Below are 57,098 nucleotides of genomic sequence, written 5' to 3' on the forward strand. Positions count from 1 at the left end.
GCGGTGATGCTGGGCAGCTGGCCCGGGTGCTGAACAACCTGCTTTCGAACGCCCGCAAGCACACCGTCGAGGGCACCACCATCGAAACCGGGGTCTTCCGTTCCGCCGACGGACACCACGCGGTCCTCACCGTCACCGATGACGGACAGGGCATCGATCAGGAGTTCCTGCCCCATGTCTTCTCCCGGTTCACCCGGGGCGACGGGGCCCGCTCCGGCGCCGAGGGAACCGTGGGGCTGGGCCTGTCGATCGTGCGCGGCATCGTCGAATCCCATGGCGGCACCATCTCGGTGGCCAGCGTACCGGGGGCCACGGTCTTCGAGGTCAGTCTGCCCCTGATCGTGGAGGTGCCTCCGCGGCCGGAACAGCCACCGACCGTCGGGCCCTGAGCCGGGTCCGTTCGCGACGGAGCCGCTAGTGGGCCAACCCGTAGAGCCGGTCGCCGGCGTCGCCGAGGCCCGGGACGATGTAGGCGTTCTCATCCAGCTTCTCGTCCAAGGCCCCCAACACCAGGTGGACCCTCGGGTCATCCCCATAGATCTCTTCGAGCCGGTCCAGCCCCTCGGGGGCGGCGATCAGGCAGATGCAGGTGACATCAGAGGCACCGCGCTCGAACAGGAACTTGATGGATTCCACCAGGGTGCCCCCGGTGGCGAGCATCGGGTCCAGCACGAAGACCTGCCGGCCCGTGAGGTCATCGGGAAGTCGTTCCGCATAGGTGACGATGTCCAGCGTCGTGTCGTTGCGGGCCATGCCCAGGAATCCGACCTCCGCGGTGGGAACCAGCCGGGTCATGCCTTCGAGCATGCCCAGGCCCGCCCGCAGGATCGGGACCACCAGGGGGGTGGGTTTGGCGAAGGCGGTGCCGGTGGTCGTGGCGACCGGGGTCTGGACTTCGATCTGCGTCGTCCTGACCTCACGGGTCGCCTCGTAGGCCAGCAGGGTCACTAGTTCATCGGTGAGCTGCCGGAAGACCGGGGACGGGGTGTTCTTGTCACGGAGCACCGAGACCTTATGGGCCACCAACGGGTGGTCGACTACCTGTACGCGCATGGAATAAAACTACCAGCACGAACCGCCTGCTCGGCTAGGGTTGGAGGGTGATCCGGGATGACGCGCACCACGCACGGTGGATGGGGCTGGCGCTGGATCAGGCCCGGGCGGCGCTTGCGACCGCCGACGTGCCCATCGGTGCCGTCGTCATCGGCCCCGACGGATCCATCGTGGCCACCGGCCGCAACGAACGCGAGGCCAGCGGGGATCCCACCGCCCATGCCGAGGTCCTGGCGATCCGTGCCGCGGCCGCGGCCCTGAAGGATTCGGGGCACGACGACGGCTGGCGGCTGGCGCACTGCACGTTGGTCGTGACGTTGGAGCCCTGTGCCATGTGTGCCGGGGCGATCGTGCTGGCCCGGATACCGCGGGTCGTCTTCGGCGCCTGGGATGAGAAGGCCGGGGCCTCGGGTTCCGTGTTCGAGGTGCTGCGCGAACCACGGTTGAACCACTGGGTCGAGGTCTTCCCCGGGGTGATGGAGGATGAATGCGCGTCCCTCCTGACCGGCTTCTTCCGCTCCATGCGCTGAGCCGAGCTGCCGGTTTGGGACTGCCGCGAACCGTCCGCTAGAGTAGTCCAGTCTGGTGACGTGTCCGAGCGGCCGATGGTGCAACACTCGAAATGTTGTTTGGTGAGAGCCAACGTGGGTTCAAATCCCACCGTCACCGCCAGTGGGAAGGCGTTTGCATCGTTGGAAAACAACGATGCAAACGCCTTTTTCATGCCCACCCCATGGTCTGATTCCCGAAGTCCATCTAGGCTGAAAACGTCCGATCCGTGGGAGTCGACCGCTGGCGGGGCCAACCAGTCCGCCGTGCGCTTCGGTGGGGGAAGGTTGAGTCATATGTTCAAGGAACAGGCGCCGCCGTCGTTCCCGACCGCGACGGCGGTCACCGACGACCGACAACGAACGAGTTTGCGGCTACTGCGCCGTACTCCCCTGGTGGGCAGCTTCTCCGATGCGGACCTGCTGGCCCTTGAAATCCATACACAAATGCTGCAGCGGTGGCCCGGGGATCTGGTCCACGGCCATGGAGACGATGCGGACTACTTGTTCATCCTGGCCACCGGAGCCGTCAAGATCAGTCGGCCCTCACGCCGAGGTCAGGACGTCGTATTCGATATCTTCGGCCCACCGGCGGTCTTCGGAGCCGTCAGCGGGTCCAGGGGAACCGGATACCCCGACACCGCGACGGCACTGACCCACAGCCAGCTGCTGGCCATACCGGCCGCTGCATTCAGGGCCATGCTGGAGACCCGTGCGGATCTGGCCCTCGGGGTGTTGGACGAACTGGCCCACCGACACGAAAGAGCACAACAACGCATCCGCCGGCTCTCCAGTGAAGAAGCCGGGGTGCGGATCGCGGCCCGGCTCCTGGAACTTGCCGATACCTTCGGTGAGCCGCGGAAGGGATGCATCGATCTGCCCATCCCGCTGACCCGTGCCGACCTTGCTGCGCTGACCGGGGTGACCCCGGAAACGGCCAGCAGGGTCATGAGCCGGCTGCGGGCCGATCGCATCGTGGATTCCGGTCGTTGCTGGACCATGATCCTCGACCGGCGGCGATTGGCTGCCGCCGCCGGACACTGAAGCACCAGTTCTATTCGTGGGCCAGCGCCTCGGCCCCGACGGGGTCGGCATGCCGATCGGTGCGTGGCGTCGAAGCCGGGCCCCTGCCCGCCTTGCCACGCGCCTTGTCCTGCCAGGACTGATCGGTGGCCATGGGCCCCCGGTCGGTTTTCGCCACGGTGAGGACCAACACCGAATCCTCCAGGGCCTCCACGGCGTAGAAACCCTGGGGCACGACCAACAGGTCCACTGCGCTGCCTTCCCAGCTCTCACCGCGCGAGGACAGCGACACCTTCCCGCTCATGACCAGGACGGTGGCCTCGCCCGGGTTCACGTGTTCGTTCAGTTCCTGTCCGGCCTTCAGGGCAATGACGGTTTGGCGCAGGACGTGCTCGTGTCCGCCGTATACCGTGCTGGCGCTGCGCCCGCTACCGGCGCAGCTGGCCGTTTCCAGGTGGCGGCGTCCCAGCGCCGTCAGGGAAAACTTCTTCATCGTCAGCCTCCCGGCAACACCACAGGGCACTGCATCCGCGTTCCTGCGGCTCGAAGCCGCGGGCTGCCCTTTCCACCTGCGGCGCACTGTGGTTCCATCCTACGGCCAAACACAGCTGATGTGCCCCCGATCACGTTTTTATTGGATGGGCGTCCGGGGCTCCCCTAGATTGGACGACTAATGTCATGGTCTCTTGCGTCATCTCGGCGTACGTTGGGGACCACCGGCCCGGTGGAGTTCGCTTCGACACGAAAAGCCAGGTGCCCCCAAAATGCAGAACAGTTTCGACACCCGCTCTGAACTGCAGGTCGATGACACGAGATACGAGATCTACCGGCTGGATCGCATCAAGGGCTCCGATCGCCTGCCCTACAGCCTCAAGGTCCTGCTGGAGAACCTGCTGCGTAACGAAGACGGGCATCTGGTCACGGACGAACAAATCAACGCGATGGCCAACTGGGACGCCAACTCCGAAACCAACTCGGAGATCCAATACACCCCGGCCCGGGTCCTGATGCAGGACTTCACCGGGGTCCCCTGCGTGGTGGACCTGGTCGCCATGCGCGACGCCATGACCGATCTCGGTGGCGATCCGAGGAAGATCAACCCACTGATCCCCGCGGAACTGGTGATCGACCACTCGGTGATTGCCGATGTGTTCGCCCGCCCCGACGCCTTCGGGGTGAACGCCGAACTGGAATTCGGCCGCAACCAGGAGCGCTACCAGCTATTGCGGTGGGGCCAGCAGTCCTTTGACGACTTCCTGGTGGTTCCCCCGGACACCGGCATCTGCCACCAGGTCAACCTCGAATACCTGGCCCGGGTCGTCTTCACCCGGGAAGGACCCCGCGGCCCCCAGGCCTATCCGGACACCCTGGTCGGCACGGATTCGCATACCCCCATGGTCAACGGCCTCGGCGTGCTGGGCTGGGGTGTCGGCGGGATCGAAGCCGAAGCATCCATGCTGGGCCAGCCGATGAGCATGTTGATCCCGCAGGTCGTCGGACTCAAGCTATCCGGGGAGCTGCCCGAGGGCACCACCGCCACCGACCTGGTCCTCACCGTGGCCGAGCTGCTGCGCAAGGTCAGGGTGGTGGGGAAGTTCGTCGATTTCTTCGGCCCCGGGGTCGGCAACGTCCCGTTGGCCACACGGGCGACGTTGGGCAACATGAGCCCCGAATACGGTTCGACCGCCTCCATCTTCCCGATCGACGACGAAACACTGAACTACCTGCGCCTCACCGGACGCGAAGAGCACCAGATCCGGCTGGTCGAGGCCTATGCCAAGGAACAAGGGCTCTGGCACGATCCCGACCACGTCCCGGAATACAGCCAGATCGTCGAGCTGGACCTTTCGACGGTCTCCCCCTCGATCGCCGGCCCGAAGCGTCCCCAGGACCGCATCCCGCTGGCGAAGTCGCCGCAGGTCATCCGCCGGCTGCTGGCCGGGCAGACCCACGCCGACGCCATCGCCGGAGGGCTCGACTCCGCCGTCGAGGACTCCTTCCCCGCCAGCGACCCGGTCGCCATCAGCACCCGCATCCAGCGCGACGACCCGCCGCGGACCTACGACGATGACGGCAATGTCCAGGACGCCTGGCCCTCGGACCCCTCCGAACTGCTGCTGGGCGGCCGGAAGACCAGCATCGACAACGGTGCCGTGGTCATCGCCGCCATCACCTCCTGCACCAACACCTCCAACCCCTCGGTGATGATCGGGGCGGCCCTGCTGGCCAAGAAGGCCGTGGAACGCGGCCTGTCCAGCCAGCCGTGGGTGAAGACCACCCTGGCCCCCGGTTCACGCGTGGTCACCGACTACTACGACCGTTCGGGGCTGACACCGTATCTGGAGAAGCTGGGTTTCAACCTGGTCGGCTACGGCTGCACCACCTGCATCGGCAACTCGGGGCCGTTGATCCCCGAAGTCAGCGCCGCGGCCTCGGAGAAGAACCTCACGGTCGCCTCGGTCCTGTCGGGCAACCGCAACTTCGAGGGCCGGATCCATTCCGAGGTCCAGATGAACTTCCTGGCCTCACCACCGTTGGTCATCGCCTACGCCCTGGCCGGGACCATGCGCACCGACATGCTCAAGGATCCACTCGGCCACGACCCCGAGGGCAAGCCGGTCTACCTGCGCGATATCTGGCCCAGCACCGACGAGATCAAGGACGTCGTCGACGCGAACCTCGAAGCGAAGATGTTCACCGAAGGCTATCTCGACGTCTACCACGGTGACGAGAACTGGCGCGGCATGACGATCCCCGAAGGCGACCAGTTCGCCTGGCAGCCCGATTCCAGCTACATCCAGCGTCCACCCTACTTCGACGGCATGACGCTGGACCCACCGCCGCTCACGGACATCCACGACGCCCGTGTACTGGCCTACCTCGGGGATTCGGTGACCACCGACCACATCTCCCCGGCCGGCGCCATCAAGGCCGATTCCCCCGCCGGCAAATACCTGCAGGACCTGGGAATCGAGCCGAAGGACTTCAACTCCTACGGATCACGGCGCGGGAACCACCACGTGATGATCCGCGGCACCTTCGCCAACGTGAGGCTGCGCAACCGGCTCGTCCCCGGGGTCGAAGGCGGCGTCACCAGGCATCTGCCCGACGGCGAGCGCATGAGCATCTTCGACGCCTCCACCCGCTACATCGGCGACCAGGTCCCGCTGGTCGTGCTGGCGGGTTCGGACTACGGGTCGGGGTCTTCCCGCGACTGGGCGGCCAAGGGCACCACGCTGCTGGGCGTCAAGGCGGTGCTGGCCGTCTCCTACGAGCGGATCCACCGGTCGAACCTGATCGGCATGGGCGTGCTGCCGTTGCAGTTCCTGGACGGCGAAACGGCCGATACCCATGGGTTGACCGGGGAGGAGACCTATTCCGTCGTCGGCATCGAAGGTGCGTCCCCGCTGCCGAAGGAAGTCACCGTGCGCGTCGACGACGGCGAGAAGACCCGGGAGATCACTGCGAAGGTCAGGATCGACACCCCCGCCGAGGAAGGGTATTTCGTCCACGGGGGCATCCTGCCCTACGTCCTGCGTCAGTTGCTTTCGTCATGAGTGCCACCGACACCAAGCGCGGGCGGGTCCCGGTGCTGCGCTCCTCGGCCGTCCTGCATGCGGTCATGGCCGTGGGCGGGCTAATCATGGTGCTGTTCCTGATCGCGCATATGTACGGGAACCTGAAGGTCTTCGCGGGCCAGGAGGCCTTCGACGGCTACTCGGCGTACCTGCGCACGATCCTCGAGCCCCTGCTTCCCTATGCCGGGGCCCTGTGGATCCTGCGCGTGATCCTGCTGATCAGCGTCGGCGCCCACATCTGGGCGGCCTTCGTGCTCTGGCACCGGTCCCGGGCGGCCACCGCCGGCGGGGGCGGCTGGCGGTACCAGACCACGCAGAACCGCCGCGGCGTGCAACGCAGCTATGCCTCCTTCACGATGCGCTGGGGCGGGGTGACGATCGCCCTGTTCGTCGTCTACCACCTGCTGCATCTGACCGGGAACGTCATCCACCCCGGCGGAGCCTCGGACAGCGCCTATGAGCGGATGGTCAACAGCTTCTCCATCTGGTGGGTGGTGCTCTCCTATGTCATCGCGCTCATCGCCCTGGGCTTCCACCTGCGCCACGGCATCTGGAGCGCCTTCGCCTCCCTGGGCGCAAACACCAGCATCGCGGTACGACGCCGGCTCAATGGGCTGGCCTACGTGGTCACCTTCGTGATCATCGTCGGCTTCCTCGTACCACCACTGAGCATCTTGATCGGATGGGTAGGAGCATGATGAACGATTACTTCACCGAAGGCGACCCGCTGCAGGACACTCAGGACCCCGGCGGGCCGCTGAAGGACCGCTGGGACAAACGACGTTTCGAGGCCAAGCTGATCAGTCCGGCCAACCGGCGCAAGGTCTCCATCATCGTCATCGGCACCGGGCTCGCCGGTGGGTCCGCGGCGGCGACCCTGGGTGAGGCCGGCTACAACGTGAAGGTCTTCTGCTATCAGGACAGCGCCCGCCGGGCCCACAGCATCGCCGCCCAGGGCGGGATCAACGCGGCGAAGGACTACCGCAACGACGGGGACAGCATCCACCGGCTGTTCTACGACACGGTCAAGGGCGGGGACTACCGTTCACGCGAATCCAACGTCTACCGCCTGGCCCAGGTCAGTGCGGCGATCATCGACCAGGCAGTGGCCCAGGGGGTCCCCTTCGCCCGCGAATACGGCGGCCTGCTGGATACCCGTTCCTTCGGTGGCGTCCAGGTCTCCCGGACGTTCTACGCCCGCGGGCAGACCGGTCAGCAGCTGCTGCTGGGCGCCTACCAGGCGCTGGAGCGCCAGGTGGGGGCCGGGACCGTGGAGTTGAACACCCGGCACGAGATGCTGGACCTGATCGTCATCGACGGCAAGGCCCGCGGGGTGGTGGTCCGGGACATGGTCACCGGCGAATTCGAGACGCATCTGGCCGACGCGGTCGTACTGGCCAGCGGCGGCTACGGCAACGTCTACTACCTCTCCACCAATGCGATGGGCTGCAATGTCACCGCCAGCTGGCGGGCCCACCGCAAGGGCGCCTATTTCGCCAACCCCTGCTATACGCAGATCCACCCCACCTGCATCCCGGTCAGCGGGGACCACCAGTCGAAGCTGACCCTGATGAGCGAATCGTTGCGCAACGACGGACGGATCTGGGTGCCGGTCAAGGCCGGCGACGACCGGGCCCCGGCGGACATCCCCGAGGACGAACGCGACTACTACCTGGAACGGGTCTACCCGGCCTTCGGCAACCTGGTCCCCCGGGACGTGGCCTCGCGGGCGGCGAAGAAGCAATGCGACGAGGGCCGCGGCGTGGGCCCGGGAGGCCTGGGGGTCTATCTGGATCTCACCCACGCCATCAAGCGGTTGGGCCGGCACGTCATCGAGGAGAAATACGGCAACCTCTTCGACATGTACGCCAAGATCACCGACGAGGACCCCTATCAGGCGCCCATGCGCATCTATCCGGCCATCCACTACACGATGGGCGGGCTGTGGGTGGATTACGACCTGCAAAGCTCCATCCCCGGTCTCTTCGTCATCGGCGAGGCGAACTTCTCCGACCACGGCGCCAACCGACTCGGCGCCAGCGCCCTGATGCAGGGGTTGGCCGACGGCTACTTCGTGCTGCCCGGGACCATCAACGACTATCTGGCCCGCAACCCGTTGCCCGCCGACGTCGACGCCAACCATCCAGCCGTCGTCGAGGCCGCCGAGGGCGTCCGTGAACGCACCGAACGGCTGCTGTCCATCAACGGGAGCCGTTCGGTGGATTCCTTCCACAAAGAGCTCGGGTCCATCGTCTGGGAGTACTGCGGCATGGAACGCAATGCCGAAGGACTCAGCCACGCCATCGAAGAGATCCGCCGGCTGCGTGACGAGTTCTGGACGGATGTGAAGGTCACCGGGGTCAACGAGGAATTGAACCAGTCCCTGGAGCGGGCGGGCCGGGTCGCCGACTTCTTCGGGCTCGCGGAGCTGATGTGCATCGACGCACTGCACCGCGAGGAGTCCTGCGGGGCGCATTTCCGTTCCGAAAGCCAGACCGAGGGCGGCGAGGCCCTGCGGCAGGACGAGGACTTCAGCTACGTGGCCGCCTGGGAATTCGGCGGCGATGGAGACGAGCCGGTACTGCACCGTGAACACCTCGAATTCGAGAACATCAAGGTCCAGCAAAGGAGCTACAAATGAAGATCACATTGCGGATCTGGCGCCAACACCATCAGGACCAGCCCGGGGCCATGGAGGCCTACGAGGTCGACGAGATCTCCCCCGACATGTCGTTTTTGGAGGTCCTCGATCTGCTCAACGAGGACCTCACGCTCAACGGCGGGGAACCGGTGGCCTTCGACCACGACTGCCGCGAGGGGATCTGCGGGATGTGCTCCCTGGTGATCAACGGGCTGGCCCACGGCCCCGAGGCGTTGACCACCACCTGCCAGCTCTACATGCGCCACTTCGAGGACGGCCAGGTCATCGACGTCGAACCCTGGCGTTCGACGGCGTTCCCGGTGATCCGGGATCTGGTGGTGGACCGCAGCGCCCTGGACCGGATCATCGAAGCCGGCGGTTACGTCAGCGCCCCCACCGGCGCCGCGGCGGACGCCAACGCCGTCACCGTGCCGAAGAAGGACGCCGACCGGGCCTTCGACGCCGCGGCATGCATCGGCTGCGGGGCCTGCGTGGCCGCCTGCCCCAACGGTTCGGCGTCGTTGTTCCTCGGCGCCAAGATCACCCACCTCGGTTCGCTGCCCCAGGGCCAGCCCGAACGGGACGAGCGGGCCCTGGCGATGGTCGAACAGCACGATGCCGAGGGCTTCGGCGGCTGCACGCAGATCGGTGAATGCACCGCGGTCTGCCCGGCGGGCATCCCCTTGGACATGATCTCCCAGCTGAACCATGACGTGCTGTCCGGGTTGAAGCACCAGTCGGGACAATGATCTGTCCCCCGGCAAGGCCTACGTCTGGGCTGATCCCTGCTCGCGCCTGACGCGGCGGACGGTGTGGAAGACGTGGTGCGCCAACACCACCAACGCCGCCCAGCCCAGCCCGAGTGCCCAGGCCACGGCGACATCCGTGAACCAATGGTGGCCCAGATAGATGCGGCTGCCGCCGATGAGGACCACATAGGCCACACAGCCGGCGACCATCAGCGCCCGGGTCCAGCGGCGTTCGAGCTGCAGGAACCACAAATAGGCGATGACCATGATGATCGCCGTCGCGTTGAGCGTATGCCCGGAGGGGAACGACGGCGAGGTTTCATAGGGCGGGACGGCGTCGGCCATCGGTGGCCGGGTCCGCCCGATCAGATCCTTGCCTGTAATGGTCATCACCACGGAGCCGGCCCCCGCCGCACCGATAAGCAGCAGCGGCCGCCAGGACCGACGGATCCGCGTCAGCACGGCGATCGCTGCCAGGGCAATGATCGACATCCCGATGACGGAGCCGGTGTTGGTGAACCAGGTGACCGCTGTGTCGGCCAGCGGGCTGCGCCACGTCATCACCCAGGCCAGTAACGGCCGGTCCACTGCGGCCAGGTTGTCCTTCTCCGCCAGGGATTCGTAGATATTGGCGGCAAAGAGGGTCATTAGGGTGACGAAGGAGGCGCCGATGACCAGCGTGATCCACAAGGCACCATAGGCCCCGAGTCGCGAGGGCAGCCTGCGTGCCGCGGCGTCGGCGACCGGATGCCCCCGTGGGGGAGGCTCGGGTGAACAGGAAGTGGGCATGCCTGTCAGACTAATGCCATGACGCTGCGCATACTGGCCATCGGGAAGAAGCACGAGTCGTGGGTGGCCGAGGGCATCGAGCGCTATTCGAAGCGGATGAAGAAACCCTTCGACGTGTCCTGGGCCCTGCTGCCGCATTCGTCCCGGGAAGGCGATGCCGCACGCACTGAGGAATCCGCCCGCATCCTGGCCAAGGTCCAGCCACGGGACCATGTGGTCCTGCTGGACGAACGCGGGAAGAACATCGATTCCCCGGCCCTGGCCCGTGCCCTGCAACAGCCGCTGGATACCGCACGCCCGGTGGTGCTGGTCATCGGCGGCGCCTACGGGGTGGACAGGTCGGTGCACCAGCGGGCCGACTTCACCTGGAGCCTGTCCAAGCTGGTCTTCCCCCACCAACTGGTCCGGCTCGTGGTGGCCGAACAGCTCTACCGTGCCCAGGAAATCGCCGGCGGGCGGCCGTACCACCACCAATAATGGTGCCGAGGTGCCCCGACCGCCCCCGCGCCAACTCGTCGGTGCTTCGGCGTAGGCTTTCAGCGATGGCAGAAAAGCCCGCAGCAGCCGCAGTGCTCCAGAAGTTCACGCCCGCGACCCGCGAGTGGTTCACGGGCGCTTTTGCCGCGCCGACGGCCGCCCAGCTCGGCGCCTGGGACGCCGTTTCCGCGGGCAGCAACGCCCTGGTCGTCGCCCCGACCGGTTCGGGCAAAACCCTCTCCGCCTTCCTCTGGGCCCTGGACGGGTTCATCCGAAACAGCACCGAACCACCGGCACTGCCCACCCTCGATGCCGACGATGCAGTCGCTGCACCCGGGAAGAAGGCGAAGGCCCCGAAACGCAAGACCCGGGTCCTGTACATCTCTCCGCTGAAGGCGCTTGGCGTCGACGTCGAACGCAACCTGCGCGCACCGCTGATCGGGATCACCCGGATGGCCCAACGACTCGGCCTGCCGGCCCCCGAGGTCAGTGTTGGCGTGCGTTCGGGAGACACCCCGGCCAATGACCGCCGCAAACTGCTGACGAGTCCGCCGGATATCCTCATCACCACCCCCGAGTCACTGTTCCTGATGCTGACTTCCAAGGCCCGGGAGACACTGACCGGCATCGACACGGTCATCATCGACGAGGTTCACGCCGTCGCCGGCACCAAACGCGGGGCCCATCTGGCGGTCTCGCTCGAACGGCTCGATGCCCTGCTGACAACCCCGGCCCAGCGCATCGGGCTCTCGGCCACCGTCGAACCCCGGGCCGAGGTCGCCCGGTTCCTGGGCGGGTCCCGGCCGGTGGACATCGTGGCTCCGCCCTCTCAGAAGACCTGGGACCTGACGGTCACCGTCCCCGTGGAGGACATGACGAACCTGCCCGCAGCCGCCGAAGCCAGCGAGCTCGACGAACTGGCCGGCTTCCAACCGCAGGCAAGCATCTGGCCGCATGTGGAGGAGAAGATCGTGGACCTCATCGAGGCCAACCGTTCCACGATCGTCTTCGCGAACTCCCGGCGCCTGGCCGAACGGCTGACGGCGAACCTGAACGAGATCCACGCGGCCCGGCAGGAACTGACCGGCTCAGATCCGTGGGCCGCATCGGCCAGCGAACCGGCCACCGGACCGACCATCGCCCCCGAACCGCAGCATCCGCCCGCGCAGGTCATGGCGCAGGCCGGGGCCAGCTCAGGCGCCGAGGCCGTGCTGGCCCGGGCCCACCACGGGTCGGTCTCCAAGGACCAACGCGCCGACATCGAGGATGACCTGAAGTCCGGGCGCTTGCGCTGCGTCGTGGCCACCTCCTCGTTGGAACTGGGCATCGACATGGGCCTGGTCGATCTGGTCATCCAGGTCGAATCCCCCCATTCGGTGGCCTCCGGACTGCAACGCGTGGGCCGGGCCGGACACCAGGTCGGGGAAGTCTCCACCGGGGTCTTCTTCCCCAAGCAGCGCTCGGATCTGGTCAATACGGCGATCACCGTCGAACGCATGCGCTCCGGGGCCATCGAGGCGTTATCCATTCCGGCGAACCCGCTGGATATCCTGGCCCAGCAGACCGTCGCCGCCGCAGCGTTGGGTGAGGTCGATGCGGAGGAATGGTTCGACGTCGTCCGCCGGTCGGCGCCCTTTGCCGCGCTGCCCCGTTCGGCCTTCGACGCGACCCTTGACCTCTTGGCCGGCAAATACCCCTCCGATGAGTTCGCCGAACTACGTCCACGCATCATCTGGGACCGCGATGCCGGCACCCTGTCCGGTCGCCCCGGGGCCCAACGCCTGGCCGTGACCTCCGGGGGCACCATCCCGGACCGGGGCATGTTCGGGGTCTTTTTGATCGGCACCGAGGACCAGAGTGGCGGCGGGCGCCGGGTGGGCGAACTCGACGAGGAGATGGTCTACGAATCCCGGGTCGGCGACGTCTTTGCCTTGGGGGCGACGAGCTGGAAGATCGAGGACATCACCCACGACCGGGTCCTGGTCTCCCCCGCCTTCGGCCAGCCCGGCAAACTCCCCTTCTGGAAGGGCGACTCGCTGGGTCGTCCCGCCGAGCTGGGCCGGGCGTTGGGCAGGTTCCGCCGCGAAATTGGCGGAGCCGGCGACGACGATGCCGGGGCCCGGCTGGCAGCGATCGGCCTGGACGGCTGGGCCGCGGCCAACCTCACCGGTTACCTGGCCGAACAGCAGGAAGCCACCAGCATCATCCCCAGCGACACCACCTTGGTGGTTGAACGCTTCCAGGACGAGCTCGGCGACTGGCGGGTGGTCCTGCACTCCCCGTTTGGCATGCCGGTGCACGCCCCCTGGGCGTTGGCCGTGGGGGCCCGGCTGCACGAACGCTTCGGGATGGACGGGTCGGCGATGGCCGCCGACGACGGGATCGTCCTGCGTGTGCCGATGATGGACGACGAGCCGCCCGGGGCCGAGCTCTTCCTCTTCGATCCCGAGGAGCTGGATGCCATCGTGACGAACGAGGTGGGTGGCTCGGCCCTGTTCGCTTCGCGTTTCCGCGAATGTGCGGCCCGGGCCTTGCTGCTGCCTCGGCAGAACCCGGCCAAACGCAGCCCGCTGTGGCAACAACGCCAACGCTCGGCCCAGCTGCTGGACGTGGCCAGGAAATACCCCTCCTTCCCGATCATCCTCGAGACGGTCCGCGAATGCCTGCAGGACGTCTACGACCTGCCCTCGCTACGCTCGATCGCCGCCGAACTGCAGGGCCGGGGGCTGCGGATCGTGGAAACGACCACGCGCCAACCCTCACCCTTCGCCCAGACCCTGCTCTTCGGCTATGTCGCCCAATTCCTCTACGAGGGCGACTCCCCGCTGGCCGAACGCCGGGCCGCCGCCCTGTCGATCGACCCGTCACTCTTGGGCGACCTGCTGGGCCGCACCGAATTGCGCGAACTGCTGGACCCCGAGGTCATCGCGGCCACCGAAGCCGAACTCCAACGGCTATCCCCCAACCGCCGGCTCAAGGGTCTGGAGGGGGCCGCCGATCTGCTGCGTCTGCTCGGGCCCTTGGGGATCGAGGAGCTGGCGGCCCGGCTGCGCCCGGCCGACGAATCCGCAGACGAGCCTGCCCAGGACGACGGCGAGGCAGCTGCGGACGCGGGCACCGGATCCGACGCCGGACCAACCCGCCCGGCAGCCACCGTGGACGAGGCCTCCGGGTATGCCGAGGCCCTGGTGCGCAGCAACCGTGCCCTACGGGTCAATCTCGCGGGCCGGCCGGTGCTGGCGGCGATCGAGGATGCCGCCCGGTTGCGTGACGGGCTCGGCGTCCCGTTGCCGATGGGGATCCCGCTGGCCTTCATCGAGCCGGTCGCGGACCCGTTGGGTGACCTCGTGGGACGCTACGGGCGCACCCATGGGCCCTTCACCGTGGCCGAGGCCGCCGCCGCGCTGGGCTTGGGCAGCGCCGTCGTCCTGTCGGTCCTCAAGCGTCTGGGCACCGAATCGAGGGTGGTCGAAGGAGAATTCCGTCCCACCACCGGTGAGTCGGCGGCTGGCTCCCCGGCGGCGAGCGAGTGGTGCGACGCCGAGGTGCTGCGCCGGATCCGCCGACGCTCGCTGGCCGCGCTGCGCGCCGAGGTCGAACCGGTCGACGACGCCACGTTCGGGCGGTTCCTTCCCGACTGGCAGTTCGTGGGGCAGGAGCTGCGCGGGCTCGACGGGGTCGCCACGGTGATCGACCAGTTGGCCGGGGTGCCGGTTCCGGCGAGCGCCTGGGAGGCGTTCGTGCTCCCGGCCCGGGTGGCGGATTACCAGCCGGGGATGCTCGACGAACTGATGGCCACCGGGGAGGTGTTGTGGTCCGGTGCCGGGACGTTGGCGGGAAACGACGGCTGGATCAGCCTGCATCCCGCCCAGGAGGCGGCACTGACGCTGAACCCCGACGCCGATTTCGAGCCTTCCGGGGTTCAGGTGCGCCTCCTGGAGATCCTGGCCAGCGGCGGCGGCTACTTCTTCCGCCAGATCACCGAGGCCCTGGGGGTCACCGGCCAGGACGAATCGGTGCTGAGCGCCCTCTGGGAGCTGGTGTGGGCCGGTCGGATCGGCAACGACACCTTCGCCCCGGTGCGCGGACTGCTCGGCGGTGGACGAACCGCCCATAAACCCCGCGGGGCCCCACCCCGGGCCCGGGCGCCCCGGCTGGGTCGGATGCGCTCACCGCGGGGACCGGGGATGCATGCCTCCGGGCTGCGTCCCGGCGCTGCCGGGGCCACCGCGCCCATCGCCCCGGCCCAACCACAGGCCGCCGGACGCTGGTCCCTGCTGCCGGCCCCGGAAGCCGATCCCACCCTCCGGGCCCATGCCGGTGCCGAATTCCTGCTCGACCGCTACGGCGTGCTGACCCGCGGTTCGGTCATGGTGGAGAACGTCCCCGGCGGGTTCGGCCGGCTCTACCGGGTCCTGGCCCGGCTGGAGGAAGCGGGCAGGACCCGCAGAGGCTATTTCATCGAACACCTCGGGGCCGCCCAGTTCTCCGTCCCGGCGACGGTGGACCGGCTGCGCGGGCATACCCGGGATACCGATCTGGAGTCCGCGGTCTCCCCCGCCGCCGGCCCCGGGAGGGTTCCGTTAGCGGTAGCCCTCGCGGCGACCGACCCGGCCAACCCCTACGGGGCGGCCCTGCCCTGGCCGACCGTGGGCTCGTCAGAGGACGGGTCCTCCCCCACCGGGCAACGCCCGGGACGCAAGGCCGGCGCCGTCGTCGTCCTGCTCGATGGCCGGTTGGGCCTGTACCTGGAACGCGGCGGCCGGACGGCGCTGGTCTTCACCGAGGAGCCGGCCGAACTCGAGGCCGCCGCCCGGGCGCTCGTGGCGGCCCTGCGCACGGCCCGGGTGGAGCGGATCGCCCTGGACAAGGCCAATGGGGCCCCCGTCCCCGATACGCCGCTGGCCAGGGCCTTATTGGCCGCGGGATTCCATTCCTCTCCCAATGGACTGCGCTTCCGCCCGTGAGTCGTTTCGCGGAGACCGGTATAGTGTGATCCATTCCACTTAGTGGGCTAGCGATGAGGCCAGCAACGAAGGACGTGACCAGCAGTGCCAGAGGGTGACAGCATCTACCGGGCAGCCCGTCGGCTCGATGCGGCACTGAGCAACAGGTCCCTGCAGTCCAGCGATTTCCGGCTCCCGTCCTACGCCACCTTGAACCTGGCCTCGCAAACGGTCTCCTCCGTGATCTCCCGGGGCAAGCACCTGCTGATCCGGGTGGCCGATCTATCGATCCACACCCACCTGTCCATGGACGGGCATTGGGATGTCTACGCCACCGGCGAGCGCTGGCGGGCCCCGGCCTTCAAGGCACGGTGCGTGCTGCGCAACCCGGACTTCCAAGCGGTCGGTTTCGACCTGGGTTTCCTGCGGGTGATCCGCACCGTCGACGAGCCCGACGCCGTCGGCCACCTCGGACCCGATCCGCTGGGGGCCTCCTGGGATGCCGAGGAGGTGCACCGCCGTCTGGCCATGATGCCCGAGCGGCCCATCGCCCTGACCCTGCTGGACCAGCGGGTCATCGCCGGTCTGGGGAACATCTACCGTTCGGAACTGCTCTTCCTGCTGGGCCTGCACCCCCGCACCCCCACGGGGCAGCTGCCCGATCCGGTGTATCTGGTCGATCTGGCCCATCAGCTCATGCATGCCAATAAGGACCGCTCGCGCCGGGTCACCACGACGCCGCCGATGCGCGACCAGTACTGGGTCTATGGGCGGGCCGGCAAGCCGTGCCTGCGCTGCGGGGACACCGTCGAACACCGCAAGCTCGGCCAGCCACGCCCGCCCGCCGGGGCACGGCGCGGGACGGACCGGGTCCCGGCGGGACGCCGGGGCCCCGAGGCCGGAGGACCCCGGCCCGCCGACAGCACCGGACAGGTCAAGACCGACGAGCACCAGCGGGCCCCCGGGGCCGAACCGTGCGAACGCGGCATCGACCTGAACGAACGCGACCTCTATTTCTGCCCCAGCTGCCAGGTGGATCCCTTCGCCTGAATCCTGCCGTCGCCCCGACGTGGGAAACTTATTCCATGGCCATGCAATCCCCCCTCCCCGTCCGCAACGGCGTCAACGCCACCCGGTTGCGCATCCCCCGGGAAGGGCCCTGGGCGACGGTCATGGACTACATGCTCGAACGCTTCGGCCATGTCGACCCCGAAGGCATCGTCCGCCGCTTCCGGGAGGGCGAAGTCGTGGGCCTGGGCGCCGAACCGTTGAGCACCAGCACCCCGTTGGGCCACCACGATTTCCTCTGGTACTACCGCAACCTCCCCGATGAACCGGTCCTGCCGGTCACCGAAACGATCCTGTTCCAGGACAAGGACCTGCTGGTCGTGGACAAACCGCATTTTCTGCCCAGCACCCCCGGCGGCCGGTTCATCCAGGAATCAGCGCTGGTCCGTCTGCGCAACCGGCTGGACCTACCGGATCTGGTGCCGATGCACCGGCTCGACCGGGCCACGGCGGGCATCATCCTCTTCTCCACGAATCCGGCCACCCGCGGTGCCTACCAGGTCCTCTTCGAGCGTCGCCGAATCCAGAAGGAATACCGCTGCGTCGCAGCCCTTCCCCCCGGCTGGGATGCCGCCGCAGCCACGGCGGAACCGGACCCGGATTCCGCCCCGGGCCGGCATGGCCAACCCGTGAGGCAGATCAGCGGAAACCACCGGGCGACCGCCGCCGATTTCCCGGCGGAGTACCGCAACCGGATGGTCAAGGAAAAAGGCCACCTGCTGGCCCTGACCCAGCCCGGGGAACCGAACGCGGAAACCCGGATCGACCTGTTGCGCACCGGCCTGGGCACCGGAGCCCATGCGGGCACCGCCGTCGGACTCTTCCGCCTGCGCCCGCATTCGGGCAAGACGCACCAATTGCGGGTGCATATGGCGGCCCTGGGGCTGGGCATCCTCAACGATGCGTTCTACCCGGACCTGTGGGAGAAGGCCCCTGATGACTTCACCCGGCCGTTGCAGCTGTTGGCGCATTCGATCTCCTTCACCGACCCGCTCTCCGGGGCTCCGGTCACCTACACCTCGCAACGGAACCTGGGCGAATTTCCCGGTCCCGTCCACTAGCGGCAGGACCATGTCGGAGCTGTTACGTCCAATCGTCGGAGCTAAAGAGGCCAGTGGGATCACGATCCGGCCACAGCTGGGCCCGAATCCGCGCCGACGTCCCCAAACGGCCCCCCGGTATTAGGTAGGCTATGAGCGGTGGTATGGGGAGGAATCATTGCCATGAAAACAGCGGGTAAAGGGGATTCCACGTCATGACAGAAACACGCCAGGAGACTTCGGCGGCCTCCGAGGCGCTGGAGCGTCTGCGTGCCCATCAGCCCCCCGCCTCCCCCCGTGCCGAGGGCCCCGAATCGTCCTCCCCCCGGCCCCCGCACCACGACGGCGCCTCCCCCACGAACCATTCCACCTCGCTGCCGCCCAAACCCACGCGCGACCCCGAGGGCGTGCTGAACGAATCCGACGCACCCTCACGGCATATGGCCGCGGCAGGAACGCGCGGGAGGCTGCCTGACGAGAACGCCAAGACCCGGTTGAACACCTGGCTCGACGGAATCAACTCCCCCGACTGGCAGGAACTGGCCCGCAGGACGAAGACCGGCACCGTACGGACCATCGCCGCCCAACGCGCGGCCTCCCGCCGCCGGGCCGACGCCCGGGCCAAGGCCCGCGAGGAGAAGTCCCGCCAGCGGGCCGAACGCGAAGCCGCCGAAGCCGCCGAAGCCGAAGCCTCCGCGGAGCGCAAACGCGCGGCGGAGGAAGCAGCCCGACTGGCCGCCGAAGCCGAAGCGGCCCAGCAGGCCGCCGAAGAGGCCGCGGCCCGGGCGGCGGCCTCCACCAACGACCTCGAATCGTTGGTGGAAAACGCCCGCGAGGCCATCGTCGACGCCGCGGAGGTCCCCCGGACCGCCGAACAGCTGCGCAACACCAGCCCCTTCTGGGTCGACGACGAGGGCCCCATCTACGTCCCGCCCTACAACCTGCCCTCCAGCGACCCGGATCCGCCGGAGCAGCGCTCGGATCTGATCCGTCGCCTCGTCGTGACGGTGGTTGCCGCCGCCACCCTGGTCCTGGGGTTCATGGGCCTGGGCTGGTTCGGGGGCCCCACGGCCCATTCGGCCGCCCACTCGGCCTACGGCCCCGAAAATGCCTTGCTGGCACCCAACAGCAATTCGTTCATGATCTGGGGCGTGCTGTTCGTCTGGATCGCCCTGTATGCGATCTTCCAATGGCATCCGAGCCAGCGGTCCTCCTGCCGCCAACGCGACATCGGCTACCTCACGGCCGGGGCCGGGCTGCTGGGGGCGTTGTGGCTGCTGTGTGCCCGGTCCTCGCTGGTGTTCCTGTCGGTGGTCGTGGCCCTGGCGCTGACCACCGTCCTGGTCTATGCGGTCCGCCGGATGAACCAGCGCACTGCCCGGTCGAATGTGGAGCGGGTGTTCGTGGACGGTCCGGCCGCCTTGTTCCTGGGCTGGATGCTGGTCCTGCTGCCGGCGACGCTGTCCATCGCGCTGACCCGCGCCGGATTCACCTTGCTCCTGCCGGCCTCGTTGTGGGCCGTCCTGACCATCGTCGGGTGCACGTGGGCCGCCGCCAGCTTCTCCATGTCCGAGCGGGGCCGCATCGTGGTGGCATTGGGCTTCGCCTGGGGGCTGTTCTGGGTCATGCTGGACCGGCTGCTGACCCTGCAGTCCTCGGCCCCGGTGGCGATCGTCTGCGGGTTGTGCGCGTTCATCGTGCTCCTGGCCACGGAGAACCGCCGATACCAGATCGGCCATGCCGAGCGCCGTGCCGCCCGCGGACAGCGCACCGAGTTCTAGAGCGCGGTCCACCGGCCCCGGACCCGGCGCAGCACGAGAAGTCGTTGGGTGGCGGCCACGCCCTCGACGGCGGCACGCATCCGCGCGGCGGCCGAGCGGGCGGCGCGCAGATCGGCGTCGTACTCCTCCTCCTCGACCGTGAAGCGCACAGTGATCCGAGGGACTCCGGCGACGATGTCGAGCTGGTTTGCTTCCACATGGTGGGATTCGGCCAGGGAAGCAACCGCCGCGTCCATCACCGCTTCGGGGCGGTGGCCCGGACGCAGGGACAGGATGTTCAGCTGGGCACGAAACGAGGGCACCACCCCAGCGTAGTGCCCGGCGATGCCCTCCTTCGAACCAGGCCTCAGGCGATCGCGGAGATCCCGGTGGCGGCCCGGCCGACGATCAACAGGTTGATGTCATGGGTGCCCTCATAGGTGTAGATCGCTTCGGCATCGGCGAAGATCCTGGCCATCCGGTGATCGGTGACGATCCCGTTACCGCCCATCGCGGCCCGGCCCAGGGCCACCGATTCGCGCATCCTCTCGGTCGCGAACGCCTTGGCCAGCGCCGCCTGCTCCATCTTCTCGGTCCCCTGGGACTGCGCCCGGGCGATCTGGGTCATCAACGCCATCGACGCCGTGGCATTTCCCAGCATGGTGGCCAGTTTCTGCTGGATGAGCTGGAAGGAGGCCAGCGGCCGGCCGAATTGTTCACGCTCCAACACATAGGCCCGCAGCACGTCGAAGGCCGCCAGTTGTTGTCCGACGGCGAGCCAGCCGACCATGATGCGGCTGGACCGCAGCAACTGGTTGATATCGGCGAAGGAATCGATTCCGGGGAACCGGTCCTCCTCCATCACGCGGACGTCCCGCAACACGATATCGGCGTTCTGCACGGTGCGCAGCGAGATCTTGTTCTCGATCTTGGAGGTGGTCACCCCGGGCAGGGAGGTGTCCAGGACGAATCCGCGCACCGCACCGGTGTCCTCGTCCAGGGCCCACAGCAGCAGGTGCTCACAGAACGTCCCGTTGCCGATCCAGCGTTTGGCCCCGTTGATGATCCAGGCATCGCCCTCCCGGCGGGCCCGGGTTTCCATGCCCTTGGCGACGTCGGAACCGTGCTCCGGTTCGGTCAACGCGAAGGCCCCGGTGGTGCGCAGGGCCGCCGCATCGGCCAGATAGCGTTCACGCTGGCCCTCGGTGCCGAAGTCATGCAGGGACTCGACGAAGAGGTCGTGGTGGATCATGAAGAACGTCGCCAACGACGCATCGGCCCGGGCCAGCTCGGCGATGAGCAGTCCGTGGAACAACGTCGAATAGCCGTGCCGGGTCGGCGTGCTCACCCCCAACGCCCCGAGCCTCGGCAGCAGATCGAAGGGGAACTCCTCGGCGGTCCACCACGCCCCGGCATGTTCGGTGACGTATTCGGCCACGAAGGCGCGCACTTCGGCCAGCTTGGCCCGCTCCCTCTCGTCGAGTTGCGACTCGATGTCCAGGAAATCGGCCCCGGCTAGTTCCCGGGTGGTGCGGGCAGGAGGGCCGCCCTCGTTCTTCACGGTCATCCCGCTCCTTATTTCGGGGCCATGCGGATGGCTCCGTCGAGTCGGATGGTCTCACCGTTGAGCATCTGGTTGGCCAGGATGTGCTCCACCAGCGCGGCGTATTCGGCGGGCTTTCCCAACCGTGAGGGGTGGGGCACCTGGGCGCCGAGGGAGTCCTGGGCCTCCTGCGGCAGACCGGCGAGCATCGGCGTTTCGAAGATCCCCGGGGCGATGGACATGACCCGGATGTGCTGACGGGCCAATTCGCGGGCCAGCGGGAGGGTCATCGCCGCGACCCCTCCCTTGGAGGCGGCATAGGCCGGCTGGCCGATCTGCCCGTCGAAGGCCGCGACGGAGGCCGTGTTCACGATGACACCGCGTTCCTCGGTCCCGGTCTCGTCGTCGAGGATCGGTTCGGTCCCGGCCATGGCTTCGGCGGCCAGCCGGACGACATTGAAGGTGCCGATCAGGTTCACGGCCACGACCTTCTCGAAGGAGGCCAGCGGAAGGACTCCGTCCCGGCCGAGGACCTTGCCCGGGGTGGCTACCCCGGCACAGTTGACCAGCACACGCAGCGGCGCCATGTCGCTGGCCACTTCGACGGCGCGCCGGACCTCCTGTTCGTTGGTCACGTCCGCGGCGACGAACCGGGCCCGTTCGCCCAGTCCGATGGCGGCGTCCTCGCCGGCCGATCCGGGCAGGTCGAGCAGGACCACATGGGCCCCGGCGTCGTAGAGCTTCTTGGCGGTGGCGGCACCCAGGCCGGATGCGCCACCGGTGATGAGGGCCGAGGCCCCGGCGATGTCCATGGTTCCTCCCGAAAGGGCGGATCGACCCGCCCGGTTAATGGTTGTTAACTCAAATCCAACTGTAGCGTCTGTCGCGCGGACACTCCACCCCTGCGGACGTCGTAGGATTCGCTCATGAGCCCCGTATCCGGCCCCCGCCCCTTCCTGCTGCTTTCCACCCGGGAGGACCCCGTGGCCGCCGCGGACGAGGTCCGTGGGTTCCTGGCCGCCGCGGACCTTCCGGCCGCGCTGTTGGAGGTCGTGGCCCTGGGCGCCTCCCCGCTGCCGGCCCCACTGGACCTGGGGGCGTATTCGGGCATCCTGCTCGGCGGCGGACCCTTCAACTCCTCCGATGACCCGGCCGGCAAATCCCCGACCCAGCGGCGGGTCGAAGCCGAGATCTCGGGATTGCTGGACCAGCTCCTGGCCCATGACTTCCCGTTCCTTGGCGCCTGCTACGGCATCGGGACCCTGGGGACCCACCAGGGCGGCACCGTGGACCGGACCCATGCCGAACCCGTCGGCCTCTCCCGGATCGAGCTGACCAGGGCCGGGGCCCGCGATCCGATCACCGCCGGGATGCCCCCGGCCTTCGACGCCTTCGTCGGACATAAGGAGGCGGTCTCCACGCTGCCTCGGCACGCCGTCCTGTTGGCGACCTCCGGGCCCTGCCCGGTGCAGATGTTCCGGATCGGCACGAATCTCTATGCCACCCAGTTCCATCCGGAGCTCGACGGAGACGGGCTGGCCACGCGTATTGGGATCTACCGTGACGCAGGCTATTTCGATCCCGCGGAGGCCGGCCCGTTGACCGAACTCGCCCATGCGGCCGACGTCCCCTGGCCGGGCCTGATCCTGCGCAACTTCGTCCAGCGGTACCAGCGCTAGGAGGCCCGTCCCGGGTACTGCCCCGACTAGCGGCGGGTGACCTTGCCGGTGAGCTGGGCGGCCGGCTGCAGGAACAGCGGCCGGGCGGCGATCCAGCCGGCCACCACGACGATCGCCGCGACCACGAAGATCCAGAACCCCACCCAATTGACCACATCGGGGCCCTGGCCGCTGTACATGTAGTTGAGGTTCCGGCGCATGCCGGTGGTGAAGACCAGGACGACGTGCACGAAGATGAACACGACGAAGTAGAACATCACCGGCAGGTGGATGATCCGCGCCAGCAGGACCGGATAATAGCGGTTGATCTTCCACTGGGTGGACCACAGCGAGGACATCCGCACCCCGGTCACCACCGCCAGCGGCGCGGCCACGAAGATGGTGACGAAGTAGGCGAGCAGCTGGATGCCGTTGTAGTTCTGCCAGGCCGATTCCATCGGCCACTCCAGCGACAGATACTGCAGCCCCGCCGAGATGGCCTGGGGGAAGACATCCCACCCCGTCGGGATGATCCGTTTCCAATGCCCGGTGGAGAAGACCAGGACGTAGAAGACCACCCCGTTCAGGATCCATAAGCTGCCCAGGCTGTAGTGCAGCCACAGGTAGATGCTCATCTTGGCCGGTGGATTCTGCCGGTTGCGGGGCCCCACCGTGCGGGTCCAATAGGCTTCCGGGGTCCGTTCGGTACGCACCATCCACCCGGCGCGGATGATCAGGATGATCAGGAAGAAGTTGAAGAAGTGCTGCCATTGCAGCCACCAGGGGAAACCGTCGGCGGTATCCGTGGTGGCCGGGGGCTGGCCCGGATACTCGGCGAGGAACCCCTGTCCGGCGGAGCTGCCCAGATACCATCTGGCCCCGAGGACGGCGGCGGCGAGCGCCACGACCACGAGGGGGCAGATCCAGACCAGTTTGAACCATTTGGACTGCCTGAAACCCGAAACAGGCCGCTGGGCCGGTGTTCTCATTGCGCTCCTCTGCCTCACCTTCGCCCCGGCTCCATGGGGTCACCGGGTCCGCCCATCATCCCCCGGACGACTCCCGCCGCCGTAGTGCGGCGGTCAGGGCCGGTACCACCTGGTGCAGGTCCCCGATGATGGCGTAGTCGGCCTGGGTGACCATGGGCGCATCGGGGTCGGTGTTGATGGCCACGATCATCTTCGCCGATTGGCAGCCAGCCCAGTGCTGGACGGCGCCGCTGATGCCGCAGGCGAGATAGACCTCCGGGGAGATCCTGCTGCCGGTCTGCCCGATCTGTTCATGGTGGGGGCGCCAGCCGAGGCTGGTCACCACCCGGGAGGCCCCCAGGGCGGCGCCGAGCTGGTCCCGCAGCTGAAGCAGGTCATCGAAGCCATCCGCGCTGCCCACGCCGCGGCCGGCCCCGACCACCACCCGCGCCCCGGTCAACGTCGAGGTGGCATCGGGGGCGCCGGTTTCGACCCGGACGACGGCGGTGACCAGATCGGCGTCGGAGAGTTCGGGCTCGAATTCGTGCCAGACGGGAGCCGAGGCGTCATCGGCCGCCACCGGGTCCACGGCATGCCCGGCGACGCTGAGGACCCGGGGTGCACCGTCGAGCCGCATGTGCTCGAAGACGCCCCCACCCATCACCTGGCGCGAGAGGACCAATGGTTCGGTATCGACGATCCCCACGACGTTGGCCGCCATCATCGCCCCTGCCCGGGCGGCCACATGGGCCAGGACCTCGCTGCCGCGCGGGGTTCCCGCAGCCAGCACGTAGGCGGCCGGCACCGCTCCGAGGGCGGTCGCCCAGCCGCTGGCGCCATAGCGTTCCAGCCGTTCGCCGGCGGCATGGTGGATGGAGTCCACTCCCTGTTCGGCCAGTTGGGCCGACAACTTCTCCTTCACCCGTTCCTGCGCTTCGGGGCCTCCGGCCGAGGCCTCCCCGGCCCCCAGGGGACCAATGATCAGTGCCTCGACGGTTTCGCCACCGAGCCGGCCGGCCAGTTCCCGCGCAAAGGTCAGGGTCTCCAGCGAGGTGGGGGTGGCTCCGTCGCTGCCGGTTTCCACGAGGACCAGAATCATCGGTTCAACACCCCGCTGCTGGCCAGGATCTCGACCAGTGCCGGGACCGCATCGGGCCCCTCACCCAGGATCTGGACCGTACTGGGTTTCGTCGGGGGCAGCGTCAGCTTCACCCGGCCGGAGCCGATCGGCTCGATCAGGGGGTCCTTGCGGTCGATGCTCAGTCGCTTGGCCTTGAGGCGGCCGCGGATCGAGGGGTAGCGTGGCTCCACTCCCCCCTCCTGCACGGCCATCACCGCGGGCAGGGGGACCTCGAACACGTCGGTGCCCTGCGGCCCGGCGCCCCGGGCCAGCACCGAGGATCCGTGGATCTCCGCGGTGTTGATCCCGGTGAGGACCGGCCGGCCCAGGGCGAATCCCAGCCGGACGCCGACCTGGAAGTCACCGGTATCGGCGGCGTCGTTGCCGACGAGGATCAAATCGTAGGCGGCCGGCGAGGCGCGGACCTCCGCGGCGATCGCGGCCGCCACATCGGCCGGCCCGTAGGATTCGGGGTCCGCGGTGATCAGGGTGGCTGCACCGGCCCCCAGCGCCACCGCGTACCGCAGTTGTTCGGCCGCCTCCGCGGTACCGAGGCTGAGCACCCGTACTTCACCGCCGGTGTCCCCCGCCAGCCCGACGGCGAGCTCGATCGCGCATTCGTCGTGTTCGCTCAGCCTATGGCCGACATGGCGGGCGTCGATGCTGTGCCCATCCTGGCTCAAGAGGATCTCCCCGGCGATTTCCGGGACCCGTTTGATGCAGACCAGCAGATTGACCATTTTCAGCTCCTGATTCTGAGGTTCTCGGGGTCGAAGACGGCGGTCGCATCGGTGGCGACCACGCTGACCGGATAGGAACGGCCCAGGTAGTCCACGGCCAGCCGGGTTCCCACCCGCGCTTGCGCCGGGGGAAGGAAGCTCATCAGCAGATGCACGCCCAGCGATGGCGCCGATCCCGCCGAGGTGACATAGGCTCCGCGCCCGTGCGCGTCGATCAGCGGTTCCCCCTCGGGACCGGTGACCGCTTCACCGCCGAGCATGTAGCGGCGCACCCCCGCCTCGTCCCGGTGATCGTCCACTTGAAGCGTGCACAGGATGCGCGCCGGGTCCTGGGAGCGTTGGCGCAGATAGGCGTCGCGGCCGATGAAGTCCTGGGCCTTCACCCGCGGCCGCATCATTCCGGTCTCCACGATGGTCCGCTCCGCGTCCAGTTCCGCGCCGAACGCCCGGTAGCCCTTCTCCAACCGTCCGGTGGTCCCGTAGACCCCGTTGCCCACCGGCACCAGGCCATCCTCCCGGCCGGCCTCGGCCAGCAGCGACCAGAGCCGGGCCCCTTGCTCCATCGGCACATACAGCTCCCACCCCAGTTCCCCGACGTAGGAGATCCTCGAGGCGTGGACCTCCAGGGGGCCGGCTTCCAGGGGCCGGCAGCGGGCGAACCTGAAGCCCTCCGCTGAAATATCGGAGTCGGTGATCCGGCCCAGGACGTCCCTGGCCCGCGGGCCCCAGAGGCCGATGGTGGTCAGTTCGGAGGTGCGGTCGACCACTTGGGTGGTGGCCGGATCCACCCGCCGGTCGGAGAACCACTTACGGTCGATGTTCCCGCTGCCGCCCCCGGTGACCACCCGGAAGTGTTCCTCCCCCAGGCGCATGATCGTCAGGTCGGAGCGGAAACCTCCGCGCGCGTCCAGCACCGGGGTGTAGATGACCCGTCCGGTGTCCACGTCCATCTGGGCCACCGCGACCCGCTGCACCGTGGCGAGTGCCCCCGGGCCGAGCACGTCGAAGATGGCGAAGGCGGAGAGATCCACCATCCCGGCCCGCTCCCGCATCGCCAGGTGTTCGGCATTGATGATCGGTGACCACCACCGCGAATCCCATTCGGCGGTCCGGTCCATGACCGCGTCGCCGTATTCGGCCAGCAGTGGCGCATTCGAGGCGTACCATTGCGGCCGCTCCCAGCCGGCGGCCTCGAAGAAGGTGGCTCCGAGCTCCACTTCGGCCTGGTGCATCGGGGCCAGGCGGACCCCGCGGTTGCTCAGCCACTGCTCGGACGGGTGCACGATGCCGTAGGTCTTGTGGAAGCCCTCCTCGACACGGGCCTTCACATGGGTGCGCGTGCGTTGGTGCGGATGGAAGCGGGCGATGTCGGCGGCGTGCGTATCGTATTCGGGGGTTCCGGTGGTCATCCATTCGGCGATCATCCGTCCGACGCCGGGGCCTTCCTTGATCCATACGGCCGCCGCGGACCACAGCCCGGCCACCTCGGGGGTCTCCCCCAGCAGCGGGCCGCCGTCGGGGGTCAGTGAGAGCAGCCCGTTGATGGCATACCTGATCTCCACCTGGGGGTTGCCCAGGATGTCGGGCATCAGCTCCAGGGCCTGTTCCAGTTGTCGGTCGAAGTCGTCTTCCGTGAACGGCATTTCGGTGGGTGAAAGCTTGGACTGGGCGATGGAGGGGATGTCTTCGGCGTCGTGCAGGATGGGCCGGTGTGCGTAGGAGCCGATCTCCAGATCACCGCCGTGCTGCCGTTCGTAGCATCCGGTGTCCATGTCACGGATGATCGGGAAGGAGATCTCACCGCTGGTGTCGGCGAACTGCGGAACCGGTCCGACGCTGATCATCTGGTGCACCGTGGGGCTCAGGGGAATGGAGGCCCCGGCCATCCTGGCCAGTTTCGGCGACCAGACACCGCAGGCGATGACGACGGTATCGGCCTCGATGGTTCCGGCGTCCGTGTGCACCCGGCGGATTCGCCCGTCCTCGACCTCCATGCCGGTCACCTCGACCGTGGGGCAGACCTGCAGCGCCCCGAGCCCCAGGGCCGCCTCCCGCATCAAGGTGCCCGCCCCCTGGGAGTCGACGACCCCGACCCCGGGGGTCCAGAAGGCCCCGCGGATGATCGAGGGCTCGAGATAAGGCACGCGGTCGACCACGGCTTCCGGGGTGACCATCTCCGATTCAATGCCCCAGGCCCGGGCCGAGGTCAGACGCCGGTGGAGCTCCTGCATCCGTTCGGCGGTGCGCGCGACCTCGAATCCGCCGGATTGGGTGAAAACGCCCATTTCCTTGTACTGGCGGATGCTGTCGGCCGTCAGATCGGTGATTTCGCGTGAATGGTCCACCGGGAACAAGAAGTTCGAGGCATGCCCGGTGGACCCGCCCGGATTCGGCATCGGTCCCTTATCGAGCTGGACGATATCCCGCCACCCCAGGCGGGCCAGGTGGTGGACGATGGAATTGCCCACGATTCCGGCGCCGATCACCACTACTCGTGCACTCGCGGGAACCGTACCCATGACGCCACCTCTATCGGCCGTCGTTCACTGACGCGGCGGGCAGCTCGGGCCACCGTGCATGAACCGCCGTAGCTGAACCATTGCGCGTTTGGCGGTCGCCGTCAAGGGGTGTGTCCCCGCGTGGGCATCTCGCTGAATCCGGGGTGGGCGTGGGAGGCTTCGCCGCGTTCGGGCCTGGCGATGAACCGGGCGATCTCGCGGGGCTTGGATTCCTGTCATTGAGCGTGCGGATCCGATGGTACAGCGCGTAACGGTTGGTCCCGTTGAGTCGTTCGCGGCCCGGGTCAGGCCCGTGAATTCCCCGCCCTTCCGAGGCAGGACCAGCAGAATCGGCCACCAGGGTCTATGCGCAAGCAAACTACTTTGCTAGCATCCTAATCATGCCCACTGAAGCCACCCCGGATCCGGACCGGAAGGTCCAATTCAACGTCTACCTGCCCGCCGGACTGGTGCGGGAGATCAAGCACGCGGCCATCGACGCCGAGACCTCCCTCTCGGCCTATGTCGCCGAGGCCCTGACCGGACACCTGAAGGAGAAGAACTAATGCTGCGCCTGGCCCCCATCCGGTTCACCGACCACATCGGTCCCTGGACCACCCTGCTCGAGGCCCTCGGCCTGGCCCACGCCGTCGACACCGACGGCTGGCATGAGTTCGACGCCGCGTCCGGCCGTGTCCGGCTGCACGCCACCGACGCCGATCACCCGGCAGGGACCACGCTGCTGTCCTTCGAGGTCGGCGATCTGGAGGAATTCGCCCGGCGCACCCGCGCTGCGGGAACCCCGGTGGAGGTCACCGAGGAAGCCCACGGCAGCACAGCCACCGTCACCGGCCCCGATGGCCTCGCCTTCCCCGTCACCGTCCAGGCCTCCCGCCCCGAACCGGCAGCGGCCGACCCCGACGTCCAGGTGCTCGTGCTGTGGATGACCCCCGAGCCGCAGGGTCCCGCCGAGACCCTGCGCCATATCGGCGCGCGTCCCCGCATCGCCAGCGACAGCGGCGGCTGGGTCCAGTTCCAGGCCAAGAACGGCGGGCTGGTCGCCACCCATTCGGGCCCCCGGGCCTTTGCCACGCTCAGCTTCGGGTACGACGGCGATGCCGAGGCCCTGCACACCCGGCTGCGGGAGGCGGGATTGGACGCGAGTCTGATCGACGAGTCCTATGGACGCACCGTGCTGGTGGGCAACCCCGATGGAGGGGAGCCGATCTGGATCAACGAAGCCCAGCAGGATCTCTACGGCTACCACCGGATCGCCGACTAGCCGCGGGGCTGGAGGAGTCCGGGGGGCCCGACCCTACTCGGAGGCCCCGTCCCGGTCCCGACCATCGAGGAACAGACTGAGTACCACCAGGGACAGGCTGAGGATCGCCGCGACGAAGAACCCGCTGCGGAATCCGGTCACCTGCGCCTCGATCCCGGTGGCACCGGCCAGGGCCGAGGTGGCCGTCCGCGAGGCCAGGATGCCGACCAACAGGGCGGTTCCCGCCGCCCCACCGAGCTGCTGCAGGGTACTGAGCACCGCGGAGCCATGCGAGTGCAGGCGATGCGGCAACGGGTTCAGGGCCGTGGTGAAGGCCGGGGTGAAGATGAAGGCAAAGCTCAGCGACATGCCCAGATACAACGTCAGCACCCACCAGATCGGGGTGTCGGAGGCCAGTCTGGAGAAGGCGAACATGACCACCGAGAGCAGTGCCGTCCCCGGGATCAGCAGGGGGCGCGGACCGACCTTGTCGTACATCCGGCCCACCAGGGGCGCCAGCAGGCCCATGAGCAGCCCGCCGGGGAGCATCAACAGCCCGGTGCCCAGGGTGTCCACGTCCCTCACGTTCTGTAGGTAGATCGGCAGCAGGATGATCACCCCGAACAGCGACACCATGGCCAGGACCATCAGGGACAGGGCGAGCGTGAAGTTCCGGTAGGTGAAGGGCCGCAGATCCAGCAGTGCCGTGTCGCTGCGCTGCAGACGCAGTTGCAGCACCGTGAACGCAGCCAGCGAGACGAAGGAGACCGCGAGCGCCACCAGGGCGCCGACTTCCGGGCCCTGCCCGGCCCCTTCGCTGCCGCCACCGATCCGGCTCAACCCGTAGACCAGCCCGCCGAAGCCGGGAACGGCCAGCAGCAGGGAGGGGATGGACAGCGGCATGGAACCGGCCACTGCCTCCCGGGGCAGCCGACGGGCCCCGGCGATGAGGGCGACCAGGGCGATCGGCAACACGATCAGGAACATGAACCGCCAGGACAGGTACTGCAGGATCAGCCCGGAGATGGTGGGCCCGATGGCCGGGGCGACCGAGATCACGATCGACACATTGCCCATCACCATCCCGCGACGGGCGGCCGGCACCAGGTCCAGGACGGTGGTCATCAGCAGCGGGAGCATGATCGCGGTGCCGCTGGCCTGGATCACCCGGGCCCCCAACAGGACCTCGAAGCCCGGGGCACAGCTGGCCAGCAGGGTCCCCGCGGAAAACAACCCCATGGCCAGGGTGAAGACGGTGCGCAGCGAGAAACGCTGCAAGAGGTAGCCCGTGGTGGGGATGACCACCGCGGTGGTCAGCATGAACGCGGTGGCCAGCCACTGCACGGCGTCGGCGCTCACATCGAAGGCGACCATCAGCCGGGGCAGCGCCACGTTCATGATCGTTTCGTTGAGGATGACCACGAAGGCCGAGACGAGCAGCACACCGATGGTCATCTTCGCGGCGGGGTCCAGCCGGTCATCGCGGACGACGGTGGAGCCAGCGGGGTCGGAGTGTCCCGGGTCCAGCGGGGAGTCTTCGGAAAGCACAGGGGGTCCTCTGGTTGATCGGCCGCGCCGGTCGGCGCCGCCGGGTGCATCGGTGGTGGGGTGAAGGCCCGAAGAAGTGATCGAGGGTTCCGAACCACGATAAACCATCACGTGACCCGGCAGTTTGACCAGTGATCCACCCCACAGCCCTTTTCCGTCAATCCGTCACGTCCCGGAATGGGGGCGTGAAGTGTCGGGGTGGATGCGATAAACATGGGGGTATGAACGTTCGTACCCCGGACCCCAATCCCGGCTGGCTCTCTGAAGAAGACCTCTATGAGGCCCGGCAACGCCTGCCCATGCTCTACGTCGAAGCGATTCCGGTCCGCTTGGACCCGCTGGGCTATGTCAACGAGGTCGGTCTGCTCTACACCGCCGACGCCGCAGGGCACTTCACCCGCACCTTCGTCTCGGGTCGGGTCATGTACCGCGAGACCATCCGCGCCGCCCTGGTGCGCCACATGGAGAAGGACCTCGGCCCGCTGGCGATGCCGCAACTGCCGTTGAGCCCCGTGCCCTTCACCGTCGCCGAGTACTTCCCCTCCCCCTCGGAAACCGGGCTGACCGACGAACGCCAGCATGCCGTGGCCCTGGCCTATGTCATCCCCGTCCGGGGCGAATGCAGTCCCCGCCAGGACGCCCTCGAATTGACCTGGCTGACCCCGAGCGAGGCCCTGAGCCCCTCCATCCGTGACGAATTCGCCGGTGGCCGCGCCAACATCCTTCGACAGGCGCTGGCCCATGCGGGCTGGTGCGAGTAGGTAGTGACCTTGCAGCATGACTACATCCGGGCCGTTCGCGCCGAAAAAGTGGCTCCGGGAAACCGGTTCATCACCCGTACGGGGTCCCCGAGCCTGCCGGTGACCGGCGTCCGGACCGTTCCGGACAGCTTCGGCACCCCGGCCTACATCGAAGCCACGCTGGACAACGGCCAGAAGGTCACCATCGCCCATGGCTCGACCATCCGCGTCCACACCGTGGAACCACCGCCGGAGGCCACCCTGGATGAATTGACGGTGATCCCCGTGGAGGACGGCTCGCCCGAGGCCATCCTGATCTCCATCGCCCGCGAATATCCGTGGGACCAGCGGGTGCTGGCCCCCATCGCCAAGCTCAGCCGCGGTTTCAACCCGAAATCCGGGGCCCAGCTGGAGGACGTCCGCGATCTGGCCCATCTGCTCTTCGTCGAGCTCGACGACCAGCCGAATGTGTGGCGGGCCCTGGGCGTGTTGACGGAACTTCCCTTCGACGGGAACTTCGGGCGGTGGAAGTCCATCCAGTCGGCTCTGGCGATTGCCGCCTACCTCGCCGCCACCGACGGGGACTCCGAGGCCTCCCACCGGTATTCGGAATCGTTGCGGGTCACCGACCACATCGAGGAGGACCCGCTGAAGGACAAGCTCACGGCCGAGCTGCGCCAACGCCAACTCGACGAGCCGAACCTCTTCGACCGCGAAATCCACCGGGCCACCGCCGCCGGTGACTTGGTGGCCATCCGCTCCTGGCGGATCGAGCGGCTCGACGCGCTGCTGTATCTGCTGGCACACGGCGGGTCGCGGGCGCTGACCCGCGAGGAGCTCCAGCGCATGGTCGACAACGAATTGGAGACCTTGCGCTCCATCGACGGACCGGGACAGCAGGAGGCCGCGCAGGCGGCCGACGACGCCGACGCCCCCGACTGACCCGGTTCAGCCGACGGGCGCAGCGAAGGGCAGGCGTCGGCGCAGTGCCGAGCCTGCCAGGGCGACGGCCACCCCGATGACCGAGCCGATGACCGTTTCCAGGATCCGGTCGTAGAGCAGTTGCGTGCTCATGCCCGCCACCAGCGAGATGCCGACCAGGGCGAGCGGGGTGACGCAGACCTGCGCCCAGAAGTAGTTCCGTGTGATGAGCATTTCCGCGCCGAACTGGGCCAGGCCGAGGAAGAGGATGATCATCCACGGGCTCGGTTCGGCCAGGATGATCAGTGCCATGACGCCCAACCCGGTGAGCGTGCCCAACACGCGGTGCAGCCCGCGGGCGATGCGGTGGCGGGTGGTGTGTCCCACGAGGGGGACGACGGCGGCGACCATCGCCCAGTAGGGGTGGCCGGTGCCCAGCACCGGGGCCACCAGCAGGGCGACCGTCCCGGCCAGCCCCGCGGCCACGAGGTACCCGATGGATTCCACCTTGATGGCCAGCTGGACCGCGGGGCTCTGCGGCCGCAGCCCGCCGACGTTCCACGGGGTCCGCCGTCCGGCGGAGACGCGTCCAAGCTGTCCGAGGAGCACGCACGACGTCACCGTGGCGATCGCGGTGACCAGGACCATCCCGAGCCCGGGGATCTCGGGGATGGAGGCGATCGCGGCAAAGCAGAAGATGTGGAACAGGGAGCCGGCGGGCCGCAATTGGGCGAATCCGGTGGCCAGCGAACACGCCCAGGCCACCAGGGTCGTCAGCCCCACGATCACCCATCCCCCGGCCGGGGAATCATGGTCGACCAGGAGCACGTTCACCGCCCAGGCGGCACCGATGAGCACCACGAACAGCACCCCGGCGCTGGCCTGCGAGCGCAGCCGGTCGCGGTGGCCGGGAACGCGTCCGAAGATCCCGGTGAAGGCCCCGAAGATCGCGAAGATCGCCAGGTCCAGCCGGCCCAGGCCCAACAGCACAGCCAATGGCAGGAACACTCCCAGACCGCAGCGCACCCCGATCCACGGGTCCTTGTCGCCGGGTCCCAGCGTCAGCAGTCGACGCAGCGTCAATGAGTCGTCCACTGCTCTCCTGGGTTGGTGTCTGCATCCACCCTATGACCCGCCGGCCCGCGGTCGCGGGGTCATCGCTGGCGCGTTCGTCACAACGTCCCGTCGGCATGGGGCAAAATGGTGGGGTGTCTGAAACCGATTCCCCTCCTGACGTGACGACCGCCGCCTCCGCCCCCGAGGCCCCGGCGTCGGACCCCGCGATCGCCGTGGCCCCGCATCCACGCCAGGACGCGTTCTCCTTCGAGGTCGGCACCCGGCTGACCCACGCCGACGGATCCGCCTCGCTGGGACGCACCGGCACCATTCGCACCCCGCACGGGGACATCCGCACCCCGGCGTTCATCGCCGTGGGGACCAAGGCCACCGTGAAGGCCGTGCTGCCCGAAGCCGTGGCCGAGCTGGGGGCCCAGGCCGTACTGGCCAACGCCTACCACCTGTATCTGCAGCCGGGCTCGGACCTCCTCGACGCCGCCGGCGGGCTGGGGGCGTTCATGAACTGGCCCGGACCCACGTTCACCGATTCGGGGGGCTTCCAGGTGATGAGCCTGGGCTCGGGGTTCAAGAAGGTCATCGACATGGAAGGTGCCGCCGCCGCAGGGGGCGACGACACCGTGGCCCCCGGCAAGGAACGCCTGGCCAATGTCGACGAGGACGGGGTCTGGTTCAAATCCCACCTCAACGGGGACCGGCACCGCTTCTCCCCGGAGATCTCCATGGGCGTGCAGCACCGGATCGGCGCGGACATCATGTTCGCCTTCGACGAGCTGACGACCCTGCATAATTCGCGGGGCTACCAGGTCGAATCCCTGGAGCGGACCCGACGCTGGGCCGAACGCTGCATCATCGAGCACTTCCGGCTCACCGACGAACGTTTCCCCAAGCCCTACCAGGCGCTCTTCGGGGTCATCCAGGGCGCCCAGTATGAGGATCTGCGGCGCAAGGCCTGCCGGGATCTCGGGGACATGCCCTTTGATGGCTTCGGCATCGGCGGGGCCCTGGAGAAGGAGAACCTGGGCACCATCGTCGGCTGGTGTTCGGAGGAACTGCCCGAGGACAAGCCACGGCACCTGTTGGGCATTTCGGAGCCCGATGACCTCTTCACGGCCATCGAGAACGGTGCCGACACCTTCGACTGCGTCTCCCCCACCCGGGTGGCCCGCAACTCGGCGTTCTACACGGCCCACGGCCGGTTCAACCTCTCGGGACGCCGCTACCGCGCCGATTTCACCCCGCTGCAGGAAGGCTGCCGCTGCTACACGTGCACGCATTATTCCCGCGCCTACATCCATCACCTGTTCAAGGCGAAGGAACTGGTCAGCCACACGCTGATCTCGATCCACAACGAATACTTCGTGGTCTCGATGGTGGACCGGGCCCGTGAGGCGATCGAAGACGGTACCTTCGCCGCGTTGAAGGAGTCCACGCTGGCCGCCTATTACGCTGGCGCCCCCGACCCGCAGGGCCTCTAGGCAGGCCGGGGGCGGTACGTCCCGGCGAACCAAGCGCCCACCCCGAGGCCCACCGTGAGCACCAGCAGCACGGCGGGAATCGCTGCCCCCAGCACCGCCAGGGCCCACGGGACGACGGCGATCAGCATCAGTTCCGGCCCGTGGACGGCATGGCCGATGAGCGGCAGGGCGCCGCGGCCGAACATCTGGCGTTGCAACACCGCATCCCAATCCAGTTCGGGCCGGTAGGCCAGCCGCAGGGATCCTCCGGCCACGCCGATCCCGCAGAACACCCCGATTCCGATCAGCAGGATCCATTGTCCCGGCGCGCCCGGTCCGACCAGCGCCCACCCCAGGATGGCCCCGGCCAGTGCGCCCCAGGCGCTCAAGACGATCGCCGGAAGCAACCCGTGGGCCTTGCGCGCGGACTTCGCATCCAGGGGCAGCAGGGCGTCCAGCCCCGGCACCCGGGCCGCCTCGGCCGCCGCCACCCCGGCGGCCTGCCCGGCCAGGGTCGCCGATACCGCGATGGCCACGCATAGTACGACGGCGGTGCCCCCGCCGCGGGCGGTGACGGCCCCGGCCAGCAGGGCCAGACTGATCACCAGCCGGCCCCACACCGGACCGGTGCGCAGCAGGACCAGCGCTTCGGCCCGCAGCAGGGCCCCCACCGGGGCGCCGGTGAAGCGTGCGGGGATCATCCGGGGCCAGGGATCACGGACATGGCTGCGCCGGCGGGGGCCGTGGGCAAAGGAGCCCAGCAGCGACCGGGCGTCGAGCAGGGCCAGTGAGTTCCCCGCGTGTCCGCTGATTCCACCGGCCTCGAGCAGCTCCGAGGTGGGGATCCGCCCCAGCAACGGACGCACCACCGCCCAGCCCACCAGGGCCACCAGCAGCAGGGCCGCGGGGATGGCCCAGTTCCCCGTGGATGGCCACGCCGAGGGCAGGCCCGCCCAGATCCCCGGGGTCAGCAACCTGGCCGTTCCGGCGGCCCGGAGGATCGCGTCCACGGCGTAGGCTAGGACGATCAGGCCGCCCAGGACCCGGAGCCCCCTGCCGACCATCGGGCGCAGATGCAGGATCTGGCCGGCCGCCACCAGGAGTCCGACCAACACGAATTCGGCGCCCAGCGTGAAGCTGCCGGCGGCCAGTTCGCCCAGCGGCGGGCCGCTGAATCCGTTGTATGAGGCGGTTCCGGCGGAGAGGCCCAACGGCAGCCAGAGCACGGCGCCGACGATGAAGACCCAGACCAACCGGTTCCGCAGCTGCCGGGCGAGCATCGGCACCCGGTCCACCGGCAGCGAGAACCACCACAGGCCCTGGGCCCGGTCCACGGCCACCGGCCCCATCCGGCTCAGCAGGGACGCCACCCCCAGCAGGGCCAGCAGCAGCAGGGCCGAGCCGGCGTCGGCCCCCGGGACGACGGCGATGCCCTCGCGGACCAGGGATCCGGCGGCCGATGCGCGCATGCCCTGGGCCAGGAATTGGACGACGCCGGAGAGGTAGGCCAACAGGATGACGGCCCCGAAGAAGGTGATGTAGAAATCGCTCCAGCGGTCGGGCCGCTGCGCCCGACGGCGATCCCGGCGCAGCCGGTGGGTGGCCGCGACCGGGTCGAAGTCCGAGGGTGGGCCCCCGGGGACCCATGCTGGAAGGGACCGTCCCGCCCCGGAGGCGTGGACGCTCATGCTCCGCCGATGGCCGCGGCGCCTTCGGCTGCGGTGGCGAAACGCAGTCCCTCGTCGACGATCAGGCAATGGTCCACCACCGTGGTGAGCAGGATGGCGTCGTGGGTGACCAGCAGGACCGCCCCGCCATCGTCGATCCGGGCCCGCAACCTCACCGCGAGTTTCGCGCGCATCGGCGGGTCCAGTCGTTGTTCCGGCTCGTCCAGGACCAGTAGTTCGCTGGGCCGGATCATCCCGGCGGCCAGCAGCAGGCGGCGGCGTTGGCCCGAGGACAGGGCCCCGGGCAGGGCGTGGCGGGCCGTGGTGAGTTCGAAGAATTCCAGTTCCCGCTCCACGGCTTCCTGCCCGTCGGGGACCTCGTGCCCCGAGGCGATGAGCTGCAGGTGTTCCTCCACGGTGAGCGAATCGAAGAACGCGTCCTCGTCGAAGACCGCGGAGATCATCCGGCGGTGGATGTGGGAGGTGTCGTCGGTGAAGACCCCCAGCACCGAGGCCGTACCGGCCAGTGGGGGCTGACGGCCGATGAGGGTGCGCAACAGGGTGGACTTCCCCGCGGCATTCAGCCCGACGATCCCCAGGGCGTCTCCCCGGTCGAACACCAGATCCAGGGGTCCGCAGACTTCGAATTCGCCGTAACCGGCGACCAGTTCCCGGGCGGTCAGCAATGGGGCGTCCTGCGTATCCATACCGCCCAGCGTACCGGCCCCCGTCTCAGCTCCGGCTCTGGCCGTAGGTGGGTTCGTGGCGCTTGAACCAGCGGATCACCAGCGTGGTGATCGGCACAAAGAGGAACTCCACCCCCGTCTTGTAGACGAACCCCACCAGGACGTAGTTGATGAACTGTCCGGCGTCGGCGATGCCGATCACCGAGGCGGCGATCGAGCAGAAGATCAGGGTGTCGGCGAATTCCCCCACCCCGGTGGAGCCCATCAGCCGTCCCACCAGCCCCTTTTCCCCGAAGCGGTCCTTCATCTTCACCAGGACATATGAGTTCAGGGTCTGGCCGACCAGGAACCCGCACAGCGAGGCGGCCACGATCCGCCAGACCGGGCCCAGGGTCCGTTCCAGCTCCTGTTGACCGTGGTAGAAATCCGCGGCGGGCAACATGATGATCACCCAGAAGCAGAAGGTCGCGAACGCCGCCAGCAGGAAGGTGATGATGATCGCCCGACGGGCCGCCTTGAAGCCATAGACCTCGCTGACGACGTCGCCGAGGATGTACGCCAGCGGGAAGAGGAAGAAACCCCCGTCGGTGATGATCGGTCCGAAACTCACCCCCTTGGTCGCGCCGATGTTGGACAGGATGACCACCACGGCCATCAGGGCCAGCACGGCCGAGAAGTAGGGGCTTCCGGCGGAGGCGAAGACGGCCTGGCGGGCGCGTCCCGTCGTCGGTTCGGTGGGCATGGTGTTGACGGAGTCGCCGGAGGTGGCGGGCATGAGGTGGTTCCCCTTCTGGAAGTGGTTCGCCAGGCAGGGTGCTCCGGGTCGCCCCGGGTCCGCCGCCCGCTGTATTAGCACTTGACGCCTCCCATTCTCCCATGTCCACGGCCGGCCCGGGATTCCGGTCGCAAGCCGTGGACGAAATATATTTTGAACATGTTCAAAACTTGCTATGGTGGGCTTGATCCCGGCGATGACGAGGCAACGATGGAACCGAAGACCCATAAATCAGCCCTCACCCGGGCCCGGATCCAGACAGCCGCCCTCGCATTGTTCTCGCGCGACGGCTTCCACCGCACCACGATGCGTGCCATCGCGGCGGAAGCCGGGGTCTCCCCGGGCAACGCCTACTACCACTTCTCCTCCAAGGAGGATCTGGTCCAGGAGCTGGCCCGCGGGCTGATCGATGAACAGTTGCGTGCCGCCCGCCCACTACTGCTGTCGGGCAACAACCTGCAGGACAACATCCGGATCGTGCTGGATGCGGCCTTGGACGCGGTGGCCCCGTTCCACGATTTCGGTTCCGTGTTGATCCGCGCGGCGATGAGCCCCGACACCACCACCACGGCGGGTGTCACCCGGGCCAAGGAGTTCGCCCTGTGGCGCCAGGCGGTCGCCGCATCACTGCCCCGACCGCCCCTGGCGATCCGCGACGACCTGCCCGAGCTGCTCTGGTTGGTCCAACGCGGCCTGATCATCTTCTGGGCCTACGATTCCTCGCCCGACGCCGATCGCAGTCGCCGGCTGGCCGCGAATGCGGCGGCCCTGATGGCCCGCCTGGCCGTTCTGTCCAGGCTTCCGGTGGTCCGGCACATCATCGATGACGTGATCGGGGTCGTCCGCAACGTGCAACGCGACGAAACACCCTAAAATGAGAGCATGACTTCCACGCAACAGCATTCCTCCCCGGCCATCACGCTGACCATCGCCGGTTCCGAAGCCACCGGCGGGGCAGGGGCACAGGCCGACCTGAAGACCTTCCAGCAGCTGGGAACCTTCGGGATCACGGCCCTGACCTGCATCGTCTCCTTCGACCCGAAACAGGGGTGGGATCACCGTTTCGTTCCCGTGGAGCCCCAGGTGATCGCCGACCAGCTCGAGGCCATCCAGACCTGCTATTCCGGTCAGCTCGATACGGTGAAGCTGGGCATGATGGGCAGCCCGACCACGATCGACACGGTCGCGACCGCACTGCGGGCCCAGCAGTGGAAGAACGTCGTGCTCGATCCCGTCTTGATCTGCAAGGGCCAGGAGCCCGGACATGCCCTGGATACCGACCAGGCACTGAAATCCACGTTGCTGCCGCTGGCCACCTTCGTGACCCCGAACCATTTCGAGGCCGAATCCCTGTCGGGCATCACCATCGACAGCGTCGAGGACCTCGAGCGTGCCGCCCGCATCATCCACGAGGCCAGTGGTGCCGCGGTCCTGGCCAAGGGCGGAATCCGCCTGGCCGGCAGCGACGCCGTCGACGTATTCCACGACGGGACGACCACCGAGGTCCTGTCCACCCCCAAGATCGGCGAAGTCGCCGTTTCCGGTGCCGGATGCTCGCTGGCTGCCGCCGTCACCGCCGAGCTGGCCAAGGGGGCCACCCCGCTGGAAGCCGCCCGGGCCGCCAAGACCTTCGTCACCGCAGGTATCGAACACCGGATGGCCTCCCACGCGCCGTTCGACGCCCTCTGGCAGGGAGGCATCACCGCCTGACCGGCCCCGCGGCACGGTCGTGGCGACGACACCTCATCGAGGGGTCGTCGCCACGACTTTTTTGGCGGCCGCACCGGTCCTCGAGGTCCCTCCAGTGAACACTTTCCGCGGAAGTCCACACTTCGTGTGGTTTCGTGACACCGACTCATTGAAAGTTTGCGGCGACCAGCCCTCGGACCCTCCAGTGCCGACCTGCCGAGATCTGGGGTGTCATAGCCCCGCCCCGACTACCATCCGGTAGCAGCAAGGGCCTGCCCGAGCCGCTCGCGCACCCGCTCTTTTTTGACACCAAAACCGCGCCAACAGCGCCGTTCCGGCGCGATGGAAACTCTAAAGCAACTCCTTGACTTGTGACGACACTCACTTAGGCTATGGCGTGGGGCGCTCCGGGGTAACAGCCCCATCGGTGCCCCGAAACCGCCCAATCGGTTACAAGGAGCATCATGAATCACTCGCATCGGCCACGGCTGGCCCGTTCCGTCGTGGCTGCGGTCTCAGGCTTGGCCCTGGCCGCCACCATGTCGGTTCCCGCCAATGCCGCACCGAAAGACATCAATTCAACCCCCGGAAGCCAAGCAGAGGCCTTCGGGGGTTCCTCATTGGATCAACAGGACATCAAAACGCTGCAGGACCTGAAGGTTTCAGGGCCCATGGTCAGCAAGAAGGGCGAGGTCACCGCCTACGTCCAGTTCAGTGGCGAAGGCGCCTTCGCGGCCACCCAGCCCTCGAACGTGGCCCGCAGCAAGTCGGCCCCGGTCAAGAACAAGACCAAGGTCAAGCAGATCCGCAAGAACATCGAGTCGCAGGGTGCCTCCGCGGCGAAGGCCTCCAAATCGAAGGTCGTCTACACCACCACGAACGCCCTTCCCGGCGTCGCCCTGCGCGGGGACGCCGACGCCCTGCGCGCCCTGTCCAAACGTTCCGACGTCGTGAAGATCACCGCGATCGTGCCGAAGTCCCCGACCAACAAGGGCTCGGTCATCGACACCAAGGCACTCAACGCCTGGTCGGGTCTGGACCAGACCGGCGACGGGGTCACCATCGCCGTGCTCGACACCGGCGTCGACTACACGCATGCGGACTTCGGTGGTCCCGGCACCGTGGAGGCCTATAAGAAGGCACAGGCCTCCGACGACCTGCCCGGCCCCGACTCGGGGCTGATCGATCCGGATAAGTTCATCGGCGGTTGGGACCTGGTCGGTGACGACTACAACGCCGATCCCTCCTCCCCGACCTACCAGCCAGTCCCGAAGCCGGACGCCAACCCGCTGGACTGCCAGGCGGCAGGGCACGGCACCCACGTTTCCGGCAGTGCCGCCGGCTACGGGGTGGACGCCGAGGGCGGGACGTTCGACGGGGACTACTCCACGCTCGATGCCAAGGGCGTCTCCTCGATGAAGATCGGCCCCGGCTCGGCCCCGGAGGCCCAGCTCGTGGGCATCCGCGTCTTCGGCTGCGGAGGATCCTCCTCCGTGGTGGGCCAGGCCCTGGACTACGTCCTGGACCCCAACGGCGACGGCGACTTCAGCGACCGCGCCCAGATCGTGAACATGTCCCTCGGCTCGGACCACTCCCCCGTGGACGATCCGGAGAACGACATCGTCGATGCACTGGCGGAACTGGGGATCCTCTCGGTCGTCGCCTCCGGCAACGCCGGTGACGTGACCGACGTCGGCGGCTCACCGGGCAACGCCCGCTCCTCGCTGACCGTGGCCAACACGGTGGGCTCGAAGATCACCCTCGACGGGGCCAACGTCCTGACCCCCGATGACGTGGCCGGCACCGCCGCCGGACAGTATTCGGCCAGCTTCGACTACACCGATGCCTCCAAGGAGCAGCTCACCGGTGAAGTCGTCATGGCCGACCCCTCGAATAAGTTCGGTTGCGACGCCTTCCCGGCCGACACCGACTTCGACGGCAAGTGGGTCTGGATCCAGTGGGAGGAAGACGGCGACTTCCCCTGCGGTTCGGCAGCACGCTTCAACAACATCGAGGCCGCCGGCGGCGCCGGCGTCGTCCTGGATTCACCGCGCAGCGTGTTCGACGCCGGTATTGCCGGCAACGACAAGATCCCGGGCATGCAGCTCAATAAGGACTACTCCGAGAAGCTGCGTCCGGCCGCCGAAGCCGGCACGCTGAAGCTCGAGCTCGACAAGGACCTCATCGGAACCGCCTCCGGCGAATCCGGTGCCTTGGACACCTTGAACTCCAGCTCCTCTCGCGGGGTCCACGGTTCAAACGGCGTCGTCAAGCCCGACGTCGCCGCACCGGGCACGCTCATCGGCTCGGCAGGCGTGGGTACCGGAAACGGCCCGGCCGTGATGACCGGCACCTCGATGTCCACCCCGCTGACCGCGGGCATCGCCGCCCTGGTGGCCGGCTCCGGCAACTACAGCGCCTACCAGGTCAAGTCGATGGTGATGAACACGGCCACGGCCGACGTCACCGCCGATAACGGCGAGACTTTTGGTCCGAACCGCGTCGGCTCCGGTCGGGTGATCGCCGATGCGGCGATCAAGACCCCCGCCTACGCGTTCGCCACGGATGCCCCGGATCTGACGACGCTCTCGTTCGGCGTCGTGGAGATGGGCAAGAAGAAGATCAAGAAGACCAGCTCGATCACCGTGCAGAACACCTCCAAGTGGACCCAGCACTACCGTCTGGACTACGTGCCCTCGACCACGATCCCCGGCGCTTCGTATTCACTGAGCACCGATAAGGTCAGCATCCAGCCGGGCAAGTCCAAGAAGGTCAAGGTCACCCTGACGATCAAGCCCCAGAAGTTCGCCAAGACCATGGATCCGACCATGGAGAAGCAGCAGCTGGGCCTGAACCGCCAGTACCTCGCCGACGCCACCGGTCGCATCGAACTGCGCGCCAAGGGCCAGCCGGCACTGCGCGTTCCCGTCCAAGCCGCGCCCAAGGCGTCCAGCAACATGCGGGTGAAGGGCAACAACATCAAGACCAAGAAGGGCAAGGTCACCGCCCCGGTGAAGCTCAAGGGCAAGGGCCTGCTCACCGGCAACGGTGACGAGCGCGTCCTGTCCCTGGTCTCGGCGTTCGAGCTCGGTGCCACCAGCAAGAAGCTGCCCAAGGCCATCGACGAGATCCCGGGCGCCCGCGCCATGGATCTGCAGTATGTCGGTGCCGCCTCCGATGCCCCGACCAACGGGGTCTCCGACGGTCTGCTGAACTTCGGTATCAGCACCTACGGCAACTGGGCCCACCTGGCCGGCGGGACGGAGATCAACGTGGAAATCGACACCAACGGGGACGGCAAGCCCGACTTCGTCACGTTCAACACCAACGTCGATGGCCTCGATCTCGATCTGGCGGCAACGCAGGACCTGAAGACCGGTGAGCAGGTCGACCTCTGGCCGACCAACGGCCTGACCGGTGAGACGGACTCCAACACGTTCGACACCAGTGCCGTGAGCCTGCCGGTTTCGTTGGATGCCCTCGGGGTGTCCGAGGATTCTTCGGGCCAGGTCCAGTACCGGGTCAGCACGTGGAGCCAGTACAACGCCGATGAGTCCGGGGCCCAGGTCCCGGTCGACACCACCGACTGGATCGCCTACAACGCGGTCGATCCGGATCTGTGGTTCGAGGGCGCCGGAACCGGGACGGCCTTTGCCGACCTGCCGGGCCAGAAGCTCACGGCACACGTCCAGGACTACTCCAACGCCTTCCCGAAGAAGCGGATGATGGCGAAGAAGAAGGCCAACCAGGAAGAGGGCTTGTTCCTGCACCTGCACAACAAGACGGGCAAGAAGGCCCAGGTCGTGACCTTCACCAAGAAGTAACGGCTACATGAAAGCAGGGGCCGGCGGATTTCGATCCGCCGGCCCCTCCTTCATGAGCACCTGCTGTGTTGCGTTGGATCCGGCCGACCCGCGTTGCCTGCCGGGGACAGCTCAGCGGCCGGGCCTCCAGCCGAAGTCCGGGTCCCGGCGTTCCAGGAACGCGGCCACCCCCTCGTCGATATCGGGCCCGGCGGCCATTTCCGTCCAGGCCGTCTCCCAGGCACCGGCCAGCTCCGCCGGGTCCGTGGCCGGGTCGGTGGCCCGGTCGATGAGCTCCTTGGTGGTGAGCATCGAGTACCGCGACCGTGCGGTGAGCTCGGTGAACAGCTCCCTGACGGAGTCCTCGAACCCGTCGGCGGGTACGACCTCGGCGACCAGTCCCATCTCCCGGGCCCGCGGGGCCCCGAACGTCCGGGCGCTCATCAGCACGTATTTCGCCGTGGCCGGGCCCAGCAGCCGCACCAGGCGGTCGATGCCGGCCCGCGGGTAGATGATCCCCAGTTTGGCGGGGGTGATCCCGAAGGAGGCGTCGGTGGAGGCGAAAATGAAATCGCAGGCCGAGGCCAGCTGCCATCCCCCACCCATGCAGTGGCCCTGGACGACGGCGATGGTCGGCTTGCCGACCCGGGCGAGTGCCTGGTCCGCGGCGGTGAGGTGGTCGGTCCTGCCGTCCTGGTCCAGGATGACGTCGCGCAGCTCCCCGATGAACACCCCGGCGCTGAAGGTTCCCCCGGTCCCTCGTACGGCGACCACATCCACATCGGGGCGGTCATCCAGATCGGCCGCCGCGGCGGCGATGTCCTGGCACATGCCCCGGGTCAGGGCGTTGCGCTTGGTGGGGTTGACCAGCGTGATCGTGCCGACCCCTGCCTCGACGCCGACGGTGATCCCTGGACCGCTCGGCGCCGCGGCCTTCTCGGGGGTCTTCATGACCTGGTGCTGGACGGGCGCAGCTTCACGTTGATCTGCTTGGTCTGGGTGAAGCCTTCGAGCATGCCCTCCAACGAGACCTCGCGTCCCATGCCCGACTGCTTATACCCGCCGTAGGTCTGTCCGACGACCTGGCCTCCGCCCTGGTTGACCTGGACCCAGCCGGCCTGCAGCGAATGTGCGGTGTCCAGGGCGCGGTCCAGATCGTGGCTGAAGACATAGGCGGCCAGCCCGAAGTGGGTGTCGTTGGCCATTTCGATGACTTCCTCGCGGGTGTCGAAGGGGATGGCCATGAGCACCGGCCCGAAGATCTCTTCACGGGCCAGCCGGAAGTCGTTGCGTCCCCCGCCGAAGACGGTGGGCACATGGTAGAAACCACGGGTCAGTTCACCTTCGGTGGGGGCGCTGCCGCCCAGGAGCGTTTCCAACCCGCCCATCGAGCGGCCCTCGTCGAGGTACCCCGTGATCCCGGCATGCTGTTTGGCGTTGATGACCGCACCCATGTCGCTGGCTTCCTCCAGCGGGTCCCCGACCTTCATGGCGCCCAGTCGCGGCACCAGTTCGGAGAGCACCTCGTCGTACACCTCCCGGTGGATGAACAGCCGCGATCCGGCCGTGCAGCTCTGGCCCTGGCGGGCGAACCGCGAGGCGAGCAACAGCTGGTCCACCAGCTGGTCGTCCACGGCATCGGGGAAGACGATCGAGGGGTTCTTGCCGCCGAGCTCCATGGACATGTGGGCCAACCGTTCCCCGGCCTGGGCGGCGACGCCGCGGCCGACTTCGGTGGATCCGGTGAAGGAGACCTTGTCCACCCCCGGATGTTTGGCCAGCGCGTCGCCGATGACCGCCCCGCGACCGGTCAGCGCATTGAGCACACCGGCGGGCAGGTGCCGGTTGCAGACCTCGGCCAGTTTCAGGATCGTCAGCGGGGCGTCGTCGGCGGCCTTGAGGATCACGGTGTTCCCGGCGGCCAGGGCCGCCGGGATCTTGAAGCCGGCGATCATCAGCGGCGAGTTCCACGGCAGGATCGCGGCGACGACCCCCAGCGGTTCGCGCCGGGTGTATTGCAGCTGGTCATCGCCTGCGGGCAGGGTGGTGCCCTTGGATTCGCCGGCCACGCCGGAGAAGTAGCGGAAGAGGGAGACCAGGGAAGCGACTTCGGGACGGGCCTGGGTGCGGATCGCATTGCCGGTGTCCAGGGCGGTCAGCCGGGCGAATTCCTCGGTCTCCGCCTCGATGTCATCGGCGATCAGTGCCAGCGGGCGGGCCCGCCTGGTGAAGTGCTGGGCGGCCCATCCCCCGAATGCCCGGCGTGCGGCACCCACCACGCGTTCGACGTCGTCCACGGTGGAGGCGGGCACCCGGGCGATGACCGAATCACGCAAGGCCGGGTTGGTGACGTCGCGCCACTGCCCGGAGACCGAGTCCACGCGCTCCCCGTCGATCCACTGCGGCCAGTCCAGGATGTCGGCGCCCGTGGAGCGCGAGGCCTCCACGGAGGTGCCGGCGGCCTCGTTCGTGGCCGCGCGGGCAGCCGCCTGGGGGTCGGTGCCGGCGGGGCCGTTCGTGGTGGGCGGGGTGGTGTTCTGGCTCATGCTGCGCCTCCGATGGTCGATGTGTCGTTATCGCCGGTTGTGTCGTGATGGGTCCCGTCGACGAGCTGGACGATCGCCGAACAGTCCAACCCCTGCGTCCCATCCTGCATCAGAGTCTCGGACATTGACGAGACCTGTTCGGTCAGCACCCGCTCGGTGTTGGCCTGCCTGCCTGTCAGCGGTGATGCGGAGAGAGTCCCCCGCCCATGACCAGCATCACATGCTGCTACGGTGCACTCAAGCACCAAAAAGGCATAAGCGTTGTGCAGATATGCACATACCCGATGGATACGAGCCCCCATGAACAGATCCCCCAGCCCCGATGACCTGCTGATCCTGCTGACGGTCGCGCGGTTGGGTCGCTTCACCGCGGTGGCCGAGGCCCTGGAGACCACACACACCACGGTGTCCCGCCGCATCGCCGCCCTGGACCGGCAACTGGATGGCCGGACCCTGGATCGGACCTCCACCGGGTGGGAGCTGACCGATCTGGGGCACCATGCGCTCCGGGCCGCGGAATCGATCGAGTCGAGCCTGACGGAGCTCAAATCGGCGGTCAGCCAGCGCGGGGAGGAGGTGTCCGGCGTCGTGCGCGTCCATGCCTCCGATGCCTTCGGTGCTTATATCGCCGCACCGGCGATCGCCCGACTCCAGCAGGAGCACCCGCGGCTGAAGGTCGAACTGCTCAGTGCCACCCGTCGGGCCAGCCGCAACCGTTCGGGGGTCGATCTGGAGGTCGTCGCCGGGCGGGTGGAGGATTCGCGGGCCGAAGTCATGGTCCTCACCAGATACTTCCTCCGGTTGTTCGCCAGCCCCGCGTACCTGCACGACGCCGGAGAACCGGCGACCCTGACGGACCTGGCCCGGCACCGTTTCGTCTCCTACGTCGATTCGGAGCTGCAGGTCGCGGAGCTGGACTACCGCTCCTCCGGGCTACCGGTCCCGGCGGCGGCCTTCCAGGCCACCAGCATCTTCGCCCAGCTGCAGGCGGTGCGCGCCGGCGGGGGCATCGGCATGCTGCCTTCCTACGTGGTCCACCAGGACCCGGGGTTCGTTCCGGTCCTGGCCGATGACTTCGAACGGGGCATCACCTACTCGGCGGTGGCCCGTACGGAGTCGCTGCGCTCGCCCGGCGTGAAGGCGGTCGTCGAGGCGCTCCTGACAGAGACCCGGGGCCGTCGCCAGGCGCTCCGGTCCTGACCCTCCCCCGGGGTCAGCGCGGCAGGGCCCTTCATGACGCCGCCGCCTCCGGGGGGCGGGTGTCCATCCGGCAGTGGTACCGGGTTAGTCGTCCGCATCCTTGGAGTTCGTCAGGACGTCCCCGCTACCGGCATCGATCTGCACCTCGTGCTTGGCGCCGGCGTCGTCGATCAAATCGCCTTCCCAGACGGTCGTGCCGTGCTCGTCATCGAGGCCGAGTTCGGTGATGCGGGCATCCGGGACGGCATCGCGGAACTTCGCGGCAGCCTCCTTGAAGTCAACCTTGGCGGCGTCGACCCGATCCTGGTGCTTTTGCCGATCCTGCTCGTCGTCGTCTTCCGTGGAAGGCGAGCCGATCACGCTGCCGTCGTCGGCGGAGATGTCGACTTCGTGTTCGGTGCCATCGGAGGTCACGACCTGGACTTCCCACCGGGTCCCGTTCTCCTCGGTTTCAATCGATATCACCGTACTGTCGGAGACTTCCTCGAGGGCGGCGTCGCCGGCGTCCTCCAAGGAGATGCCCTCGCTGTCGGTGCTGCTGCCCGAAGCGCCCGCTTCATTGCCGGCGTCCGAGGATGGGGACATGGCCGGCTGGCTGGAGGACTCCGCTTCCGGGCTGGGTGCGGCGGAACCGTCATCTCCGGAGCCACCACCGGAACAACCGGCCAGTGCGAGCATGGTGACGGCCGAGACTGCGACGAGCTGCCGGGGGCCCCGAAGCCGTGCCGTGGTGCGTGGCGCTCCGGCCTGAATGCTCTCAAGATCCTTGGACATTTCGCCCTCCAATACTCAACGTGCTTGAACCGGCCAAACTACGCCGCCCGTCGACCAACGTCCAGTCATTTCGCTCGCGGCCGGATCCCCTGGCCACCCTTAGACCGGAAGTTCCCCCGCCCCCTTCAGGCTCTTCATCACGATCGTCGAGGTCAGCTTCTCCACTCCGGCCAGCCCCACCAGGACCTCGTCATAGAACTGCTGGTAGCTGGAGAGGTCGGTGGCCATGACCTTGAGCAGGAAGTCAGGTTCCCCGAATAGTCGTGAGCCCTCAACGATTTCCGGGATGGATGCCACCTCGTCCTCGAAGGCATACATGTTCTGCCGATCCTTCAGGGTGACGAACACCAGGGCCTGGAAGCCCAGCCCGATCCGGGGCGCGTCGAGGATCGCCCGGTAGCCCGAAACGACTCCGGCGGCTTCAAGGTCACGAAGTCGACGGTGACAAGGGGCGACGGTCAGACCCACTTCCGCGGCCAGGGCCGTGACGGTCATCCGACCATCCTGTTGAAGCAGGCGCAAAATATTTCTATCTATATCGTCAATCACGCAAGAACCTTACCGTGAGGCGCGTCGTTTCCTCGAAAAACGGTAAGCACTTTTGGGGCGGAGTTTCCTAAGCTTTCCCCGAAGAGCAACACGACCACCAGGAGCGCCTCATGGACCCACATCTGATCCTCGGATTCGCCGCCATGTCCGTCGCCCTGGCCCTGACGCCGGGCGCCGACTGGGCGTATGCGATTTCCTCCGGACTCAGCGGGCGAAGGATCGCCCCTGCCGTGGGTGGCCTGCTCAGCGGGTTCATGGTCCACACCCTGCTCATCGTCGCTGGTCTTGCGGCATTGGTCATTGCCCTGCCCCAGTTGCTGGCCGCCCTGACGCTTGTCGGTGCCGCCTATTTGATCTGGCTCGGTGTCTCGACCACCCGCTCCTGGCGCGACGCCGGCTACACCAGTGCCGCCGAGGGGGCCCAGCCCCCGCCCGGGAACGGCAGCAGCTTCCTGCGCGGGCTGGGCACCAGCGGAACCAACCCCAAGGCCCTGTTGCTCTATCTGGCCCTCATCCCGCAATTCATCGATTTGAATGCCGGGCTGCCGGCGCCGGTGCAAACCGGCATCCTGGGGATCTCCCATATCCTGGTTTCCGCCGTCGTCTACACCGGCGTCGCCCTCGGCGCCCGCCGTCTGCTGGCCAGCCGCCCGGCAGCAGCCCGCATCGTCACGCTCTCCAGTGGCGTGATCATGCTGGGCCTGGGCGCCTTGTTGCTCGGCGAGCAGGTCATCAACCTCACGGCCGGCTAGCCGCGGGTTCCGCCCGGCTTCGTCCAAGGGCGCCGAGGCCCGGCGGGTTCCGTCGTGAGCGACGGCTCAGGGGCAGGGCTTCCAGGTCCTGCCACCGGGCGCGTAGCAACGAGGTCCGGTATATCCCGGATAGGGGGTGCCGGTCTTCTTCGGCACCTTCCTGGTGGCCGGAGGCGCAGCAGGAGCCTGCGCCGGCGCCTTCCGCGTTCTCCGCTTCGCTGCCTCGCGGGCTTCCTTGGCCTGGGCAGCCTGGCGGGCCACCCGTTGTCGTTCGGCGATCCGGGCCTTCTCCTGCCGGGCTGCCTCCGCGGCGGCAGCCCGGCTCGCCGCAGCGGCCTGTTGCGCGGCAACCGCCGCTGCCTTGGCCTCGGTCTTCTTCCGTGCTTCGGCTTTGGCCTTGGCCTTCACGGCGGCTTCGTGTTCCCGGGTCACCAGCAGCTGCCGGCGTTCCTTCAGGATGCCCTCCTGCCGGGTGGCTGCCGCCGTGGCCTTGGATAGCCGCGGAGCCAGTTTCCCGGCCACCACGGAACCAACGACGGCACGGACCGCGTCTCCGGAGTCATCGGTCCGGCCCAGCAGCAGATCGGCCGCCTTTCCCGCAGCAAGGGCCGTTGCCGCACCGGACAGGAGCCCCGAGGCCTCGGCAGAGGTTTGCGCGGTCGCCGTCGGAACCGTTGCCAGCTGGTCGATGGCCGATTCGATCTGAGCGGGAACGGTGCATTCGACCGTTGCACTAAAAAGTCCCGTTTCCTCCTCGAGCGCTTCCTGTTGGGCCGCGAGGACCTCGTCGTGGAAGCGGTGGTTGGGCTCGAACAGGACGGCCACCCCCAGGCCTTCGCGGGCGATGTCCGCATTGACCAGGTCCCCGTCCAGATAGACGCCGGCCAGGGTGCGATCGTAGCGATCGGTACGTTCGACGTCGTACTCGAGGTGGACCCCGGTTCCGGCAGGAAGCCGCTGGCGCAGATACTCGGTGGCCTCGGGGCCCAGGCACTGCACCGGGGTGTTGGGCTTCTTGGTCTCGGGGGTGTCGACGTTCAGCAGTCGGATGGTCTCCACGGTTCCGTCGAGTGAGGCCACGAGGGTATCGCCGTCGACCACCCGGACCACGGTGGCATCCGCCCCGGAGCTGGACGGGGTGTCCACCGCCGCCGACCCGCCGGAGGTGCAGCCCGACAGGGCAACGGCGACCGCCACGGCAGCCACGACGAACCGCGGGCTCTTCCGCCATGGCGACGGGGTCACCGGATTCCGGACCGACATTGGTCTCCCCCCAGGATTGCCCGCACGCTTCGAATGGTTCAAAGCATAACCCCGGTGCGACCGATCACGGCTTCTTGTTCTTGCCGCCCCCGTCATGGCTCCTGCCGTGCTTCTTCTCTTTTTCCTTCTTCTTCTTGGCTTCTTCCTTCTTCTTCTGTTCGGCCTTCTTTTTCTGCTCGGCCTTCTTCTCGGCCGCCTTGCTCTTTTCGGCGGCCTTGCTCTTTTCGGCGGCCTTGCTCTTCTCGGCGGCCTTGCTCTTCTCCGCCGCCTTGCTCTTTTCAGCGTCTGCCTTGGCCTTCTGCGACGCGGCCGCACGCTCCTGGGCGGCCCGCTGCTCGGCAGCCCGCTGTTCCGCGGCGGCGCGTTCTGCGGCGGCCTTCTGCTCGGCCGCGCGTCGTTCGGCAGCGAGTTTGGCTTCTTCCTTCTTCTTCTTGTCCTCGGCCTTCTTCTTGGCCACCAGCTTGGTGTGGACGCCTTCGACTTCACCCAGGCGCTTCTTCGCCGCGCTGACGGTTCCGGAGATCTCCTTTTCCCACCGGGCCTTCTCGGAGGCATAGACCACGGCCTGCGCGGTACCTTCCTTGACGTCCATGCCGGTCAGCGATTCCTTGGCCGATTCGCCGTCCTTGAGCACCGATTTCAGGTCGTCGATCATGTCCTCGGCGGATTCGATGCTGCTCGGCGGGGCCTTCGACACGGACTGCATCCGCTTCATGGCCGGTTCCACCGTGGCGGCGATGGTGCATTTTTTGGAACCGTCGAACAGTCCCTTGCCCTGCTCCTGGGCGGAATCCTGGGCCTCCAGGACGCGGTCGTAGTAGGGGTTGTTGGGGCTTTGCTTTTCCGCGACGGCAAATCCTGCCTTGGCCATCTCCGCGTTGACGAAGTTGCCGGCGGAGAACGCCGCCGCCATGTTCTTCCTGCGCTTGGGAGGCATGTCGTCGTCGTATTCCAGACGGACCTTCTTGCCCTCCGGCAGCATCGTCTTCAGGTGTTCGGTGGCCTGGTCACCGAGGCATTCGGCATCATCGCCGGCGGCCGGGGCCAGGACGTTGAGCAGATCAACCGTCTTTTCCTTGCCGTCGACGTCGGCGATGAAGGTATCGCCGTCGAGCACCCGGACGACGACCCCGCCGAATTCAGGGACGTGGTTGTCCTTGAAATTGATGCGGCAGCCGGCCAACGACGACGTGACGACGAAGACTCCGACGACAACGGCCGCGGCCCTCTTCAAGGGGCGGTTGTTCAAAAGCGATGGATCCACCATGCGCTGGCCTCCAGTGGGTTGCGGGTGGTGTGACCACGGGCCGTGGACTACCGAATGTAGTACCACGGACCGGGATAGGCCAAGGCCACCCAACAAGTACGACGGCGGCCCGGTGGGCCACCCGGATCTATCGTCCGAGGCGCGCCGATGGCGCTAATGGTTGCGGAGGGGCGGGGTTGGACCCCGTTTCCGCGCATCCCGGGCGTCGGAGCGGGGCGCAGCCGGGATGACATTCCACAAGGATTTTACCGTGGATCGACCGACAACCCCACATCGGCATGGTGCGCCGCCCTCAGGAGGCATGGGCCGGGGTGCTGAAGGCGGCCGCCGAACGCAGCGTGGCTTCCGCCTCCACGGGGTTGATCCGCGCCAGGGTCATCCCCGCGGTCAACAAGGCGAAGAGCAGACGGGCCCGCTCGTCGATCCGGGTTTCGGCCTGGGCGTCCGGTCCCTCCGGCGGGGCCTGATCCACGGCGGGCGCCGGCAGGTCACGGCGCAAGGCGGCAGCGAAGGCCCCGGTCACTTCGACCCGGTAGGCCTCCATGGCGGTACGCACCGCTTCGTCACGGCTGTTGCGTCCCGATGAGGCGGTGAGCAACAGGCATCCGCGCTGTGGGCCGACTTCCCCGCACACGGCATCGGCCAGGGAATCGAAGTAGGCGCCAAGCCCCGCGGCCCCGTCCCGGGCCGTGACCAGGACCTCGAGCCGGGGCCGGACCACCTGGTCCAGATAGCTCTGCACTGCCGCGTCGAAGAGCCCCCGCTTGGAGCCGAAGGCGTTGTAGATGCTCGAGCGGCCCAACCCCGTGGCCCGCTCCAGTTCGGGCATGGCCGCGGCATCGTAACCCGCGACCCAGAAGACGTCCCGGGCCGCTTGGATGACCTCATCCACGTCGAATGCCTTGCTCCGTGCCATGTGCCTCCTTCCGGCCCCGTCGAATCCCCCGGCATTGCGCTCGGGGTGAACTTCGCCTCAAAATGTTTATTTTGTATCGATCGTTCTAATATTATAGACCTATCGCAGTCAGCGATACCACCGACTTCAAGGGAGCAATTCCATGACTTCCAGTACACAGATCCAGCTCGCCCAGCGCCCCACCGGGTGGCCCGACCACGAGAACTTCCGCACCGCCGTCGTCGATCTTCCGGCATTGGGCGAAGGCGAGGTACGGGTCGCCAACGACTTCATCTCCGTCGACCCCTACATGCGCGGCCGGATGAACGACAACACCGGATCCTACATCCCCCCGTTCAACGTCGGCGAGGTCATGGGAGGCGGGGCCGTCGGCCGCGTCATCGAGAGCCGCGACGATTCGCTGGCCGAAGGCACCCTGGTCCTGCACGACCTGGGCTGGCGGGATGTCGCCCAGGGCCCTGCCGCAGGATTCCGCGCCGTACAGGAACTGCCGGGCCTGCCGGCGTCGGTCTACCTGGGCGCGTTGGGCATGACCGGCCTGACCGCCTGGGTCGGCCTGCTCGAGATCGCCTCCATGAAGGAAGGTGACACCGTCTTCGTCTCCGGTGCCGCCGGGGCCGTGGGGACGATGGTCGGCCAGATCGCCCGGCTCAAGGGCGCGGCCCGGGTCATCGGTTCGGCGGGCAGCCCCGAGAAGATCGAACTGCTGACCTCCAAGTACGGGTTCGACACCGCCTTCAACTACAAGGACGGCGATATCGCCGGCCAGCTGGCAGCAGCCGCCCCCGAAGGCATCGACGTCTACTTCGACAACGTCGGCGGCGAGCACCTCGAAGCAGCCCTCGGCACCCTGAAGACCGGTGGACGGGTGGCCCTGTGCGGGGCCATCTCGCAGTACAACATCACCGAGCCCGAGGCCGGCCCACGGAACATGGCCAACCTGATCACCAAGGGCCTGCGCCTGCAGGGCTTCACGGTCGGGAACTACACCGAGCACCTCCCGGCCTTCGCCGAACAGGCAGGGGCCTGGCTGGCGGCCGGGGAGCTCGTCTTCGACGAGACCGTGGTCGAGGGACTGGATCACGCGGTCGACGCGTTCCTGGACCTGATGCGCGGCGCCAACACCGGCAAGATGGTCGTCAAGCTCTAGCCGACACCATCCCGGGGCCCCGGCCTCCCCACCGCGGGGAGGCCGGGGCCCGATTCACGCGGTGACCACGGGCAGGTCGGACCATTCGGTGGTGTAGCGGGGCGAAGCGAATTCGCGTTTCATCGTCCAGGCCGCCGGTTCGGCCAGCCCGGCATGGCCCAACCCGATCGCCGCCTGTCCGAAACGGGCGCGCACATCCCCGAGCAGCGTCCCCATCCGGCGCTCCTCCCCCTCGGCCGTGAAGGCCTCGAAAGCCGCCTGGCCATCCGCCGGCTCCAGGCCCGAGAGCACCACCCCGGCCCGCACGTACCGCATCCCGGGGACCAACCGTTCCCGCATCGCCGCGACGGCGGTCCGGGTGAGCACGATCGGATCCTGCGTCGGCGCCGACAACCTCACGCCCACCACCGGATTCGCCCCCGGTGCTTCCGCGGATCCGGCAAAGCGGCTGACCCCGGCACTGACGGTGAGCATCGTGGCCCGCAATCCCTCGGCAGCCATCCGCGCGGCCCCGCGTTGGGCGTAGAGCGCCATCACCTGGTCCATGTCCGAGGCGGTGGTCACCGGGGTGGAGAAACTACGAGAGAACATGATCTGCGCCTTGTCCGCCCGCTCCTCGACCTCGGGAATGCACGGTGTGCCGTTGAGTTCAAGCACGGTGCGCTGCAGCACCACCGAGAACTTCTTGCGGATCACCAACGGGTCCGCCGTCCGCAGATCGGCGATCGTTTCGATGCCCAGGGCGTTGAGGCGTTGCCCGTTCCTGGCCCCGACACCCCACAGCCCGGTGACGGGGACGCGTGATTGGATGCGGTGGATCTCCTCCGGCGGGACGCTGTCGAGTGAACAGACCCCACCCAGACCGGGGTTGTGCTTGGCCACGTGGTTGGCGAACTTCGCTAGGATCTTGGTCGGGGCGACCCCCACGCAGACCGGGACCCCGACGTTGCGCCACACCGCTTCCCGGATCCGGCGCGCGCTGTCCCGCAGCGACGATTCGTCCCCCGGTAGCCCGATGAACGACTCGTCGATCGAGTAGACCTCCTGCCAGGCGCCGAACCGTCCGATGACCTCCATCACGCGGGACGACATGTCACCGTAGAGCTCGTAGTTGCTGGAGCGGGCCACCAGCCCCATGCCCTCCGCGCTCCCGGCGACCTGGAACCACGGGGTGCCGGTCTTGATGCCGAGCTGCTTGGCTTCGGGTGACCGGGCGACCACGCAGCCGTCGTTGTTCGAGAGCACGACGACGGGACGGCCTTCCAGTCGCGGGTCGAAGGCCCGCTCGCAGGAGACATAGAAATTGTTCACGTCCACCAGTGCCATGCGCCCGCGTCCGGGACCCGGCTCAGACATGGTGCAGGCAGCGGGTGACCACGCCCCAGACGGTGAGGTCCTCCAACGCCCGGACCATGACCGGACCGGTCGCGGGGTCGTCGGTGCGCAGCCAGACCCCATCGGCGTCGATGCCCAGGCGCCGGATGACCATTTCGGCCTCCAGGACGGCGATGACGACCCGGCCGTCGCGCACCGGAAGGGAGCGGTCCACGATCACCTCGTCCCCGTCGCAGATGCCCGAGGCGGCCATCGAGTTCCCCGCCACACGCATGATGAACGTGGACGTCCTATCGCGGATCAGATGCCGGTTCAGGTCGATCCCACCGTGGAAGTAGTCGCGGGCCGGGGACGGGAAGCCGCTGGCCTGGCGTTCCGCCGTCGGCCCGCCGGTGGCCTCATCCCCGCCGAAGGTGCCGGGCGGCGGGACATGCACGGGCTCCTGACCGAACACGACACCCCCCTGGAATAGAACAAACTTTCGATGACCAGCGTAGCATCACCGGCCCCGGTTCCCGAGCCGCCGTCGGGCACCAAAAAACCGGTCCCGATCGCAGGGATCGGAACCGGTTTGGTGGGCGGCGGAGCCTAGGCGTCGACGGTGATGACCGTGACGACGGGCTTGCGGCGCAAGGCGCGGTCGGACCAGCGCACCAGGGCCTGGGAGATCGCCCGTTCCGCGTCCGGCCCGGTCTTGACGCCCTTGAGTCCGTTGAGGGTCTTCTCCACGATGCCCACGGCCTTGCCGAGGTCCTTATTGGAGAAGCTGAAGCCCACCGGGAAGAACTCGGGGTCCTCCTCCAGGGCGCCGGTCGCCGGGTCCACGATGGCCAGCACGGTCAGCGCGCCGTCCTCGGCCAGACGGATGCGGTCCTGCAGGGACTCCTCCGTGGCCGCGCCGGCGACCATGTTCTCGACGTAGACGTAGTCGGCGGCGACGTTGCCCGAGACGCGGGCGACGCCGTCCTTGAGGTCGACGGTCACGCCGTCCTCGAGGACCAGTGCATTCTTGGGATCCACCCCGGTGCGCACCGCCAGTTCGGCGTTGGCCTTCAGGTGGCGGTGTTCGCCGTGGACCGGCATGACGTTCTTCGGGCGCACCAGATTGTAGCAGTACACCAGTTCGCCGGCCGAGGCGTGCCCGGAGACGTGGACCTTCGCGTTGCCCTTGTGCACCACGTTGGCGCCGAGCTTCGTCAGGTCGTTGATCAGGCGGTAGATCGAGGTCTCGTTGCCCGGGACCAGCGAGGAGGCCAGCAGGACGGTATCGCCTTCGATGAGGTCGATGATGTGGTCCTGGTTGGCCATGCGGGCCAGTGCGGCCATCGGTTCACCCTGCGAACCGGTGCAGATGATGACGACCTTCTCCGGCGCCATCTTGTCGACCTCCTTGAAGTCCACGAGCACGTTGCGCGGGATCTTCAGGTAGCCCAGCTCGCGGGCCGTGCCCATGTTGCGGACCATCGAACGGCCCACGAAGGCGACCTTGCGGCCGTACTTATGGGCGGAGTCGATGACCTGCTGGA

At 67.8% G+C, this 57,098-nt stretch carries 50 protein-coding genes and 1 tRNA gene (2 of these 51 only partly in view); 25 read left to right on the forward strand and 26 right to left on the reverse strand.

Annotation, left to right across the window (positions count from 1 at the left end):
• On the forward strand, positions 1-389 hold the final stretch of the coding sequence (locus tag ACT3S6_RS05910; protein ID WP_444554180.1) for a sensor histidine kinase. Its footprint begins 1,204 nt before the window's first position; 389 of the gene's 1,593 nt are visible here — the last part of the coding sequence; its start codon lies off the left edge, out of view; it ends in the stop codon at positions 387-389.
• Positions 390-414: 25 nt separating this feature from the next.
• Here the strand turns inward: ACT3S6_RS05910 and upp are convergent, their stop codons facing one another.
• A complete protein-coding gene (upp, locus tag ACT3S6_RS05915) occupies positions 415-1,053 on the reverse strand; it encodes a uracil phosphoribosyltransferase (protein ID WP_444554181.1) in 639 nt (212 codons plus the stop codon).
• Positions 1,054-1,100: 47 nt separating this feature from the next.
• Between upp and tadA the strand changes: the two genes are divergently transcribed.
• The 3 genes from tadA (at position 1,101) to ACT3S6_RS05930 (ending at position 2,645) form a co-directional block, all read left to right on the forward strand.
• Positions 1,101-1,583, forward strand: coding sequence for a tRNA adenosine(34) deaminase TadA (tadA, locus tag ACT3S6_RS05920; RefSeq protein ID WP_444554182.1), 483 nt, complete (start codon positions 1,101-1,103; stop codon positions 1,581-1,583).
• A gap of 54 nt (positions 1,584-1,637) precedes the next feature.
• Positions 1,638-1,725: transfer RNA gene (locus ACT3S6_RS05925), tRNA-Ser, on the forward strand.
• A 173-nt stretch (positions 1,726-1,898) separates the two neighbouring features.
• Entirely contained in the window at positions 1,899-2,645 is a 747-nt protein-coding gene (locus tag ACT3S6_RS05930; protein WP_444554183.1) for a Crp/Fnr family transcriptional regulator, read from the forward strand.
• A 10-nt stretch (positions 2,646-2,655) separates the two neighbouring features.
• On the opposite strand, the gene ACT3S6_RS05935 is transcribed toward ACT3S6_RS05930, so the two are convergent.
• Positions 2,656-3,117 (reverse strand): LuxR family transcriptional regulator, encoded by a 462-nt coding sequence (locus tag ACT3S6_RS05935; protein ID WP_444554184.1) that lies wholly within the window; start codon positions 3,115-3,117, stop codon positions 2,656-2,658.
• A 271-nt stretch (positions 3,118-3,388) separates the two neighbouring features.
• Between ACT3S6_RS05935 and ACT3S6_RS05940 the strand changes: the two genes are divergently transcribed.
• From ACT3S6_RS05940 to ACT3S6_RS05955, 4 genes are read left to right on the forward strand one after another with little or no spacing between them, the layout of a single operon-like run.
• Positions 3,389-6,181, forward strand: a complete 2,793-nt coding sequence (locus tag ACT3S6_RS05940; protein WP_444554185.1) for an aconitate hydratase — start codon at positions 3,389-3,391, stop codon at positions 6,179-6,181.
• Positions 6,178-6,900, forward strand: a complete 723-nt coding sequence (locus ACT3S6_RS05945) for a succinate dehydrogenase cytochrome b subunit (protein ID WP_444554186.1) — start codon at positions 6,178-6,180, stop codon at positions 6,898-6,900. Before ACT3S6_RS05940 ends, ACT3S6_RS05945 begins: the two co-directional genes overlap by 4 nt.
• Positions 6,897-8,843: a fumarate reductase/succinate dehydrogenase flavoprotein subunit gene (locus ACT3S6_RS05950; RefSeq protein WP_444554187.1), complete on the forward strand. Its 1,947-nt coding sequence runs from the start codon at positions 6,897-6,899 to the stop codon at positions 8,841-8,843. Before ACT3S6_RS05945 ends, ACT3S6_RS05950 begins: the two co-directional genes overlap by 4 nt.
• Complete coding sequence (locus ACT3S6_RS05955) at positions 8,840-9,592, forward strand: succinate dehydrogenase/fumarate reductase iron-sulfur subunit (RefSeq protein ID WP_444554188.1); 753 nt, start codon at positions 8,840-8,842, stop codon at positions 9,590-9,592. Before ACT3S6_RS05950 ends, ACT3S6_RS05955 begins: the two co-directional genes overlap by 4 nt.
• 18 nt (positions 9,593-9,610) lie before the next feature.
• Here the strand turns inward: ACT3S6_RS05955 and ACT3S6_RS05960 are convergent, their stop codons facing one another.
• Positions 9,611-10,381 (reverse strand): phosphatase PAP2 family protein, encoded by a 771-nt coding sequence (locus ACT3S6_RS05960; protein WP_444554189.1) that lies wholly within the window; start codon positions 10,379-10,381, stop codon positions 9,611-9,613.
• 18 nt (positions 10,382-10,399) lie between these two features.
• Here ACT3S6_RS05960 and rlmH point away from each other — a divergent pair, with 18 nt between their 5' ends.
• From rlmH to ACT3S6_RS05985, 5 genes are all read left to right on the forward strand, one after another.
• The gene (gene rlmH, locus ACT3S6_RS05965; RefSeq protein ID WP_444554190.1) at positions 10,400-10,858 is read left to right on the forward strand and encodes a 23S rRNA (pseudouridine(1915)-N(3))-methyltransferase RlmH; all 459 of its coding nucleotides are present in this window, start codon (positions 10,400-10,402) and stop codon (positions 10,856-10,858) included.
• Positions 10,859-10,923: 65 nt separating this feature from the next.
• Complete coding sequence (locus tag ACT3S6_RS05970) at positions 10,924-15,825, forward strand: DNA glycosylase AlkZ-like family protein (protein WP_444554191.1); 4,902 nt, start codon at positions 10,924-10,926, stop codon at positions 15,823-15,825.
• An 84-nt stretch (positions 15,826-15,909) separates the two neighbouring features.
• Entirely contained in the window at positions 15,910-16,854 is a 945-nt protein-coding gene (locus tag ACT3S6_RS05975; protein ID WP_443382962.1) for a DNA-formamidopyrimidine glycosylase family protein, read from the forward strand.
• Between the two features lie 41 nt (positions 16,855-16,895).
• Entirely contained in the window at positions 16,896-17,933 is a 1,038-nt protein-coding gene (locus ACT3S6_RS05980; protein ID WP_443383019.1) for a pseudouridine synthase, read from the forward strand.
• A gap of 194 nt (positions 17,934-18,127) precedes the next feature.
• Positions 18,128-19,693 carry a hypothetical protein gene (locus ACT3S6_RS05985; RefSeq protein ID WP_443382960.1) on the forward strand — a complete coding sequence of 522 codons (1,566 nt, stop codon included), beginning with the start codon at positions 18,128-18,130 and terminating at the stop codon, positions 19,691-19,693.
• On the opposite strand, the gene ACT3S6_RS05990 is transcribed toward ACT3S6_RS05985, so the two are convergent.
• Genes ACT3S6_RS05990 through ACT3S6_RS06000 form a run of 3 tightly spaced genes read right to left on the reverse strand, consistent with a single transcriptional unit; the run spans position 19,690 to position 22,027 of the window.
• Complete coding sequence (locus tag ACT3S6_RS05990) at positions 19,690-19,995, reverse strand: hypothetical protein (RefSeq protein ID WP_443382957.1); 306 nt, start codon at positions 19,993-19,995, stop codon at positions 19,690-19,692. The two genes, ACT3S6_RS05985 and ACT3S6_RS05990, sit on opposite strands and share 4 nt — an antisense overlap.
• A gap of 44 nt (positions 19,996-20,039) precedes the next feature.
• Positions 20,040-21,239 (reverse strand): acyl-CoA dehydrogenase family protein, encoded by a 1,200-nt coding sequence (locus ACT3S6_RS05995; protein WP_443382954.1) that lies wholly within the window; start codon positions 21,237-21,239, stop codon positions 20,040-20,042.
• Positions 21,240-21,247: 8 nt separating this feature from the next.
• The gene (locus tag ACT3S6_RS06000; RefSeq protein WP_443382952.1) at positions 21,248-22,027 is read right to left on the reverse strand and encodes a 3-hydroxyacyl-CoA dehydrogenase; all 780 of its coding nucleotides are present in this window, start codon (positions 22,025-22,027) and stop codon (positions 21,248-21,250) included.
• Positions 22,028-22,141: 114 nt separating this feature from the next.
• Here ACT3S6_RS06000 and ACT3S6_RS06005 point away from each other — a divergent pair, with 114 nt between their 5' ends.
• Positions 22,142-22,894 carry a glutamine amidotransferase gene (locus ACT3S6_RS06005; protein ID WP_443382949.1) on the forward strand — a complete coding sequence of 251 codons (753 nt, stop codon included), beginning with the start codon at positions 22,142-22,144 and terminating at the stop codon, positions 22,892-22,894.
• A gap of 26 nt (positions 22,895-22,920) precedes the next feature.
• Here the strand turns inward: ACT3S6_RS06005 and ACT3S6_RS06010 are convergent, their stop codons facing one another.
• The 4 genes from ACT3S6_RS06010 to ACT3S6_RS06025 are packed head-to-tail and all read right to left on the reverse strand — an operon-like array spanning position 22,921 to position 28,220.
• Positions 22,921-23,862 carry a cytochrome b/b6 domain-containing protein gene (locus ACT3S6_RS06010; RefSeq protein WP_443382946.1) on the reverse strand — a complete coding sequence of 314 codons (942 nt, stop codon included), beginning with the start codon at positions 23,860-23,862 and terminating at the stop codon, positions 22,921-22,923.
• A gap of 55 nt (positions 23,863-23,917) precedes the next feature.
• Entirely contained in the window at positions 23,918-24,925 is a 1,008-nt protein-coding gene (locus ACT3S6_RS06015; RefSeq protein WP_443382943.1) for an electron transfer flavoprotein subunit alpha/FixB family protein, read from the reverse strand.
• An 11-nt stretch (positions 24,926-24,936) separates the two neighbouring features.
• A complete protein-coding gene (locus tag ACT3S6_RS06020; RefSeq protein WP_443382940.1) occupies positions 24,937-25,701 on the reverse strand; it encodes an electron transfer flavoprotein subunit beta/FixA family protein in 765 nt (254 codons plus the stop codon).
• 2 nt (positions 25,702-25,703) lie between these two features.
• A complete protein-coding gene (locus ACT3S6_RS06025; RefSeq protein WP_443382937.1) occupies positions 25,704-28,220 on the reverse strand; it encodes a GcvT family protein in 2,517 nt (838 codons plus the stop codon).
• Positions 28,221-28,600: 380 nt separating this feature from the next.
• Here ACT3S6_RS06025 and ACT3S6_RS06030 point away from each other — a divergent pair, with 380 nt between their 5' ends.
• Positions 28,601-28,765 carry a CopG family transcriptional regulator gene (locus tag ACT3S6_RS06030; RefSeq protein WP_443382934.1) on the forward strand — a complete coding sequence of 55 codons (165 nt, stop codon included), beginning with the start codon at positions 28,601-28,603 and terminating at the stop codon, positions 28,763-28,765.
• Positions 28,765-29,481 carry a VOC family protein gene (locus ACT3S6_RS06035; RefSeq protein ID WP_443382932.1) on the forward strand — a complete coding sequence of 239 codons (717 nt, stop codon included), beginning with the start codon at positions 28,765-28,767 and terminating at the stop codon, positions 29,479-29,481. The genes ACT3S6_RS06030 and ACT3S6_RS06035 overlap by 1 nt, the downstream gene beginning before the upstream one ends.
• A 33-nt stretch (positions 29,482-29,514) precedes the next feature.
• Here ACT3S6_RS06035 and ACT3S6_RS06040 read toward each other — a convergent pair whose 3' ends face one another.
• Positions 29,515-31,008 (reverse strand): MDR family MFS transporter, encoded by a 1,494-nt coding sequence (locus ACT3S6_RS06040; protein ID WP_443382930.1) that lies wholly within the window; start codon positions 31,006-31,008, stop codon positions 29,515-29,517.
• A gap of 221 nt (positions 31,009-31,229) precedes the next feature.
• On the opposite strand from ACT3S6_RS06040, the gene ACT3S6_RS06045 reads away from it, so the two are divergent.
• Positions 31,230-31,769, forward strand: a complete 540-nt coding sequence (locus tag ACT3S6_RS06045; protein ID WP_443382927.1) for an NUDIX hydrolase family protein — start codon at positions 31,230-31,232, stop codon at positions 31,767-31,769.
• A gap of 3 nt (positions 31,770-31,772) precedes the next feature.
• Positions 31,773-32,690 carry a DUF6707 family protein gene (locus tag ACT3S6_RS06050; RefSeq protein ID WP_443382925.1) on the forward strand — a complete coding sequence of 306 codons (918 nt, stop codon included), beginning with the start codon at positions 31,773-31,775 and terminating at the stop codon, positions 32,688-32,690.
• 6 nt (positions 32,691-32,696) lie between these two features.
• Here ACT3S6_RS06050 and ACT3S6_RS06055 read toward each other — a convergent pair whose 3' ends face one another.
• The gene (locus ACT3S6_RS06055; protein ID WP_443382923.1) at positions 32,697-33,764 is read right to left on the reverse strand and encodes an FUSC family protein; all 1,068 of its coding nucleotides are present in this window, start codon (positions 33,762-33,764) and stop codon (positions 32,697-32,699) included.
• Positions 33,765-33,904: 140 nt separating this feature from the next.
• On the opposite strand from ACT3S6_RS06055, the gene tgt reads away from it, so the two are divergent.
• On the forward strand, positions 33,905-35,221 hold the full coding sequence (gene tgt / locus ACT3S6_RS06060) for a tRNA guanosine(34) transglycosylase Tgt (RefSeq protein WP_444554216.1): 1,317 nt from the start codon (positions 33,905-33,907) through the stop codon (positions 35,219-35,221).
• On the opposite strand, the gene ACT3S6_RS06065 is transcribed toward tgt, so the two are convergent.
• Genes ACT3S6_RS06065 through ACT3S6_RS06075 form a run of 3 tightly spaced genes read right to left on the reverse strand, consistent with a single transcriptional unit; the run spans position 35,218 to position 38,328 of the window.
• Positions 35,218-36,888: a DUF6297 family protein gene (locus tag ACT3S6_RS06065; RefSeq protein WP_444554192.1), complete on the reverse strand. Its 1,671-nt coding sequence runs from the start codon at positions 36,886-36,888 to the stop codon at positions 35,218-35,220. The genes tgt and ACT3S6_RS06065 overlap by 4 nt on opposite strands.
• Positions 36,885-37,574 (reverse strand): ABC transporter ATP-binding protein, encoded by a 690-nt coding sequence (locus tag ACT3S6_RS06070; RefSeq protein WP_443384289.1) that lies wholly within the window; start codon positions 37,572-37,574, stop codon positions 36,885-36,887. The genes ACT3S6_RS06065 and ACT3S6_RS06070 overlap by 4 nt, the downstream gene beginning before the upstream one ends.
• A 25-nt stretch (positions 37,575-37,599) precedes the next feature.
• Positions 37,600-38,328 (reverse strand): queuosine precursor transporter, encoded by a 729-nt coding sequence (locus ACT3S6_RS06075; protein ID WP_443384288.1) that lies wholly within the window; start codon positions 38,326-38,328, stop codon positions 37,600-37,602.
• Positions 38,329-38,487: 159 nt separating this feature from the next.
• Here ACT3S6_RS06075 and ACT3S6_RS06080 point away from each other — a divergent pair, with 159 nt between their 5' ends.
• From ACT3S6_RS06080 to ACT3S6_RS06090, 3 genes are all read left to right on the forward strand, one after another.
• Complete coding sequence (locus ACT3S6_RS06080) at positions 38,488-39,201, forward strand: TetR/AcrR family transcriptional regulator (RefSeq protein WP_443384287.1); 714 nt, start codon at positions 38,488-38,490, stop codon at positions 39,199-39,201.
• Positions 39,202-39,210: 9 nt separating this feature from the next.
• On the forward strand, positions 39,211-40,038 hold the full coding sequence (locus ACT3S6_RS06085) for a hydroxymethylpyrimidine/phosphomethylpyrimidine kinase (protein WP_443384286.1): 828 nt from the start codon (positions 39,211-39,213) through the stop codon (positions 40,036-40,038).
• Between the two features lie 443 nt (positions 40,039-40,481).
• Positions 40,482-43,841 (forward strand): S8 family serine peptidase, encoded by a 3,360-nt coding sequence (locus ACT3S6_RS06090; RefSeq protein ID WP_444554193.1) that lies wholly within the window; start codon positions 40,482-40,484, stop codon positions 43,839-43,841.
• A gap of 111 nt (positions 43,842-43,952) precedes the next feature.
• Here ACT3S6_RS06090 and ACT3S6_RS06095 read toward each other — a convergent pair whose 3' ends face one another.
• From ACT3S6_RS06095 to ACT3S6_RS06105, 3 genes are read right to left on the reverse strand one after another with little or no spacing between them, the layout of a single operon-like run.
• Positions 43,953-44,771, reverse strand: coding sequence for an enoyl-CoA hydratase/isomerase family protein (locus tag ACT3S6_RS06095; RefSeq protein WP_443384067.1), 819 nt, complete (start codon positions 44,769-44,771; stop codon positions 43,953-43,955).
• Entirely contained in the window at positions 44,768-46,366 is a 1,599-nt protein-coding gene (locus tag ACT3S6_RS06100; protein WP_444554194.1) for an aldehyde dehydrogenase family protein, read from the reverse strand. Before ACT3S6_RS06100 ends, ACT3S6_RS06095 begins: the two co-directional genes overlap by 4 nt.
• Entirely contained in the window at positions 46,363-46,491 is a 129-nt protein-coding gene (locus ACT3S6_RS06105) for a hypothetical protein (protein WP_443384065.1), read from the reverse strand. The genes ACT3S6_RS06100 and ACT3S6_RS06105 overlap by 4 nt, the downstream gene beginning before the upstream one ends.
• Before the next feature lie 175 nt (positions 46,492-46,666).
• On the opposite strand from ACT3S6_RS06105, the gene ACT3S6_RS06110 reads away from it, so the two are divergent.
• Entirely contained in the window at positions 46,667-47,566 is a 900-nt protein-coding gene (locus ACT3S6_RS06110; protein WP_443384064.1) for a LysR family transcriptional regulator, read from the forward strand.
• An 84-nt stretch (positions 47,567-47,650) separates the two neighbouring features.
• On the opposite strand, the gene ACT3S6_RS06115 is transcribed toward ACT3S6_RS06110, so the two are convergent.
• Together ACT3S6_RS06115 and ACT3S6_RS06120 are read right to left on the reverse strand one after the other, a co-directional pair.
• Positions 47,651-48,340, reverse strand: coding sequence for a PepSY domain-containing protein (locus tag ACT3S6_RS06115; protein WP_443384063.1), 690 nt, complete (start codon positions 48,338-48,340; stop codon positions 47,651-47,653).
• A 99-nt stretch (positions 48,341-48,439) separates the two neighbouring features.
• Positions 48,440-48,889: an Lrp/AsnC family transcriptional regulator gene (locus ACT3S6_RS06120; RefSeq protein ID WP_443384062.1), complete on the reverse strand. Its 450-nt coding sequence runs from the start codon at positions 48,887-48,889 to the stop codon at positions 48,440-48,442.
• 110 nt (positions 48,890-48,999) lie between these two features.
• Here ACT3S6_RS06120 and ACT3S6_RS06125 point away from each other — a divergent pair, with 110 nt between their 5' ends.
• Positions 49,000-49,641 (forward strand): LysE family translocator, encoded by a 642-nt coding sequence (locus ACT3S6_RS06125; RefSeq protein ID WP_443384061.1) that lies wholly within the window; start codon positions 49,000-49,002, stop codon positions 49,639-49,641.
• Between the two features lie 66 nt (positions 49,642-49,707).
• Here the strand turns inward: ACT3S6_RS06125 and ACT3S6_RS06130 are convergent, their stop codons facing one another.
• The 3 genes from ACT3S6_RS06130 to ACT3S6_RS06140 form a co-directional block, all read right to left on the reverse strand.
• A complete protein-coding gene (locus ACT3S6_RS06130) occupies positions 49,708-50,886 on the reverse strand; it encodes a thermonuclease family protein (RefSeq protein WP_444554195.1) in 1,179 nt (392 codons plus the stop codon).
• Positions 50,887-50,968: 82 nt separating this feature from the next.
• Positions 50,969-52,171 carry a thermonuclease family protein gene (locus ACT3S6_RS06135; protein ID WP_443384059.1) on the reverse strand — a complete coding sequence of 401 codons (1,203 nt, stop codon included), beginning with the start codon at positions 52,169-52,171 and terminating at the stop codon, positions 50,969-50,971.
• Positions 52,172-52,463: 292 nt separating this feature from the next.
• Positions 52,464-53,087, reverse strand: a complete 624-nt coding sequence (locus tag ACT3S6_RS06140; RefSeq protein WP_443384058.1) for a TetR/AcrR family transcriptional regulator — start codon at positions 53,085-53,087, stop codon at positions 52,464-52,466.
• Between the two features lie 142 nt (positions 53,088-53,229).
• Between ACT3S6_RS06140 and ACT3S6_RS06145 the strand changes: the two genes are divergently transcribed.
• A complete protein-coding gene (locus ACT3S6_RS06145) occupies positions 53,230-54,237 on the forward strand; it encodes an NADP-dependent oxidoreductase (RefSeq protein WP_443384057.1) in 1,008 nt (335 codons plus the stop codon).
• A gap of 54 nt (positions 54,238-54,291) precedes the next feature.
• On the opposite strand, the gene ACT3S6_RS06150 is transcribed toward ACT3S6_RS06145, so the two are convergent.
• From ACT3S6_RS06150 to ACT3S6_RS06160, 3 genes are all read right to left on the reverse strand, one after another.
• On the reverse strand, positions 54,292-55,593 hold the full coding sequence (locus tag ACT3S6_RS06150) for a Y-family DNA polymerase (RefSeq protein ID WP_444554196.1): 1,302 nt from the start codon (positions 55,591-55,593) through the stop codon (positions 54,292-54,294).
• Positions 55,586-56,008, reverse strand: a complete 423-nt coding sequence (locus ACT3S6_RS06155; RefSeq protein WP_443384055.1) for a LexA family protein — start codon at positions 56,006-56,008, stop codon at positions 55,586-55,588. The genes ACT3S6_RS06150 and ACT3S6_RS06155 overlap by 8 nt, the downstream gene beginning before the upstream one ends.
• A gap of 152 nt (positions 56,009-56,160) precedes the next feature.
• Positions 56,161-57,098: the 3' portion of a ribonuclease J gene (locus tag ACT3S6_RS06160; protein ID WP_443384069.1), read on the reverse strand. 679 nt of this gene lie beyond the right edge of the window; the window shows 938 of its 1,617 coding nt (coding positions 680-1,617); the start codon falls outside the window, past its right edge; it ends in the stop codon at positions 56,161-56,163.

This window comes from Arthrobacter sp. AOP36-C1-22 (assembly GCF_052377515.1).
Taxonomy (GTDB): domain Bacteria; phylum Actinomycetota; class Actinomycetes; order Actinomycetales; family Micrococcaceae; genus Arthrobacter_H.

Bases quoted from the DNA above. Each gene is read 5' to 3' on its own strand.
- ACT3S6_RS05995 (WP_443382954.1), bottom strand. From the start codon at position 21,239: ATGACCGTGAAGAACGAGGGCGGCCCTCCTGCCCGCACCACCCGGGAA.
- rlmH (WP_444554190.1), top strand. From the start codon at position 10,400: ATGACGCTGCGCATACTGGCCATCGGGAAGAAGCACGAGTCGTGGGTG.
- ACT3S6_RS06005 (WP_443382949.1), top strand. From the start codon at position 22,142: ATGAGCCCCGTATCCGGCCCCCGCCCCTTCCTGCTGCTTTCCACCCGG.
- ACT3S6_RS06090 (WP_444554193.1), top strand. From the start codon at position 40,482: ATGAATCACTCGCATCGGCCACGGCTGGCCCGTTCCGTCGTGGCTGCG.
- ACT3S6_RS05930 (WP_444554183.1), top strand. From the start codon at position 1,899: ATGTTCAAGGAACAGGCGCCGCCGTCGTTCCCGACCGCGACGGCGGTC.
- ACT3S6_RS06075 (WP_443384288.1), bottom strand. From the start codon at position 38,328: ATGCCCGCCACCTCCGGCGACTCCGTCAACACCATGCCCACCGAACCG.
- ACT3S6_RS06045 (WP_443382927.1), top strand. From the start codon at position 31,230: ATGAACGTTCGTACCCCGGACCCCAATCCCGGCTGGCTCTCTGAAGAA.
- ACT3S6_RS06080 (WP_443384287.1), top strand. From the start codon at position 38,488: ATGTTCAAAACTTGCTATGGTGGGCTTGATCCCGGCGATGACGAGGCA.
- ACT3S6_RS05985 (WP_443382960.1), top strand. From the start codon at position 18,128: ATGACAGAAACACGCCAGGAGACTTCGGCGGCCTCCGAGGCGCTGGAG.
- ACT3S6_RS06135 (WP_443384059.1), bottom strand. From the start codon at position 52,171: ATGGTGGATCCATCGCTTTTGAACAACCGCCCCTTGAAGAGGGCCGCG.
- ACT3S6_RS06025 (WP_443382937.1), bottom strand. From the start codon at position 28,220: ATGGGTACGGTTCCCGCGAGTGCACGAGTAGTGGTGATCGGCGCCGGA.
- ACT3S6_RS06105 (WP_443384065.1), bottom strand. From the start codon at position 46,491: ATGTCCGAGACTCTGATGCAGGATGGGACGCAGGGGTTGGACTGTTCG.
- ACT3S6_RS05940 (WP_444554185.1), top strand. From the start codon at position 3,389: ATGCAGAACAGTTTCGACACCCGCTCTGAACTGCAGGTCGATGACACG.
- ACT3S6_RS06030 (WP_443382934.1), top strand. From the start codon at position 28,601: ATGCCCACTGAAGCCACCCCGGATCCGGACCGGAAGGTCCAATTCAAC.
- ACT3S6_RS06145 (WP_443384057.1), top strand. From the start codon at position 53,230: ATGACTTCCAGTACACAGATCCAGCTCGCCCAGCGCCCCACCGGGTGG.
- ACT3S6_RS06035 (WP_443382932.1), top strand. From the start codon at position 28,765: ATGCTGCGCCTGGCCCCCATCCGGTTCACCGACCACATCGGTCCCTGG.
- ACT3S6_RS06065 (WP_444554192.1), bottom strand. From the start codon at position 36,888: ATGAGCGTCCACGCCTCCGGGGCGGGACGGTCCCTTCCAGCATGGGTC.
- ACT3S6_RS05935 (WP_444554184.1), bottom strand. From the start codon at position 3,117: ATGAAGAAGTTTTCCCTGACGGCGCTGGGACGCCGCCACCTGGAAACG.
- ACT3S6_RS05950 (WP_444554187.1), top strand. From the start codon at position 6,897: ATGATGAACGATTACTTCACCGAAGGCGACCCGCTGCAGGACACTCAG.
- ACT3S6_RS06150 (WP_444554196.1), bottom strand. From the start codon at position 55,593: ATGTCTGAGCCGGGTCCCGGACGCGGGCGCATGGCACTGGTGGACGTG.
- ACT3S6_RS06010 (WP_443382946.1), bottom strand. From the start codon at position 23,862: ATGAGAACACCGGCCCAGCGGCCTGTTTCGGGTTTCAGGCAGTCCAAA.
- ACT3S6_RS05960 (WP_444554189.1), bottom strand. From the start codon at position 10,381: ATGCCCACTTCCTGTTCACCCGAGCCTCCCCCACGGGGGCATCCGGTC.
- ACT3S6_RS05955 (WP_444554188.1), top strand. From the start codon at position 8,840: ATGAAGATCACATTGCGGATCTGGCGCCAACACCATCAGGACCAGCCC.
- ACT3S6_RS06100 (WP_444554194.1), bottom strand. From the start codon at position 46,366: ATGAGCCAGAACACCACCCCGCCCACCACGAACGGCCCCGCCGGCACC.
- ACT3S6_RS06125 (WP_443384061.1), top strand. From the start codon at position 49,000: ATGGACCCACATCTGATCCTCGGATTCGCCGCCATGTCCGTCGCCCTG.
- ACT3S6_RS06140 (WP_443384058.1), bottom strand. From the start codon at position 53,087: ATGGCACGGAGCAAGGCATTCGACGTGGATGAGGTCATCCAAGCGGCC.
- ACT3S6_RS06095 (WP_443384067.1), bottom strand. From the start codon at position 44,771: ATGAAGACCCCCGAGAAGGCCGCGGCGCCGAGCGGTCCAGGGATCACC.
- upp (WP_444554181.1), bottom strand. From the start codon at position 1,053: ATGCGCGTACAGGTAGTCGACCACCCGTTGGTGGCCCATAAGGTCTCG.
- ACT3S6_RS06020 (WP_443382940.1), bottom strand. From the start codon at position 25,701: ATGGTCAATCTGCTGGTCTGCATCAAACGGGTCCCGGAAATCGCCGGG.
- ACT3S6_RS06110 (WP_443384064.1), top strand. From the start codon at position 46,667: ATGAACAGATCCCCCAGCCCCGATGACCTGCTGATCCTGCTGACGGTC.
- ACT3S6_RS06115 (WP_443384063.1), bottom strand. From the start codon at position 48,340: ATGTCCAAGGATCTTGAGAGCATTCAGGCCGGAGCGCCACGCACCACG.
- ACT3S6_RS06085 (WP_443384286.1), top strand. From the start codon at position 39,211: ATGACTTCCACGCAACAGCATTCCTCCCCGGCCATCACGCTGACCATC.
- ACT3S6_RS05980 (WP_443383019.1), top strand. From the start codon at position 16,896: ATGCAATCCCCCCTCCCCGTCCGCAACGGCGTCAACGCCACCCGGTTG.
- ACT3S6_RS06000 (WP_443382952.1), bottom strand. From the start codon at position 22,027: ATGGACATCGCCGGGGCCTCGGCCCTCATCACCGGTGGCGCATCCGGC.
- ACT3S6_RS05945 (WP_444554186.1), top strand. From the start codon at position 6,178: ATGAGTGCCACCGACACCAAGCGCGGGCGGGTCCCGGTGCTGCGCTCC.
- ACT3S6_RS06070 (WP_443384289.1), bottom strand. From the start codon at position 37,574: ATGGATACGCAGGACGCCCCATTGCTGACCGCCCGGGAACTGGTCGCC.
- ACT3S6_RS05970 (WP_444554191.1), top strand. From the start codon at position 10,924: ATGGCAGAAAAGCCCGCAGCAGCCGCAGTGCTCCAGAAGTTCACGCCC.